This is a genomic window from Streptomyces sp. NPDC091649 (assembly GCF_044756785.1).
Taxonomy (GTDB): domain Bacteria; phylum Actinomycetota; class Actinomycetes; order Streptomycetales; family Streptomycetaceae; genus Streptomyces.
Map to the genome: position 1 here is coordinate 195275 of NZ_JBIVTR010000006.1, position 57459 is coordinate 252733.

Annotated in this window: 51 protein-coding genes and 4 pseudogenes (2 of these 55 only partly in view); 43 read left to right on the plus strand and 12 right to left on the minus strand. The window is 73.3% G+C overall.

Going from position 1 to position 57459, the window contains the following annotated elements; translation table 11 throughout:
- The 11 genes from hisD to ACIQMU_RS13985 all read left to right on the plus strand — a co-directional run.
- A protein-coding gene (gene hisD, locus ACIQMU_RS13935) for a histidinol dehydrogenase (RefSeq protein ID WP_352241092.1) crosses the window boundary here: on the plus strand, positions 1-397 show its end. 926 nt of this gene lie to the left of the window's left edge; 397 of the gene's 1323 nt are visible here — the last part of the coding sequence; its start codon lies beyond the left edge, outside the window; the stop codon is at positions 395-397.
- A complete protein-coding gene (locus ACIQMU_RS13940) occupies positions 394-1521 on the plus strand; it encodes a histidinol-phosphate transaminase (RefSeq protein ID WP_402688917.1) in 1128 nt (375 codons plus the stop codon). Before hisD ends, ACIQMU_RS13940 begins: the two co-directional genes overlap by 4 nt.
- Positions 1518-2114 carry an imidazoleglycerol-phosphate dehydratase HisB gene (hisB, locus tag ACIQMU_RS13945; RefSeq protein WP_402688918.1) on the plus strand — a complete coding sequence of 199 codons (597 nt, stop codon included), beginning with the start codon at positions 1518-1520 and terminating at the stop codon, positions 2112-2114. Before ACIQMU_RS13940 ends, hisB begins: the two co-directional genes overlap by 4 nt.
- Positions 2111-2278 (plus strand): hypothetical protein, encoded by a 168-nt coding sequence (locus tag ACIQMU_RS13950; protein ID WP_003969742.1) that lies wholly within the window; start codon positions 2111-2113, stop codon positions 2276-2278. Before hisB ends, ACIQMU_RS13950 begins: the two co-directional genes overlap by 4 nt.
- A 10-nt stretch (positions 2279-2288) precedes the next feature.
- Complete coding sequence (gene hisH, locus ACIQMU_RS13955; protein ID WP_352241095.1) at positions 2289-2930, plus strand: imidazole glycerol phosphate synthase subunit HisH; 642 nt, start codon at positions 2289-2291, stop codon at positions 2928-2930.
- Positions 2930-3655 carry a bifunctional 1-(5-phosphoribosyl)-5-((5-phosphoribosylamino)methylideneamino)imidazole-4-carboxamide isomerase/phosphoribosylanthranilate isomerase PriA gene (gene priA, locus ACIQMU_RS13960; RefSeq protein WP_352241096.1) on the plus strand — a complete coding sequence of 242 codons (726 nt, stop codon included), beginning with the start codon at positions 2930-2932 and terminating at the stop codon, positions 3653-3655. Before hisH ends, priA begins: the two co-directional genes overlap by 1 nt.
- Positions 3652-4059: a RidA family protein gene (locus tag ACIQMU_RS13965; protein ID WP_352241097.1), complete on the plus strand. Its 408-nt coding sequence runs from the start codon at positions 3652-3654 to the stop codon at positions 4057-4059. The genes priA and ACIQMU_RS13965 overlap by 4 nt, the downstream gene beginning before the upstream one ends.
- A complete protein-coding gene (hisF, locus tag ACIQMU_RS13970) occupies positions 4056-4811 on the plus strand; it encodes an imidazole glycerol phosphate synthase subunit HisF (RefSeq protein ID WP_352241098.1) in 756 nt (251 codons plus the stop codon). The genes ACIQMU_RS13965 and hisF overlap by 4 nt, the downstream gene beginning before the upstream one ends.
- 199 nt (positions 4812-5010) lie before the next feature.
- On the plus strand, positions 5011-5931 hold the full coding sequence (locus ACIQMU_RS13975) for an alpha/beta hydrolase (protein WP_352241099.1): 921 nt from the start codon (positions 5011-5013) through the stop codon (positions 5929-5931).
- Positions 5932-6076: 145 nt separating this feature from the next.
- Positions 6077-8929 carry a LuxR C-terminal-related transcriptional regulator gene (locus tag ACIQMU_RS13980; RefSeq protein ID WP_352241100.1) on the plus strand — a complete coding sequence of 951 codons (2853 nt, stop codon included), beginning with the start codon at positions 6077-6079 and terminating at the stop codon, positions 8927-8929.
- A gap of 191 nt (positions 8930-9120) precedes the next feature.
- Positions 9121-10392, plus strand: a complete 1272-nt coding sequence (locus tag ACIQMU_RS13985; protein WP_402688919.1) for a PucR family transcriptional regulator — start codon at positions 9121-9123, stop codon at positions 10390-10392.
- A gap of 197 nt (positions 10393-10589) precedes the next feature.
- On the opposite strand, the gene ACIQMU_RS13990 is transcribed toward ACIQMU_RS13985, so the two are convergent.
- The gene (locus tag ACIQMU_RS13990) at positions 10590-11222 is read right to left on the minus strand and encodes a TIGR03085 family metal-binding protein (protein ID WP_352241102.1); all 633 of its coding nucleotides are present in this window, start codon (positions 11220-11222) and stop codon (positions 10590-10592) included.
- Between the two features lie 84 nt (positions 11223-11306).
- On the opposite strand from ACIQMU_RS13990, the gene hisI reads away from it, so the two are divergent.
- The 11 genes from hisI (at position 11307) to lgt (ending at position 20379) form a co-directional block, all read left to right on the plus strand.
- Positions 11307-11687 carry a phosphoribosyl-AMP cyclohydrolase gene (gene hisI / locus ACIQMU_RS13995; RefSeq protein WP_352241103.1) on the plus strand — a complete coding sequence of 127 codons (381 nt, stop codon included), beginning with the start codon at positions 11307-11309 and terminating at the stop codon, positions 11685-11687.
- A gap of 11 nt (positions 11688-11698) precedes the next feature.
- The gene (locus tag ACIQMU_RS14000; protein WP_402688920.1) at positions 11699-13192 is read left to right on the plus strand and encodes an anthranilate synthase component I; all 1494 of its coding nucleotides are present in this window, start codon (positions 11699-11701) and stop codon (positions 13190-13192) included.
- A 14-nt stretch (positions 13193-13206) separates the two neighbouring features.
- Complete coding sequence (locus tag ACIQMU_RS14005) at positions 13207-13878, plus strand: TIGR02234 family membrane protein (RefSeq protein WP_352241105.1); 672 nt, start codon at positions 13207-13209, stop codon at positions 13876-13878.
- Positions 13879-13988: 110 nt separating this feature from the next.
- Positions 13989-14240, plus strand: coding sequence for an HGxxPAAW family protein (locus tag ACIQMU_RS14010; protein ID WP_352241106.1), 252 nt, complete (start codon positions 13989-13991; stop codon positions 14238-14240).
- A gap of 92 nt (positions 14241-14332) precedes the next feature.
- Positions 14333-14878, plus strand: coding sequence for a DUF2752 domain-containing protein (locus tag ACIQMU_RS14015; protein WP_352241107.1), 546 nt, complete (start codon positions 14333-14335; stop codon positions 14876-14878).
- Positions 14879-15014: 136 nt separating this feature from the next.
- On the plus strand, positions 15015-15824 hold the full coding sequence (trpC, locus tag ACIQMU_RS14020) for an indole-3-glycerol phosphate synthase TrpC (RefSeq protein ID WP_352241108.1): 810 nt from the start codon (positions 15015-15017) through the stop codon (positions 15822-15824).
- A gap of 19 nt (positions 15825-15843) precedes the next feature.
- Positions 15844-16101, plus strand: a complete 258-nt coding sequence (gene trpM / locus ACIQMU_RS14025) for a tryptophan biosynthesis modulator TrpM (protein ID WP_352241109.1) — start codon at positions 15844-15846, stop codon at positions 16099-16101.
- A gap of 123 nt (positions 16102-16224) precedes the next feature.
- Positions 16225-17511 (plus strand): tryptophan synthase subunit beta, encoded by a 1287-nt coding sequence (gene trpB / locus ACIQMU_RS14030; RefSeq protein WP_352241111.1) that lies wholly within the window; start codon positions 16225-16227, stop codon positions 17509-17511.
- Positions 17508-18320 (plus strand): tryptophan synthase subunit alpha, encoded by an 813-nt coding sequence (gene trpA / locus ACIQMU_RS14035; RefSeq protein WP_352241113.1) that lies wholly within the window; start codon positions 17508-17510, stop codon positions 18318-18320. Before trpB ends, trpA begins: the two co-directional genes overlap by 4 nt.
- Before the next feature lie 75 nt (positions 18321-18395).
- Positions 18396-19256 carry a thioredoxin domain-containing protein gene (locus ACIQMU_RS14040; protein WP_352241114.1) on the plus strand — a complete coding sequence of 287 codons (861 nt, stop codon included), beginning with the start codon at positions 18396-18398 and terminating at the stop codon, positions 19254-19256.
- A 136-nt stretch (positions 19257-19392) separates the two neighbouring features.
- Entirely contained in the window at positions 19393-20379 is a 987-nt protein-coding gene (lgt, locus tag ACIQMU_RS14045) for a prolipoprotein diacylglyceryl transferase (RefSeq protein ID WP_352241115.1), read from the plus strand.
- A gap of 39 nt (positions 20380-20418) precedes the next feature.
- Here lgt and ACIQMU_RS14050 read toward each other — a convergent pair.
- A pseudogene (locus ACIQMU_RS14050) lies at positions 20419-21095 on the minus strand (aldolase/citrate lyase family protein); the annotation flags it as partial.
- Complete coding sequence (gene rbsK, locus ACIQMU_RS14055) at positions 21092-21976, minus strand: ribokinase (RefSeq protein WP_402688921.1); 885 nt, start codon at positions 21974-21976, stop codon at positions 21092-21094. The gene rbsK and the pseudogene ACIQMU_RS14050, both read right to left, overlap by 4 nt.
- Before the next feature lie 58 nt (positions 21977-22034).
- Here rbsK and ACIQMU_RS14060 point away from each other — a divergent pair.
- The 4 genes and pseudogenes from ACIQMU_RS14060 to ACIQMU_RS14075 form a co-directional block, all read left to right on the plus strand.
- Positions 22035-22322 (plus strand): annotated as a pseudogene (locus ACIQMU_RS14060) (ADP-ribosylglycohydrolase family protein); the annotation flags it as partial.
- 375 nt (positions 22323-22697) lie between these two features.
- Complete coding sequence (locus tag ACIQMU_RS14065; protein ID WP_352241117.1) at positions 22698-23429, plus strand: VIT1/CCC1 transporter family protein; 732 nt, start codon at positions 22698-22700, stop codon at positions 23427-23429.
- Positions 23430-23911: 482 nt separating this feature from the next.
- Entirely contained in the window at positions 23912-28471 is a 4560-nt protein-coding gene (gene gltB, locus ACIQMU_RS14070) for a glutamate synthase large subunit (RefSeq protein WP_356732128.1), read from the plus strand.
- Entirely contained in the window at positions 28464-29924 is a 1461-nt protein-coding gene (locus tag ACIQMU_RS14075) for a glutamate synthase subunit beta (protein ID WP_352241119.1), read from the plus strand. Before gltB ends, ACIQMU_RS14075 begins: the two co-directional genes overlap by 8 nt.
- 158 nt (positions 29925-30082) lie before the next feature.
- Here ACIQMU_RS14075 and ACIQMU_RS14080 read toward each other — a convergent pair whose 3' ends face one another.
- Complete coding sequence (locus ACIQMU_RS14080; protein WP_352241120.1) at positions 30083-30994, minus strand: rhomboid family intramembrane serine protease; 912 nt, start codon at positions 30992-30994, stop codon at positions 30083-30085.
- A gap of 145 nt (positions 30995-31139) precedes the next feature.
- Between ACIQMU_RS14080 and ACIQMU_RS14085 the strand changes: the two genes are divergently transcribed.
- The 3 genes from ACIQMU_RS14085 to ACIQMU_RS14095 are packed head-to-tail and all read left to right on the plus strand — an operon-like array spanning position 31140 to position 33028.
- Positions 31140-31889, plus strand: coding sequence for a VWA domain-containing protein (locus tag ACIQMU_RS14085; protein WP_352241121.1), 750 nt, complete (start codon positions 31140-31142; stop codon positions 31887-31889).
- Entirely contained in the window at positions 31886-32449 is a 564-nt protein-coding gene (locus tag ACIQMU_RS14090; RefSeq protein ID WP_352241122.1) for a HutD family protein, read from the plus strand. The genes ACIQMU_RS14085 and ACIQMU_RS14090 overlap by 4 nt, the downstream gene beginning before the upstream one ends.
- Positions 32450-32494: 45 nt before the next feature.
- A complete protein-coding gene (locus tag ACIQMU_RS14095) occupies positions 32495-33028 on the plus strand; it encodes a pyridoxamine 5'-phosphate oxidase family protein (protein ID WP_352241123.1) in 534 nt (177 codons plus the stop codon).
- A gap of 2 nt (positions 33029-33030) precedes the next feature.
- On the opposite strand, the gene ACIQMU_RS14100 is transcribed toward ACIQMU_RS14095, so the two are convergent.
- Positions 33031-34416, minus strand: a complete 1386-nt coding sequence (locus ACIQMU_RS14100) for an acyl-CoA dehydrogenase family protein (RefSeq protein WP_402688922.1) — start codon at positions 34414-34416, stop codon at positions 33031-33033.
- On the opposite strand from ACIQMU_RS14100, the gene ACIQMU_RS14105 reads away from it, so the two are divergent.
- The 5 genes from ACIQMU_RS14105 (at position 34355) to ACIQMU_RS14125 (ending at position 39311) form a co-directional block, all read left to right on the plus strand.
- Positions 34355-35137, plus strand: coding sequence for an SDR family oxidoreductase (locus tag ACIQMU_RS14105; RefSeq protein ID WP_352241125.1), 783 nt, complete (start codon positions 34355-34357; stop codon positions 35135-35137). The two genes, ACIQMU_RS14100 and ACIQMU_RS14105, sit on opposite strands and share 62 nt — an antisense overlap.
- Before the next feature lie 36 nt (positions 35138-35173).
- Entirely contained in the window at positions 35174-35785 is a 612-nt protein-coding gene (locus ACIQMU_RS14110; protein ID WP_352241126.1) for a TetR/AcrR family transcriptional regulator, read from the plus strand.
- A gap of 41 nt (positions 35786-35826) precedes the next feature.
- The gene (locus ACIQMU_RS14115) at positions 35827-36984 is read left to right on the plus strand and encodes an acetyl-CoA C-acetyltransferase (protein ID WP_402688923.1); all 1158 of its coding nucleotides are present in this window, start codon (positions 35827-35829) and stop codon (positions 36982-36984) included.
- A gap of 277 nt (positions 36985-37261) precedes the next feature.
- Positions 37262-37465, plus strand: a complete 204-nt coding sequence (locus ACIQMU_RS14120; protein ID WP_003969786.1) for a cold-shock protein — start codon at positions 37262-37264, stop codon at positions 37463-37465.
- A gap of 184 nt (positions 37466-37649) precedes the next feature.
- Positions 37650-39311 carry a DEAD/DEAH box helicase gene (locus ACIQMU_RS14125; protein WP_402688924.1) on the plus strand — a complete coding sequence of 554 codons (1662 nt, stop codon included), beginning with the start codon at positions 37650-37652 and terminating at the stop codon, positions 39309-39311.
- A gap of 89 nt (positions 39312-39400) precedes the next feature.
- Here ACIQMU_RS14125 and ACIQMU_RS14130 read toward each other — a convergent pair.
- Positions 39401-40383: pseudogene (locus tag ACIQMU_RS14130) on the minus strand (NAD(P)H-dependent flavin oxidoreductase); the annotation flags it as partial.
- A gap of 8 nt (positions 40384-40391) precedes the next feature.
- Between ACIQMU_RS14130 and ACIQMU_RS14135 the strand changes: the two are divergent.
- A pseudogene (locus tag ACIQMU_RS14135) lies at positions 40392-40646 on the plus strand (short-chain dehydrogenase); the annotation flags it as partial.
- A 345-nt stretch (positions 40647-40991) separates the two neighbouring features.
- Entirely contained in the window at positions 40992-41552 is a 561-nt protein-coding gene (locus ACIQMU_RS14140; protein ID WP_352241129.1) for a GNAT family N-acetyltransferase, read from the plus strand.
- Here the strand turns inward: ACIQMU_RS14140 and ACIQMU_RS14145 are convergent.
- Positions 41521-42336 (minus strand): ankyrin repeat domain-containing protein, encoded by an 816-nt coding sequence (locus ACIQMU_RS14145; RefSeq protein ID WP_352241130.1) that lies wholly within the window; start codon positions 42334-42336, stop codon positions 41521-41523. The genes ACIQMU_RS14140 and ACIQMU_RS14145 overlap by 32 nt on opposite strands.
- Positions 42337-42366: 30 nt before the next feature.
- Complete coding sequence (locus ACIQMU_RS14150) at positions 42367-43269, minus strand: hypothetical protein (protein ID WP_352241131.1); 903 nt, start codon at positions 43267-43269, stop codon at positions 42367-42369.
- A 381-nt stretch (positions 43270-43650) separates the two neighbouring features.
- Between ACIQMU_RS14150 and ACIQMU_RS14155 the strand changes: the two genes are divergently transcribed.
- Entirely contained in the window at positions 43651-44418 is a 768-nt protein-coding gene (locus ACIQMU_RS14155; RefSeq protein ID WP_352241132.1) for a serine protease, read from the plus strand.
- 294 nt (positions 44419-44712) lie between these two features.
- On the opposite strand, the gene ACIQMU_RS14160 is transcribed toward ACIQMU_RS14155, so the two are convergent.
- The gene (locus ACIQMU_RS14160) at positions 44713-46533 is read right to left on the minus strand and encodes a beta-galactosidase family protein (protein ID WP_352241133.1); all 1821 of its coding nucleotides are present in this window, start codon (positions 46531-46533) and stop codon (positions 44713-44715) included.
- A gap of 149 nt (positions 46534-46682) precedes the next feature.
- Between ACIQMU_RS14160 and ACIQMU_RS14165 the strand changes: the two genes are divergently transcribed.
- From ACIQMU_RS14165 to pepN, 3 genes are all read left to right on the plus strand, one after another.
- On the plus strand, positions 46683-47561 hold the full coding sequence (locus ACIQMU_RS14165; RefSeq protein ID WP_402688925.1) for an AraC family transcriptional regulator: 879 nt from the start codon (positions 46683-46685) through the stop codon (positions 47559-47561).
- A 25-nt stretch (positions 47562-47586) separates the two neighbouring features.
- Positions 47587-47904: a chorismate mutase gene (locus tag ACIQMU_RS14170; RefSeq protein ID WP_352241135.1), complete on the plus strand. Its 318-nt coding sequence runs from the start codon at positions 47587-47589 to the stop codon at positions 47902-47904.
- Positions 47905-48070: 166 nt separating this feature from the next.
- The gene (gene pepN, locus ACIQMU_RS14175) at positions 48071-50686 is read left to right on the plus strand and encodes an aminopeptidase N (RefSeq protein WP_402688926.1); all 2616 of its coding nucleotides are present in this window, start codon (positions 48071-48073) and stop codon (positions 50684-50686) included.
- Positions 50687-50762: 76 nt separating this feature from the next.
- Here pepN and ACIQMU_RS14180 read toward each other — a convergent pair whose 3' ends face one another.
- Positions 50763-51152, minus strand: coding sequence for a metalloregulator ArsR/SmtB family transcription factor (locus ACIQMU_RS14180; protein WP_352241137.1), 390 nt, complete (start codon positions 51150-51152; stop codon positions 50763-50765).
- A 144-nt stretch (positions 51153-51296) separates the two neighbouring features.
- Positions 51297-51737, minus strand: a complete 441-nt coding sequence (locus ACIQMU_RS14185; protein WP_352241138.1) for an ATP-binding protein — start codon at positions 51735-51737, stop codon at positions 51297-51299.
- Between the two features lie 354 nt (positions 51738-52091).
- Here ACIQMU_RS14185 and ACIQMU_RS14190 point away from each other — a divergent pair, with 354 nt between their 5' ends.
- Together ACIQMU_RS14190 and ACIQMU_RS14195 are read left to right on the plus strand one after the other, a co-directional pair.
- Positions 52092-53528, plus strand: a complete 1437-nt coding sequence (locus ACIQMU_RS14190) for a pyridoxal phosphate-dependent decarboxylase family protein (protein WP_402688927.1) — start codon at positions 52092-52094, stop codon at positions 53526-53528.
- Positions 53525-54952, plus strand: a complete 1428-nt coding sequence (locus ACIQMU_RS14195; protein ID WP_402688928.1) for a lysine N(6)-hydroxylase/L-ornithine N(5)-oxygenase family protein — start codon at positions 53525-53527, stop codon at positions 54950-54952. The genes ACIQMU_RS14190 and ACIQMU_RS14195 overlap by 4 nt, the downstream gene beginning before the upstream one ends.
- Before the next feature lie 76 nt (positions 54953-55028).
- On the opposite strand, the gene ACIQMU_RS14200 is transcribed toward ACIQMU_RS14195, so the two are convergent.
- Entirely contained in the window at positions 55029-56843 is a 1815-nt protein-coding gene (locus ACIQMU_RS14200; protein WP_402688929.1) for a bifunctional metallophosphatase/5'-nucleotidase, read from the minus strand.
- 140 nt (positions 56844-56983) lie between these two features.
- On the opposite strand from ACIQMU_RS14200, the gene ACIQMU_RS14205 reads away from it, so the two are divergent.
- A protein-coding gene (locus tag ACIQMU_RS14205) for an SIMPL domain-containing protein (RefSeq protein ID WP_402688930.1) crosses the window boundary here: on the plus strand, positions 56984-57459 show its 5' portion. 250 nt of this gene lie beyond the right edge of the window; the window shows 476 of its 726 coding nt (coding positions 1-476); its start codon is at positions 56984-56986; the stop codon falls past the right edge of the window.

Consider the following 57459-nt stretch of genomic DNA (forward strand, 5'->3'; position numbering starts at 1 on the left):
CCAGTCCCGAATCGTCCTGGTCTCCTCCATCGAGGACGGCCTCAAGGTCGTCGACGCGTACGGCGCCGAGCACCTGGAGATCCAGACCGAGGACGCCGCCGCCGTCGCCGACCGGGTCCGCAACGCCGGAGCGGTCTTCGTCGGCCCCTTCTCGCCCGTCTCGCTCGGCGACTACTGCGCCGGCTCCAACCACGTCCTGCCCACCGGTGGCTGCGCCTGCCACTCCTCGGGCCTGTCCGTGCAGTCCTTCCTGCGCGGCATCCACATCGTCGAGTACAGCCGCGACGCGCTCGCCGAGGTCGCCCACCACGTCGTGACCCTCGCCGAGGCGGAGGACCTCCCCGCCCACGGCGCCGCGCTCAAGGCGAGGTTCGGCTGGAAGGTTCCGCAGCAGTGACGAACGACACCGCGCCCCGCAACCCCTGGGACGAGCTCCCCATCCGCGACGAACTCCGCGGCCAGTCCCCGTACGGGGCGCCCCAGCTCGACGTCCCCGTACGCCTCAACACCAACGAGAACCCCTACCCGCTCCCCGAGGCGCTGGTCGACCGGATCGCCGACCGGGTCCGCGAGGCCGCCCGCGGCCTCAACCGCTACCCCGACCGGGACGCCGTCGAACTGCGCACCGAACTGGCCCGCTACCTGAGCCGCACCGCCGGACACGAGGTGACGACCGCCAACGTGTGGGCCGCCAACGGCTCCAACGAGGTCCTCCAGCAGCTGCTCCAGACCTTCGGCGGCCCCGGGCGCACCGCGATCGGCTTCGAACCCTCGTACTCCATGCACGCCCTGATCTCCCGGGGCACCGGCACCGGCTGGCTCTCCGGACCGCGCAACGAGGACTTCACCATCGACGTCGACGCCGCCCGCGCCGCCATCGCCGAGCACCGCCCCGAGGTCGTCTTCATCACCTCGCCCAACAACCCCACCGGCACCGCCGTCGACGCGGAGACCGTCCTCGCCCTGTACGACGCCGCGCAGGCCGCCGGGGACTCGATGGTCGTCGTCGACGAGGCTTACGGCGAGTTCAGCCACCACCCCTCGCTGCTCCCGCTGATCGAGGGCCGACGCAACCTGGTCCTGTCCCGGACCATGTCCAAGGCGTTCGGCGCGGCCGGGCTGCGCCTGGGCTACCTCGCCGCCGACCCGGCCGTGGTCGACGCGGTCCAGCTGGTGCGGCTGCCCTACCACCTCTCCTCCGTCACCCAGGCCACCGCGCTCGCCGCCCTGGAGCACACCGATACGCTGCTGGGGTACGTCGCGCAGCTCAAGAGCGAGCGCGACCGGCTGGTGGCCGAGCTGCGCGCCACCGGCTACGAGGTCACCGACTCGGACGCCAACTTCGTCCAGTTCGGCCGCTTCGACGACAGCCACGCCGTCTGGCAGCGGATCCTCGACCGGGGCGTCCTGGTCCGGGACAACGGCGTACCGGGATGGCTGCGGGTCTCCGCGGGAACCCCGGCAGAGAACGACGCGTTCCTCGATGCGGTACGCGAACTCAAGAAGGAGCACGACGCATGAGCCCCCGCGTAGGCCGCGTGGAACGCACCACGAAGGAAACATCCGTGCTCGTCGAGATCAACCTCGACGGCACCGGAAAGGTCGATGTCGCCACCGGGGTCGGCTTCTTCGACCACATGCTCGACCAGCTCGGCCGCCACGGACTCTTCGACCTCGCGGTCAAGACCGAGGGCGACCTGCACATCGACAGCCACCACACCATCGAGGACACCGCGCTCGCGCTCGGCGCCGCCTTCAAGCAGGCCCTCGGCGACAAGGTCGGCATCTACCGCTTCGGCAACTGCACCGTCCCGCTGGACGAGTCCCTCGCCCAGGTCACCGTCGACCTCTCCGGCCGCCCCTACCTCGTGCACACCGAGCCCGAGAAGATGGCGCCGATGATCGGCGAGTACGACACGACGATGACCCGGCACATCCTGGAGTCCTTCGTCGCCCAGGCGCAGATCGCCCTGCACGTCCACGTGCCGTACGGGCGCAACGCCCACCACATCGTGGAGTGCCAGTTCAAGGCGCTCGCCCGCGCCCTGCGCTACGCCTGCGAGCACGACCCCCGCGCCGCCGGCATCCTGCCCTCCACGAAGGGCGCCCTGTGACCGGCCTCAACACCATCCTGATCGTCGTCGGCCTCTTCCTGGCCGGCGGCGTCTACTCCTTCGCCAAGCAGGGGATGCCCAAGGGCGTCATCGTGCTGCTGTCGATCGGCTCCGTGATGTGCCTGGTGGCGGGCATCCTGCGGATCCAGGGCCTGTGGGACTGAGGGGCACGCTGTGACTGACACCAAGAAGGTCGTCGTCTTCGACTACGGCTTCGGCAACGTCCGTTCCGCCGAGCGGGCCCTCGCCCGGGTCGGCGCGGACGTCGAGATCACCCGCGACTACGACCGCGCCATGAACGCCGACGGGCTGCTCGTCCCCGGCGTCGGCGCGTTCTCCGCCTGTATGGACGGGCTGAAGCGCGCCCGTGGCGACTGGATCATCGGCCGCAGACTCTCCGGCGGCCGTCCCGTCATGGGCATCTGCGTCGGCATGCAGATCCTCTTCGAGCGCGGCATCGAGCACGGCGTCGAGACCGAGGGCCTGGACGAGTGGCCCGGCACGGTCGGCCCCCTGAAGGCCGACGTCGTCCCGCACATGGGGTGGAACACCGTCGAGGCCCCCGAGGACTCCCGGCTCTTCGCCGGCCTGGACGCCGAGGCCCGCTACTACTTCGTGCACTCCTACGCGGCGCACGACTGGTCCCTCGAAGTGACCAACGCCAAGATCCGTGCCCCCAAGGTCACCTGGGCCACGCACGGCGAACGCTTCGTGGCCGCCGTGGAGAACGGCGCGCTGTGGGCCACCCAGTTCCACCCCGAGAAGTCCGGCGATGCCGGCGCCCAGCTGCTGACCAACTGGATCGAGACGCTGTAATGCCGAAGCTTGAACTGCTCCCCGCCGTCGACGTCCGCGACGGCCAGGCCGTCCGCCTCGTGCACGGCGAGTCCGGCTCCGAGACCTCCTACGGCTCCCCGCTGGACGCCGCCCTCGCCTGGCAGAGCGCCGGCGCCGAGTGGCTGCACCTCGTCGACCTGGACGCCGCCTTCGGCACCGGCGACAACCGCGCCCTGATCGCGGAGGTCGCCGGGGCCATGGACATCAAGGTCGAGCTGTCCGGCGGCATCCGCGACGACGCCTCGCTCGCCGCCGCCCTCGCCACCGGCTGCCGCCGGGTCAACCTCGGCACCGCGGCCCTGGAGTCCCCCGAGTGGGTCGCCAAGGTCATCGCCGAGCACGGCGACAAGATCGCCGTCGGCCTCGACGTCCGCGGCACCACCCTGCGCGGCCGGGGCTGGACCCGCGACGGCGGCGACCTCTACGAGACCCTCGCCCGCCTCGACGCCGAGGGCTGCGCCCGCTACGTCGTCACCGACATCGCGAAGGACGGCACCCTCCAGGGCCCCAACCTGGGCCTGCTGCGGGACGTCTGCGCGGCCACCGACCGCCCCGTCGTCGCCTCCGGCGGGGTCTCCTCCCTCGCCGACCTCCGCGCCATCTCCCTCCTCGTCCCCGAGGGCGTCGAGGGCGCGATCGTCGGCAAGGCGCTGTACGCGAAGGCGTTCACACTGGAAGAGGCCCTCAAGGCGGTCGCCGCATGACGGACGCCGCTTCCCCCGTACGCCGGATCTCCACCGGCGCGCCCTGGGAGGAGAAGTTCGGCTACTCGCGCGCGGTCGAGCTCCCCAACGGGCTCGTCCTGGTAGCGGGCTGCACCTCCGTGGTCAACGGCCAGATCTCCGCGGGCTCCCCGTACGAGCAGGCGATCACCTCCTTCGACGTCGCGTTCGCGGCGCTGGAGCAGGTCGGTCTCACCCGCGAGGACGTCGTCCGCACCCGGATGTACATCACGCACGCCCGGGACGTGGAGGACATCGGCCGCGCCCACAAGGAGCTGTTCGACGCCGTGCGCCCCGCCGCGTCCATGATCATCGTGTCCGGTTTCGTGGACCCGAGCCTGGTCGTCGAGGTCGAGGTCGAGGCGTACCGCGGAGGCGCCCGATGAGCCTCTCCGTACGGGTCATCCCCTGCCTGGACGTCGACGGCGGCCGCGTCGTCAAGGGAGTCAACTTCCAGAACCTGCGCGATGCGGGCGACCCCGTCGAAATGGCCAAGCTGTACGACGCCGAGGGCGCCGACGAGCTGACCTTCCTCGACATCACCGCCTCCAGCGGCGACCGCGAGACGACGTACGACGTGGTCCGCCGCACCGCCGAGCAGGTCTTCATCCCGCTCACCGTCGGCGGCGGCGTCCGCACCCCGGACGACGTCGACAAGCTGCTGCGCGCCGGGGCCGACAAGGTCGGCGTCAACACCGCCGCCATCGCCCGCCCCGACCTCCTCCGCGAGATCGCCGAACGTTTCGGACGCCAGGTCCTGGTGCTGTCGGTGGACGCCCGCCGGACCCCGGAGGGCACGTTCGAGGTCACCACGCACGGCGGCCGCAGGGGCACCGGCATCGACGCCGTCGAGTGGGCCCACCGGGCCGCGGAGCTGGGCGCGGGCGAGATCCTGCTCAACTCGATGGACGCCGACGGCACGAAGGACGGCTACGACACCGAGATGATCGAGGCGGTACGGCAGCACGTCACCGTCCCCGTCATCGCCTCCGGCGGCGCCGGCCGGCTCGGTGACTTCGCCCCCGCGATCGAGGCCGGCGCGGACGCGGTGCTCGCCGCGTCCGTCTTCCACTTCGGCGACCTGCGGATCTCCGAGGTCAAGGGAGCCTTGCGGGAAGCGGGGCACCCGGTCCGCTGAGCACGTACGGCCCGGAGGCGGTATCACCGGTCCGCCGAGACCGGTGATACCGCCGATGCGTATCCACGGTGCGCGGCGCGAGAGTGGCGAGCGCCGGCGAACGACGCCGGCGGCCACGCGGCGCACCCCGAAGGCCCCCGGACGGCGGGCCCGAGGTCCCCGCGTGGTGCGGTTCTCCCACCACCGAGAGGATCCCCCCGTGCAGCAGCACCTCCCCTCCGGCACCATCCCCCCGCGCCCGAGCCGCCCCCGTACGCTCGTGGGCCTGCTGACCGCCGCCGCGGCCACCGCCGGCCTCCTGATGACCGCCCTGGTCCCGGGCGCCCAGGCGGCCGACAACCCCTACGAGCGCGGTCCGGCCCCCACCAACGCCTCCATCGAGGCGAGCAGGGGCTCGTACGCCACCTCGCAGACCTCCGTCTCCTCGCTCGTCGTGAGCGGATTCGGCGGCGGCACCATCTACTACCCGACGTCCACCGCCGACGGCACCTTCGGCGCGGTCGTCATCTCGCCCGGCTTCACCGCCTACGAGTCCTCCATCGCCTGGCTCGGGCCCCGCCTGGCGTCCCAGGGCTTCGTCGTCTTCACCATCGACACCAACACCACGCTCGACCAGCCCGACAGCCGGGGCCGCCAACTCCTCGCGGCCCTCGACTACCTGACCGAGCGCAGCTCGGTGCGCAACCGCGTGGACGCCTCCCGCCTGGGAGTGATGGGCCACTCGATGGGCGGCGGCGGCAGCCTGGAGGCCGCCAAGAGCCGCACCTCGCTGAAGGCGGCGATCCCGCTGACCGGCTGGAACACCGACAAGACCTGGCCCGAACTGCGCACGCCCACCCTGGTGGTGGGTGCGGACGGCGACTCGATCGCCCCTGTCGCCTCGCACTCCGAGCCCTTCTACCGGTCGCTGCCCGCGTCCCTGGACAAGGCGTACCTGGAGCTGCGCGGCGCCTCGCACTTCACGCCGAACAGCTCGAACACGACGATCGCCAAGTACAGCATTTCCTGGCTGAAGCGATTCATCGACAACGACACCCGCTACGAGCAGTTCCTCTGCCCGATCCCGAGCCCGAGCCTGACCATCGCGGAATACCGGGGCAACTGCCCGCACACCGCCTAGCACCGGACGTTCCGCCCCTGCCGCACTGTGCTCCCGCACAGCGCGGCAGGGGCCCGGCTGGGAGCACGCACCGCACCGGGCCGCCCCCGCGCGGGACCCGGACGCGGCGCTTCCGCCCCCGCCGGCGCGCACGTACGGTGCCGGGGTGACCCTATCGACGACCGTGCGCAGTCCGCTCCGGCTGTACGGCCGGGACGATGAACTCGCCACTCTGGAAAGCCTGTCGGAGCTGACGCTGCGGGGCGGCGGAGGTGCGCTGGTGCTGGCCGCGCCGCCCGGCCTCGGCCGTACGGCGCTGCTGCGCGCGGCCGCCGGCGCGCACCGCGACCGGGGCCCCGTGCTGTACGCCCCGGCAGCCCCCGCGACGAATCCCGTGCCCTGCGGCGGGCTGCACGCCCTGCTCGGTTCGGCACCCGCCCCCACCGGTCCTCCGTCCGCCGCCCCGCCCCTCGGCGTCTCCCCCGCCGCGCTGGCCGGCCGGCTACGGGAACTCGCCTCCGGGCGCCCCCTGCTGGTCTGCGCCGACGACGCGCACACCTGGGACGCGGCCTCCCGGAGGGCCCTCGCCTCCGTGGCCCGACGGCTGGGCGCGGGCAGCCGGACCGCCGTCCTGCTCACCGCCGCCGACGGAGCGTCCTTCGCCGGACTGCCCACGCTCCACCTCGCGCCCCTCGGCCAGGACGCGGCCTCGGCGTTCCTGGACCGGCTGATCCCGGACGCGGAGGGCCCGGACCCGGTCGTGCGCGCCGAACTCCTCCGCGAGGCGGCCGGAAACCCCCGGCTGCTCGCCGGGCTCGCCGGTCGCCTCACCCCGGACCAGCTCGCCGGCCGTACCCCGCTCCCCTTCCCCCTGCCCGGCGGCGAAGCGGTGCTGGCCGCCCACGCCGAACGCCTCGACGGGCTCCCGGCCCCGACCCGCACGCTGCTCCTGCTCGCCGCCGCGGCCCAGGAACACGAACCGGAGGGCGCGGGGGCGGACGCCCTGCTCCTGCTGCGCGCGGGCACCCGCAGCGGACTGCCCCGCACCTTCCTGGACCGGGCCCTGTTCGGCGCCACCGTCACCGAAGGGCTCCTCCAACGAGCGGGCAGCCGCGTCCACTTCGCCCACCGCCTCGTCGCCCGCGCCGTGCTCCACCACGCCCCCCGGGCCCACCGCCGCGCCGCCCACGAACTGCTCGCCGCCCTGCTGACGGAGGCCGGGGACCGGCCCTCTCCGGAAGCCCGGGGTGCCGTACCGGCGGCCCGGGCCGCGCGCCCCGTCGCCCCGCCCCCGCCCGTCCCGCTCGCCGCCCTCGTCCAGCTGGCCTGTGCCACGCCCGGGCCGGACGCCCAACTGGCCGCCCGGCTCGAAACGGCCGCCGACGCCTCCTGCCCGCACGCCGAACGCTCCGCCGCCCTGGTCCGCGCCGCCCTGCTCTCCTCCGGGCCGGTACCGCGGGCGGCCCGGTTCGCCGCGGCGGCCGAGCAGGCGCGGCTGGCGGGCGACCCGTCCCTGGCCCGCGCCCTGCTGGCCAGGACCGGGCCTCTCCCGGCCGGCGCGCCGGGCCCGGAAGCCGAGCCCGCACGGGGCCTCGCCCCCTACGTCCACGGCATGCTGGCCCTGCGCTCCGGGCCAGCCGCCGACGCCCACGAGGCCCTGCTCGCCGCCGCCGCGCTGCTCGCGCCGCACGACCCCCGCCGGGCGCTCGGCGCCCTCCTCGGTGCGGCGGAGGCCGCCTGGGCGGCGGGGGACGCCTTCGGCTACCTCGACGCCATGAACCGCCTCGCCCTCCTCCCGACGGACGAGGGCCACGAGGGCCTGGAGCCCTACCGGGCCGGCATGTGCGCCGTACTGGAGGGCCGCACCGCCGAGGGCCACGCCCTGCTCCGCCGCTGCCTCGCCCCCGCACCGGACCCCGGCGCCCCGGCCGAGCTGCTCCGGGCCGGGGTCGCCGCCCTCGTCCTCGGGGACGTCGCCGCCGCCTGCCGCGTCGGAGCCCGCGCGCTCGCCGCCGTACGGACCAGGGGGCCCGACGCACTGCTGCCCCAGGCCCTCGAACACCTCGCCTACGCGGAGCTGCGGGCCGGCCGGCACGCCGGCGCGCGGGCCCACGCCCTGGAGGGGCTGCACGCCGCCCGCCGTACCGGGCAGCCCAACAGCTCCGCCCATCTGCACGCCGTCCTCGCCCTCGCCGCCTCCGTGGAGGGGCCCGCCGAGGCGTGCGCCGCGCACGGCGACGCCGCGCTGGCCGGGGCGGGGCCGCACGGGCTGGCCCAGGTCGTCACCCTCGCCACGTGGGCCCGGGCCCGCGCTGATCTGGCCTCCGGGCGGCCCGGCGAGGCGGCGGCACGGCTGGCCCCCCTCGTCGGGACCGGCCCCGGCCGGGGCCACTTCGCCGTACGGATGCTCGCCGTGCCCTGCTGGATCGAGGCCGTCGTCCTGGGCGGCCGGCCGCCGGAGGCGCCCGGCGGACTCCGCGCGGCACTCGACGAGTTCGCGGCCTGGACCACCCGGACCGGCGACCCGGGAGCACCCGCCCAACTGGCCCGCTGCCGCGCCCTGCTGGCCCCCGACGACGAGGTGGACGCCCGCTACGCCGAGGCCCTGGCCCACCACGGCCGGGCGGGCGGTGACTTCGAACGGGCCCGCACCCTCCTGCTGTACGGGCAGTGGCTGCGCCGCCGCCGGCGCACCCGGGAGGCCCGCGGCCCGCTGCGTGACGCGCTGGTCGCCTTCCAGCGCTGCTCGGCCCGTGCGTGGGCGGACCGGGCGGCGGGGGAGCTGCGGGCGGCGGGGGAGCCGGCCGGGCCCCGGCGCGACGCCGAGGGCGGCCCGCTGGCCGCGCTCACCCCCCAGCAGCAGCGCATCGCCCGCTGTGTCGCGGAAGGGGCCACCAACCGGGAAGTGGCGCTGCGGCTGTCGCTCAGCCCGCGCACGGTCGACCACCACCTGCGCAACGTCTTCGCCGCCCTGGGCATCCGCTCCCGCACCGAACTGGCCCGGCTGCTGGGCCCCTGAGCCCTCTCGGAGGCCGGGAGGTTGCGAGACCGTGATGACGAGTTCCGTGCAGACCCCTAGGTACCGACCGGGCGGTATGCCATTCTGCGGGCGTCAGGATCGTGTCGTCGCGCTCGCCGCGCTCGCCCCGCCGGGCCGGTGCGCCGGGCCCGCCGCTCGCGCGGCCGGGCCGATTCCCGGTGGAGGCCGCCATGCCACAGGTCGTACGTTCGCGGAGCGGGGCGCTGCACGGCCCGCCCCCGGCAACGCCGTTGCCGCCCCGCTTCCGGTCCCTGGCCGGCCGCGAGGCCGTCGAGGTGCTGCACCGGGCCGCCCGGGTCCTCGTCGCGTCGCTCCCGGCCCTCACCGACCGGCTCGTCGAGGCCCTGTACGCCCAGGAGCCCGGCTACCGGGCGGCCATCGACTCCGACCGGGCCGGGGTCCGGCGGGAGGTCCACCACTCGCTGCGGCACAACGTCGGCTCCCTGATCCAGCCCCGGGAGTTCCGGGAGCCCGCCCACCGCACCTCCCGCTGGATCGGTGAGGTCCGCGCCGAGCAGGGCGTGCCGCTCGACGCCGTCCTGCACGCCTTCCGGATGGGCGGCGCGATGGTCTGGCAGGACCTCGTGGACGAGACCGCCCGGCGCGACCCCGACGACGTCCGGCTGCTCGTCCATGTCGCCGCCGACGTGTGGAACTTCGTCGACGAACACTGCGGGATCGTCGCGGACGCCTACCGGCAGGCCGAGCGGCGGCTGTCCTGGCGGCGCGAGAACCGCCAGCGGCTCATGGTCGCCGCCCTGCTGGACGGCACCGCCCGGATCGCGGACCTGGCGGAGGCGGCCGCGATGCTGGGCCTGCCGGAGCAGGGCCGGTACGCCGTCCTCGCGGTGGCCGGCGGCCCGGGGCCCGCCCCGCACCCGCCGCTGGAGCTGCCCGCGACGCCGGGCGCCCCGGTGCTCTGGCACCCGGGCCAGGACGCCGCGTTCGCGATCCTGCCGCTGGCCGGCCCGCCCGGCGAGCTGAGCGCGCTGGCCGCCGCACTCGACGTGCCCGCCGGGGCCCGGGCCGGGATCGGCTCCGCCGTCGAGGGCCTGGCCGCCCTCGACGACGCCCGGCGGCTGGCGGAGACCGCGCTGCGCGCCTGCCCCGCGTCCGGGGGCACCGTCCTGCTCGACGAGCACCTCCCCGACGCCCTGGTCGTGTCCTCCCCGGCTCTCGCGGGGGCGCTCGCCGACCGGGTGCTGGGCCCGCTGGACCGCCTGGACCCCGCAGACCGCGACGTCATCGTGGAGACCCTCACCGCCTGGCTGGACGCGGACGGCTCGGCGCAGCGGGCGGGCGCGAAGCTCTACTGCCACCGCAACACCGTCCTCAACCGCCTCCGCCGCTTCGAACAGCTCACCGGCCGCTGCCTGACCCGCCCCCGGGACGCGGTGGAGGTGTCGCTCGCCCTGGCGGCGCGACGGCTCCTCGGGGGGTAGGCCCGGACGGGTTCGCGGAACGATGTCGCCGGCGCGGACTACAGGGTGCGGCAGCGGGCTTCGACGTCATCGCCGCCGGGGCCACGGGCGAAGGCCCGGCCGGACTCCTTGGTCCGTTCGCCGCCGACGGGTGCGAGAACGGCCTCGTAGGAGCGGGCCGAACTGCCCCGCTGACCCGGCCGCCCGGAGCCCTGGGCCTACATCCCCAGCTCCGCCGACTTCAGCCGCTCCACCGCCGCCTGGTCGCCCTCCACCTCGACGTCCGCCGCGTCCTGCCGGCCGAACGCGTACAGCAGCAGCTCGGCGGGCTCCCCGGTCACCGTCACCACCGGGGTCCCCTTGTGGGCCACCGCCGTCTGGCCGTCCGGGCGGCGCAGCACCAGCCCCACCGGGGACCGGCGGCCCAGCAGCCGGGCCGTCCGCTCGGTGCGCGACCACAGCACATCGGAGAAGACGGGGTCCAGCTCGCGGCGCGACCAGTCGGGCTGCGCCCGGCGCACGTCCTCCGCGTGGACGAAGAACTCGACGGTGTTCGCCGCCTCGTCGATCTGTTTGAGGGACATCGGGGAGAACCGGGGCGGGCCGGTGCGGATCAGCTGGATCAGTTCCTCGTACGGCTTCGCCGCGAACTCCGCCTGCACCCGCTCCAGCCGGGCCTTCAGCGCGTCCACCAGCAGCCCGCCCGCCGCGTCCGCGCGGCGTTCGCGGACCACCACATGGGCGGCCAGATCGCGGGTCTTCCAGCCGTCGCACAAGGTCAGGGCCTCGGGGCCGGCCGCTTCCAACAGATCGGCGAGCAGAAGACGTTCACGCTTCGCATGGGTCGACATGCCCGCCAGCGTACGACCGTCAACCGGGGTCCGCCCAGTGGACGGCCGCCCGGAGGGACCCCGCGGCCACGGCACAATGGGCCCATGACGAGCACGCCCGGCACCACGCCGCCCGCCAGCAGCCTCGACCCGGCCATCGCCGCCCGCCTCAAGCGCGGCGCCGACGGGCTGGTCCCGGCCATCGCCCAGCAGTACGACACCGGCGAGGTACTGATGCTCGGCTGGATGGACGACGAGGCGCTGCACCGCACCCTCACCACGGGCCGCTGCACCTACTGGTCGCGCAGCCGCCAGGAGTACTGGGTCAAGGGCGACACCTCCGGCCACGTCCAGCACGTGAAGTCCGTGGCCCTGGACTGCGACGCCGACACCGTCCTGGTCCGGGTCGACCAGACCGGCGCCGCCTGCCACACGGGCGACCGCACCTGCTTCGACGCCGACGTCATCCTTCCCCCCGCCCAGTAAGGTCACCGGCCATGGATCTCGACACCTTCCGCGAACTGGCCGTCGACCGGCGTGTCATCCCCGTCAGCCGCCGCCTCCTCGCGGACGGCGACACCCCGGTGGGCCTGTACCGCAAGCTCGCCGCGGAGCGCACCGGCACCTTCCTCCTGGAATCCGCCGAGAACGGCCGGACCTGGTCGCGCTACTCGTTCATCGGCGTCCGCAGCGACGCCACCCTCACCGCCCGCGACGGCGAGGCCCACTGGCTCGGCGCCCCGCCCGTGGGCGTCCCGGCGGGCGGCGACCCGCTGGACGCGCTGCGCGCCGCGGTCGAGGCCCTGCACACCCCGCGCGACCTGGTCGGCGACGCGGGTCTGCCGCCGTTCACCGGCGGCATGGTCGGCTACCTCGGCTACGACGTCGTACGCCGCCTGGAGAAGATCGGCGAGCACGGCGGCGACGACCTGAAGCTGCCCGAGCTGACCATGCTCCTCACCTCCGACCTCGCCGTGCTCGACCACCGTGACGGCACCGTCCTGCTGATCGCCAACGCGATCAACCACAACGACCTCGACACCGGCGTCGACGAGGCCCACGCGGACGCCGTCGCCCGCCTCGACGCCATGGAGCGGGACCTGCGCCGCCCGGTCGAGAGCGCCCCCGCCGTCATGCCCCCGTCCGAGCTGCCGCAGTACACCGAACTGTGGGGCGGCGAGGCGTACAGGGACGCCGTCGTGGACATCAAGGAGCGGATCCGGGCGGGCGAGGCGTTCCAGGTCGTCCCCTCCCAGCGCTTCGAGACCCCGTGCACGGCGAGCGCCCTGGACGTCTACCGGGTGCTGCGGGCCACCAACCCGTCCCCGTACATGTATCTCCTGCGGTTCGACGGATTCGACGTCGTCGGCTCCAGCCCCGAGGCCCTGGTCAAGGTGGAGGACGGCCGGGCCATGGTGCACCCGATCGCCGGGACCCGGCACCGGGGCGCCACCCCGCAGGAGGACCAGACGCTCGCCGACGAGCTGCTCGCCGACCCCAAGGAGCGCGCCGAGCACCTGATGCTCGTCGACCTGGGCCGCAACGACCTGGGGCGGGTCTGCGAACCCGGCAGCGTCGAGGTCGTCGACTTCATGTCGATCGAGCGCTACTCCCACGTGATGCACATCGTCTCCACCGTCACCGGGCGCGTCGCCGAGGACCGCACCGCGTTCGACGTGCTGACCGCCTGCTTCCCCGCGGGCACCCTCTCCGGCGCTCCCAAGCCCCGCGCCATGCAGATCATCGAAGAGCTGGAGCCGAGCCGCCGCGGACTGTACGGGGGCTGCGTCGGCTACCTCGACTTCGCCGGGGACTCCGACACCGCCATCGCCATCCGGACCGCCCTCCTCCGCGACGGCACCGCGTACGTCCAGGCCGGAGCCGGGGTCGTCGCCGACTCCGACCCGGTCGCCGAGGACACCGAGTGCCGCAACAAGGCGGCGGCCGTGCTCCGCGCCGTCCATACCGCCAACCGGCTCCACGACCGCTGAACCGGTAGGGGATAGTGGAGGGCGTGAGCGCCGCCCCCGTACCCCAGCCCCGTGCCCGAACCGCCGACTCCGCCTCCGGTGCCGCGCCCGACTCCGCGGGGAGCCGCCGCAGTCTCGCGGCCGGTCTGCTCCTCGGCGCGGCCGGCGCGACCGTCGTCCTCCTCGCCTCCGGGCAGACCTGGGCCGAGGGCGAAGCGGCCACCGGCGGCGGCGCCCTCCCGCTGGCCGTCGACGGCCGGGACGTCACCGGCGTCCCGGCCGCCCTGGCCGTCGTCTCTCTCGCCGCCCTCGTCGCCGTCTTCGCCGTACGCGGCGCCGGCCGCCGGGTCGTCGCCGCCCTCCTCGCCCTCAGCGGTCTCGGCGCCGCCGGAGCCGCCTGGGCCGGCGGCTCCGACAGCACGGCCCTCGACGAGGAGGCCGCCCGCACCACCGGCGACGCGGCGGCCACCATCCACGCGCTCAGCCACACCGCCTGGCCCTACGTCACCGCCGCCGGCGGCCTGCTCATCCTGGCCGCCGGGCTCCTCGCGCTGCGCTACGGCAGCCGCTGGCCCGCCATGTCCGGAAAGTACGAGCGCGACGGAACCCCCCGCCCCGGCAAGGCGCCCGCCGCCCCCGACCCGGACCGCCCCGAGGACCTGTGGAAGGCCCTGGACCGCGGCGAGGACCCGACGCGCGAGGTCTGACCCCAGGCTCACCCCCCGCGGCCCCGTACGGGACAATGGAACCGAGCCGTCCCCGGGCGGCGGCCACAGCTACCGCGTCACCCACAGCGCAACACCACGAGGAGCAACTCATGGCGGGCAACAGCCACGGACACACCCCGGCCGCCTGGACCGGTGTCATCATCTCTTTCATCGGCTTCTGCGTCGCAGGCGTCTTCATGGTCGCGGCCAACCCGCTCGGCTTCTGGGCCGGCATCGCCGTCATCTTCGCCGGCGGTCTCGTGGGTCTCGCCATGAAGGTGGCCGGCCTCGGCATGCCGAAGGAATCGTCCGAAATGGTCGAGGCCCGGGAGCGGGCCGGGCAGGCGCAGACCTCCCACTGACCCGGACACCGGCCCGTCCCGGCCGACACGCCGACAGGCGCAGCCCTCCACCGGGGCTGCGCCTCTTCGCGTCGGCGGGGGACAATCGGCGGGTGGACGCCTCGCCTACCCCCGCCGCAGCCCCGCCGCCGGACCCCGAAACCGCAGCGCCGCAGCGCGCTGCCGCCCCCGGACCGGCCGCGCCGCCGCACCCGCCGGCCGCCCCGGGCCCGCCCGTCTTCGCGCGCACCCCGGTGCCCGCCTCCCGGACGCGCAGGCTCGCCACACCGGTCGGCATCCTCGCCGCGGTCGCGGGCGCCTTCGCCTACGTCGGCACCGTCGACCCGAACGAGTCCGGCCACTACCCGGTCTGCCCGCTGCTCAAGCTGACCGGGCTCCTGTGCCCCGGCTGCGGCGGGCTGCGCAGCGCCCACGCCTTCATCCACGGCGATCTCGGCGCGGCGTTCGCCGCCAACGCGATCGCCACCGCCGGCTACTTCCTCTTCGCCGCCGTCTGGGTCCTCTGGCTGGTCCGGGCCTGGCGCGGCCGGCCCCTGCGGATCGGTCTGGCACCCGCCTGGTGGTGGGGTGTGGGAGCCGTCCTGCTGGTCTTCACCGTGGTCCGGAATCTGCCGTTCGGATCGGCGCTGGCCCCCTGAACGACCGGGCCGGCCCGGTCGGACGACCAGGGAGTGGGACGCCGCGTGGCCGGATGCGGTCCCCGGGGCGTCCTGCGGATACCATCGGTACGGCTGATCCTGTTCACCGTCACCCGTCCGGAAGGGGGCCGCTCGCGTGAGTGTGCTCGACGAGATCATCGACGGCGTTCGCGCCGACCTCGCGGAGCGGCAGGCGCGCGTCAGCCTCGACGAGCTGAAGGAGCGCGCGGCCCGCGCTCCCCAGGCCAAGGACGGAGTCGCCGCCCTGCGCGGCGAGGGCGTGACCGTCATCTGCGAGGTCAAGCGCTCGTCCCCCTCCAAGGGGGCCCTTGCCGCCATCGCCGACCCCGCCGCGCTCGCCGCGGACTACGAGGCCGGCGGCGCGTCCGTCATCTCGGTCCTCACCGAGGAGCGCCGCTTCGGCGGCTCGCTCGCCGATCTGGAGGCCGTCCGCGCCAAGGTCGACACCCCGATCCTGCGCAAGGACTTCATCGTCACCTCGTACCAGCTGTGGGAGGCCCGCGCCTACGGCGCCGACCTCGCCCTGCTGATCGTCGCCGCCCTCGACCAGGAAGCCCTGGTCTCCCTCATCGAGCGCGCGGAGTCCATCGGACTCACCCCGCTCGTCGAGGCGCACGACGAGGAGGAGGCGGAGCGCGCCGTGGACGCCGGAGCCAGGATCATCGGTGTCAACGCGCGTAACCTCCGGGACCTCAAGGTCGACCGCTCCACCTTCGAGCGCGTCGCCCCCGAGATCCCCGACCACATCGTCAAGGTCGCCGAGTCCGGCGTCCGGGGCCCGCACGACCTGATCGCGTACGCCAACGCCGGCGCCGACGCCGTCCTGGTCGGCGAGTCCCTGGTCACCGGCCGCGACCCGCGCGCCGCCGTCGCCGACCTGGTCGCCGCGGGCGCCCACCCGGCGCTCCGCCACGGCCGCGGCTGACCGGAGGATCCGAACGACCATGACCGACCGTCCCGCGCCCCGCACCCGGCCGGGCCTCGGCCCCGCCGGGGCTGCGGCCCGGGACCCGCACGCCCCGCTGGCGCGCGGGTGCCGGCCGCGAGGCTGCCGCGCCCCCGCCCGGCGTGTGCACGGCCGGCGCGTGCGGTATGTCATCGGGGACGAGCCCGGTCAGGTGAACGGGATGCGATGGCGCCCGGGGCCCGCGCCGCAAGCGAGCCCCGGCCGACGTACCGCACCGTCGCTGACGTGCCCCTGAGCCGCGGCGGCACCTTCTCCGTACGTACGACCGCACCGCCGTGACCGCCGACAGGCCCCGGTGGCGCTCGCTGCTCGGCGCATACGGTGAACCCACCCGTTGCCATGCCAAGGAGCACGTCGCATGTCGTCCGACTTCTTCATTCCGGACCCCGAGGGTCTGGTCCCCGGCGCCGAGGGCTATTTCGGCGCCTACGGCGGCAAATTCATCCCGGAGGCGCTCGTCGCCGCCGTGGACGAGGTCGCCGTCGAGTACGACAAGGCCAAGGCCGATCCCGCCTTCGCCGCCGAGCTCAACGAGCTCATGGTCCACTACACGGGGCGGCCCAGCGCACTGACCGAGGTCGCGCGCTTCGCCGAGCACGCGGGCGGCGCCCGGATCTTCCTCAAGCGCGAGGACCTGAACCACACCGGCTCCCACAAGATCAACAATGTGCTGGGCCAGGCGCTCCTCACCAAGCGCATGGGCAAGACCCGCGTCATCGCCGAGACCGGAGCCGGCCAGCACGGCGTCGCCACCGCGACCGCCTGCGCCCTCTTCGGCCTCGACTGCACCGTCTACATGGGCGAGATCGACACCGAGCGCCAGGCGCTGAACGTGGCCCGGATGCGGATGCTCGGCGCCGAGGTCGTCGCCGTGAAGTCGGGCTCGCGGACCCTGAAGGACGCCATCAACGAGGCGTTCCGCGACTGGGTCGCCAACGTGGACCGTACGCACTACCTCTTCGGCACGGTCGCCGGCCCGCACCCCTTCCCGGCGATGGTCCGCGACTTCCACCGCGTCATCGGCGTCGAGGCCCGCCGCCAGCTCCTGGAGCGCACGGGCCGCCTTCCGGACGCGGCGGTCGCCTGCGTCGGCGGCGGCTCCAACGCCATCGGCCTCTTCCACGCCTTCATCCCCGACGCCGGGGTCCGCCTGGTGGGCTGCGAGCCCGCCGGGCACGGGGTGGAGACCGGCGAGCACGCGGCCACCCTCACCGCGGGGGAGCCCGGCATCCTGCACGGTTCCCGCTCCTACGTCCTCCAGGACGACGAGGGCCAGATCACCGAGCCGTACTCCATCTCGGCGGGGCTGGACTACCCGGGCATCGGACCCGAGCACGCCTACCTCAAGGACATCGGCCGCGGCGAGTACCGGGCCGTCACCGACGACGCGGCCATGCGGGCCCTGCGCCTGCTGTCCCGCACGGAGGGCATCATCCCGGCCATCGAGAGCGCCCACGCGCTCGCCGGAGCCCTGGACCTCGGCAAGGAGCTGGGCGATGACGGGCTGATCCTCGTCAACCTGTCCGGCCGCGGCGACAAGGACATGGACACCGCCGCCCGCTACTTCGGGCTCTACGACACCGACGCCGCCGTCGAAGCGGACGCCGGCAGCGACCGCGCCGAGATCGAGGGGGACGCCAAGTGAGCGGCAACATCGAGCTGTTGGACGCCACCCTGGCCGCCACCCGGGCCGAGGGCCGGGCGGCGCTCATCGCCTACCTCCCGGCGGGCTTCCCGACCGTCGACGGCGGCATCGAGGCGGTCAAGGCCGTCATCGCGGGCGGCGCGGACATCGTCGAGATCGGGCTCCCGCACAGTGACCCGGTCCTCGACGGGCCGGTCATCCAGACCGCCGACGACATCGCCCTGCGCGGCGGCGTCCGGATCGCCGACGTGATGCGCACGGTCCGCGAGGCCCACGAGGCCACCGGCGTCCCGATCCTGGTCATGACGTACTGGAACCCCGTCGACCGCTACGGCGTCGAGCGGTTCACCGCCGAGCTGGCCGAGGCGGGCGGCGCCGGCTGCATCCTGCCCGACCTGCCGGTCCAGGAGTCCGCGCTGTGGCGCGAACACGCCGACAAGCACGGCCTCGCCACCGTGTTCGTCGTCGCCCCCAGCAGCCAGGACGCCCGCCTCGCCACCATCACGGCGGCCGGGAGCGGATTCGTCTACGCCGCCTCCCTGATGGGCGTCACCGGCACCCGCGCCTCCGTCGGCGCCCAGGCCCAGGACCTGGTGGGACGCACCCGCGCCACCACCGGCCTGCCGGTCTGCGTCGGCCTCGGCGTCTCCAACGCGGCACAGGCCGCCGAGGTCGCCGGGTTCGCGGACGGCGTGATCGTCGGCTCGGCCTTCGTCAAGGCCCTGCTGGACGCACCCGACGAGGCCGCGGGCCTCGCCGCCGTCCGCTCACTGGCGGGCGAACTGGCCGAAGGCGTTCGAAAGCGCTGACCCCTTGGGTCACCCGAATGGGTGGATTGTGGACCGGGGAGGCGCGGAGGTGCCTCCCCGGTTCGTTCCCCGGGTGTGAGCGACAAGATCCCTGAGGGAAACAGAAGCGCGCGAGAGCGCCTGGCCCAGCAGCGCGAGCGGGAGAAGGGGCGCGAGAAGCGCCGCCGGACGCTGATCGTCGCCTCGGCGGTGGTCGGCGTGCTGGCCCTGGCCGCCGTGATCGGCCTGATCGCGGCCAACGCGGGCAAGGGCGGCGAAGACACCGCCTCCGGCCCCGCGGTCGCGCCCTCGGGCGCGATCGGCGAGGACGCCCTGACCCTGCCGGTCGGCGCTGCCGACGCCCCGTCCACCCTCACGATCTGGGAGGACTTCCGCTGCCCCGTCTGCGCCCAGTTCGAGAACGCCTTCCGGGACACCATCGAGGAGCTGGTGGACGAGGGCCGGATCAGGGTGGAGTATCACCTGGCCACCATCATCGACGGCAACCTCGGCGGCAGCGGGTCGCTGCGGGCCGCCAACGCCGCAGCCTGCGCCCAGGACGCCGGCAAGTTCGCGCCCTACCACGACGTCCTCTTCAGCAACCAGCCTCCCGAGCCGGACGACGCCTTCGGCAAGAACAGCCGGCTGATCGAGCTGGCCGGGAAGGTGGAGGGGCTCGACACGCCGGGCTTCCGCAGCTGTGTGGAGGACGGCGAGCACGACAGCTGGGTGCAGAAGTCCGACACGGCGTTCCGCGAGGGCGGCTTCCAGGGCACGCCGACCGTGCTGCTCAACGGGGAGTCCGTCTTCCCGAGCAAGGGAGACGAGCAGATCTCCCCGGAGAATCTGAAGAAGTGGGTCGCCGCGGCCAACAAGGGCAAGAAGCCGGGCACCGCCTTCCCCTCGGCCCCGGCCGACGGGTCCACCGGCCCGGCCGCCCCGTCCTCGGCCTCCTGAGGCGGTCCCGGACGACGGGGGCGCCGGCCGGGGGACGGAGGCATGGCCGCGGGCCCGGAAGACGCGCCCTCGTTACCCAGACGTTGCCGGGTGGCTTGCCGTACCCACCGCCCGGCAGGGTAGCGTCGACCTCGCCATGAATCTTGCCTCCATTCCCAGCCCGTCGACCGGCGTGATCGAGCTCGGCCCGATCCCGCTCCGCGGCTACGCGTTCTGCATCATCATCGGTGTCTTCGTCGCCGTCTGGTTCGGCAACAAGCGCTGGATCGCCCGGGGCGGCAAAGCCGGCACCGTGGCCGACATCGCCGTCTGGGCAGTGCCCTTCGGCCTCGTCGGCGGCCGGCTCTACCACGTGATCACCGACTACCAGCTGTACTTCAGCGACGGTGAGAACTGGGTCGACGCCTTCAAGATCTGGGAGGGCGGCCTCGGCATCTGGGGCGCGGTCGCGTTCGGCGCGGTCGGGGCCTGGATCGGCTGCCGCCGCCGGGGCATCCCGCTGCCCGCCTGGGCCGACGCGATGGCCCCGAGCCTCGCCATCGCGCAGGCCATCGGCCGCTGGGGCAACTGGTTCAACCAGGAGCTGTACGGCAAGCCCACCGACCTCCCCTGGGCACTGGAGATCAGCGAGGGCCCGAACCGGGCCGCCGGGACGTACCACCCGACCTTCCTGTACGAGTCGCTGTGGTGCATCGGTGTGGCGCTGCTGGTCATCTGGGCCGACCGCCGCTTCCGGCTCGGTCACGGGCGGGCGTTCGCGCTGTACGTCGCGGCCTACTGCGCCGGGCGGGGCTGGATCGAGTACATGCGGGTCGACGAGGCCCACCACATCCTGGGCCTCCGTCTGAACGTGTGGACCGCGATCGTCGTCTTCGTCCTCGCCGTCGTCTACATCGTGGTCTCCGCGAAGGTCCGCCCGGGCCGAGAGGAGACCGTCGAGCCCGACCGGGACGCCGCCACCGAGAAGAAGGACGGCCCCGCCGACGAGAACGGCTCCGGCGAGGACGGTCCGGCCGACAGCGGCTCCGACGGCAGCGCCCCCGCGAAGAAGGACCCGCTCACCAAGGACGAGCCCGGCCGGGACGCCACCGCCGAGAGCGCCGAAGCAGCCGAGAAGAGCTGACCGGACGCGCCCCGGCGGGCGCGTCCACCCGCACACCTCCCGCTCGCACGAGGCCCACAGGCCGTCGAGGTCCCGGACGTCCGGGAAGACCGACTAGGCGGGGGGGCGGCAGCGCGGCCGCCCGGGCCGCCACCACGAGCCGGCCGCGCGACCAGTCGAGCCCACGGTCCTCCCGTACCCCCAGATCGGCCCGCAGGTCCGCCTCGCCCAGCGCGATGCCCCGGACGGCGGGGTCGGGGGGGGGGGGGGGGGGGCGGCGGGGCGGGGGGGGGGGCCCGCCCCCCCCCCCCCCCCCCGACTCCAGCAGCGGATAGAGCGGGACGCCGGGGGCCACCGCCGCCACATGGTGCACGGAGACGGCGTGGGTGATCCTCGGAAGCCGGAAGCCGGAAGCCGGAAGCCGGAAGCCGGAAGCCGGAAGCCGGAAGCCGGAAGCCGGAAGCCGGAAGCCGGAAGCCGGAAGCCGGACAGGCCCGGCAGCCCCGTCAGCGCCCGGATGTCGTCCTCCCCGTGGACCCGGACATGGACCGGTACGGCGTCGGGGGCCACGGTCACCGGGTCGGCGAGGAGTTCGGCGGTGGCGGAGCGCGCGTACTCCTTGCGGTGGGGGGGGCGACCGCGTCCTCCATGTCGACGATCACCACGTCGGCACCGCAGCCCAGTGCCTTGGCCACCACATCCGGCCGGTCCCCGGGCACGTACAGCCAGGTGTTCACGCTGCCTCGATCTCGCTGCGGTAGGGCATGGACGTGGAGGCGCCGGGCCGCTGGACGCAGAGCGCGGCGGCCGACGAGGCGAAGGCCAGCGCCTTGGCGGCCGGCCGCCCCTCACCGAGCGCCACCGCCAGGGCCCCGACGAAGGTGTCCCCGGCCCCGGTCGTGTCGACGGCGGTCACCTCGGGCGCCGCGAAGAGCACCGGCTCGCCGCCCCGTGCCGCGTACAGGGCCCCCTTCGCGCCGAGCGTGATGATCACCTCGGGAACCTGGCGCAGCAGGATCTGCGCCGCCGCGTGCGGCTCGTCCTGCCCCGAAAGCTCGGCGGCCTCGTGCTCGTTGGGCACCAGGAGGTCGATGTGGTCCAGGAGCTCCTCGGGCAACGGCTGGACGGGGGAGGGGGTGAGGACGGTCCGCACGCCCTGGGCGCGGGCCGCGCGAGCCCCCTCGACCACGGCCGGGAGCGGGAGTTCGAGCTGCATGAGCAGCAGGTCGGCGGCGGCGATCGCGGCGATCTCCCCGGGCCCGAGCGCGGTGACGACGCCGTTGGCGCCGGGGATCACCACGATCGCGTTGGAGCCGGAGTCGTCCACCACGATGTGCGCGGTCCCGCTGGGCCCCTCGGCGGTGTGCAGAAGGTCGGTGTCCACCCCCGCGTGTTCGAGGCCCTCGCGCAGCAGGGTGCCGTACGCGTCGTCGCCGACCGCGCCGATCATCGTCACCTCCCCGCCGGCGCGGGCCGCGGCGACGGCCTGGTTGGCGCCCTTGCCGCCGGGGACCGTCCGGAACTCCCGTCCGGTGACGGTCTCGCCGCGTCCGGGGGCGCGGGCCGTGTAGGCGACGAGATCCATGTTGGTGCTGCCGAGTACCGCGATGCGGGTCATGGGCGCAGAGCCTCCTGATGGGTCAGTGCGGCGAGAGTGTCGAACCCGGTCCGTCGAAGCCGGGGGCGAGATCGCCCAGGCGGTCCCGGCCGCCGCGTGCCTGTCCCGGGTCGCGGACTCGGTGCCCGCCCTGGCCGGGGCGCTGACCGGGGCGACCGGCTCGGCCTCCGCCGTGCCGGCGGGCCGGCGCGAGGCGTGCCGCACCCTGGCGGGCTGTGCGCTGCCCCGGCTCGCGGGCACGGACCTGATCGGACTCGCCGGGCTGCCGGCAGCCACGGAACCGGCAGCTCCGGGCGGACGATTCCGACATGACGCCCACGACGGCTACGGCAGCCGCACCCGTCCCCTCGACGCCGGGGGCCCTCCCGCCCGCTCCCGGTCCCAGCGGCGCGCCCCCGGCCCGTTGCCTGCCGACCGCCGTGTCCATGTGTCGCCCTTCGTCCGCGCGGCGGGTCCCTGTCCCCGGTCCGTCGCCGGGCTCTGTCCGCATCTGTGCCACGCGGAGGGCCGGGGGAGACGCGAAAGGCGGGGAAAGGGGCCAGGCGGATGACGGCCGAGATAGCTGAGGCTGGCCTTCCTTTGCAGGTCAGAGGGGGTGTAGGCGAGCCTTGCCTTGCTGGCGGCGACCGCCCGAACGGCGTAGTTTGGACTTCGTCGAAAGTTGTACTCAGCGGGGACAGGTGGGGTGACGGCCCGCCGGGGACAAGGGGAGAAGCACGCCGTGGCCATCATCGAGACCGACGCCGTCCTGCACGAGGCGCACCGGGACAACCACACCCACCGGGACGTGAACGGCGGCTGGCTGCGCCCCGCCGTCTTCGGCGCGATGGACGGCCTGGTCTCCAACCTCGCCCTGATGACCGGCGTCGCGGGCGGCGCGGTCTCCCAGCAGACGATCGTGATCACGGGGCTCGCCGGACTGGCCGCCGGCGCGTTCTCCATGGCGGCCGGCGAATACACCTCCGTCGCCTCCCAGCGCGAGCTGGTCGAGGCCGAGCTGGACGTCGAGCGCCGGGAGCTGCGCAAGCACCCCAAGGACGAGATGGCCGAGCTCGCCGCGCTCTACGAGGCCCGGGGCGTGGAGGCCCCGCTGGCCCGCGAGGTCGCCCGGCAGCTGTCGCTCGACCCGGAGCAGGCCCTGGAGATCCATGCCCGGGAGGAGCTCGGCATAGACCCGAACGACCTGCCCTCCCCGCTCGTCGCCGCGGTCTCCTCGTTCGGCGCCTTCGCGCTCGGCGCCCTGCTGCCCGTCCTGCCCTACCTCCTCGGCGCGAGCGCCCTGTGGCCCTCGGTCCTCCTCGCGCTGCTCGGCCTCTTCGGCTGCGGCGCGCTGGTGGCCCGGGTGACGGCCCGCGGCTGGTGGTTCAGCGGACTGCGCCAGCTCCTCCTCGGTGGAGCGGCGGCGGCGCTGACCTACGGACTCGGCACCTTGTTCGGCGTCGCCGTCGGATGACGCGTGATGTGCGGGGCGGGCCCGTGGCGTGCGCCCGGGGCGGGTGGACTCCGGACGGCGTAACGGGACCGGGCCGGGCGGGGCGACCGTCCGGCCACCCGTGTGATGTACGTCTTGGCGCCGCCCACTGGGCGGGACGGGCCCGACGGCCATAAAGTGAGCCCCTATGCAGGGCTGCACATAAGTAGCCGGTTACTCGGTGGTTTCGCTTCCCCGGTCACCGGGCATGAGCCGTAAGCACCGCAGGCAACGACGCCTGCTCTCTGCGGGTCCCCGGGCGCCGATCGTTCCGACAGTGACCCACCCTTTGGTCAGTCCGGTCACTTCTGGTCACCCAGTCGTCGGCCTCCATGGTGTCCGTATGCTGGAACAAGCCTTCCGCTTCTTGAGAAGCGCCTCATCATGTAACCTGCACGAAATTTCGCAGAGGGCCAACGTCGTCCCTCGGCACCGCAAATGCCACGACGACGACGGGAGAGCCGATGCGTATCGACGCCTGGTCGCCCATGGACGGTCGCCCCGCCCAGCAGGGGATGTACGACCCCCGTAACGAACACGACGCCTGTGGTGTCGGGTTCGTGGCCACTCTGACCGGTGTGGCCAGCCATGAGCTGGTCGAGCAGGCGCTGACCGTGCTGCGCAACCTCGAACACCGGGGCGCCACCGGCTCGGAGCCCGATTCCGGCGACGGCGCCGGTATCCTCTGCCAGGTCCCCGACGCCTTCCTCCGCGCCGAGACCCCTTTCGAACTTCCCGAGGCCGGCTCCTACGCCGTGGGCATCGCCTTCCTCCCCGCGGAAGACTCCGCCGGGGCCGTCCGGACGATCGAGCGGATCGCCACCCAGGAGGGGCTGAAGGTCCTCGGCTGGCGTGACGTCCCGGTCGCACCCGCCCTCCTCGGCAAGGGCGCCCGCGCCACCATGCCCGAGTTCCGCCAGGTCTTCGTCGCCGACGGCGAGAGCGCCGGCATCGCCCTGGACCGCAAGGCCTTCGTCCTGCGCAAGCGTGCCGAGCGGGAGGCCGGGGTGTACTTCCCCTCGCTCTCCGCCCGCACCATCGTCTACAAGGGCATGCTCACCACCGGGCAGCTGGAGCCGTTCTTCCCGGACCTCTCCGACCGCCGCTTCGCCTCCACGATCGCCCTGGTCCACTCGCGCTTCTCCACCAACACCTTCCCCAGCTGGCCGCTGGCCCACCCGTACCGCTTCGTCGCGCACAACGGTGAGATCAACACGGTCAAGGGCAACCGCAACTGGATGAAGGCCCGCGAGTCCCAGCTCGCCTCCGAACTCTTCGGCCAGGCGCAGCTGAGCCGGATCTTCCCCGTCTGCACCCCGGACGCCTCCGACTCGGCCTCCTTCGACGAGGTCCTGGAGCTGCTCCACCTCGGCGGGCGCTCGCTGCCGCACTCGGTGCTGATGATGGTCCCCGAGGCGTGGGAGAACCACGACTCCATGGACCCGGCCCGGCGGGCGTTCTACCAGTACCACGCCACGATGATGGAGCCCTGGGACGGCCCGGCCTGCGTCACCTTCACCGACGGCGTCCAGGTCGGCGCGGTCCTCGACCGCAACGGTCTGCGCCCCGGACGCTACTGGGTCACCGACGACGGCCTCGTCGTGCTCTCCTCCGAGGTCGGCGTCCTGGACATCGACCCGGCCAAGGTCGTCCGCAAGGGCCGCCTCCAGCCCGGCAAGATGTTCCTCGTCGACACCGCCGAGCACCGCATCATCGAGGACGACGAGATCAAGGCGTCCCTCGCCGCCGAGCAGCCCTACCAGGAGTGGCTGGAGACCGGCGAGATCGAGCTGAGCGACCTGCCCGAGCGCGAGCACATCGTGCACACGCACGCGTCGGTCACCCGCCGCCAGCAGACCTTCGGCTACACCGAGGAAGAGCTCCGCGTCATCCTCGCGCCGATGGCCCGCACCGCCGGCGAACCGCTCGGCTCCATGGGCACCGACTCGCCGATCGCCGCGCTCTCCGAGCGCCCCCGGCTGCTCTTCGACTACTTCACCCAGCTCTTCGCCCAGGTCACCAACCCGCCGCTGGACGCCATCCGCGAGGAGCTCGTCACCTCGCTGCGCTCCTCGCTGGGCCCCCAGGGCAACATCCTGGAGCCGACCGCCGCGGCCTGCCGCAGCGTCACGCTGCCCTTCCCGGTGATCGACAACGACGAGCTCGCCAAGCTGATACACATCAACGCCGACGGCGACATGCCGGGCATGAAGGCCGCCACCCTCGCCGGTCTCTACCGGGTCGGCGGCGGCGGCGACGCGCTGGCCGCGCGGATCGAGGAGATCTGCACCGAGGTCGACGCCGCCATCGAGGACGGCGCCCGCCTCGTCGTCCTCTCCGACCGGCACTCCGACGCCGAGCACGCCCCGATCCCCTCGCTGCTGCTCACCTCCGCCGTCCACCACCACCTCATCCGCACCAAGCAGCGCACCCAGGTGGGCCTGCTGGTCGAGGCCGGGGACGTCCGCGAGGTCCACCACGTCGCCCTGCTCATCGGCTACGGCGCCGCCGCGGTCAACCCGTACCTCGCCATGGAGTCCGTCGAGGACCTGGTCCGCGCCGGGACCTTCATCGAGAACGTCGAGGCCGAGCAGGCCATCCGGAACCTGATCTACGCGCTCGGCAAGGGCGTCCTGAAGGTCATGTCCAAGATGGGCATCTCCACCGTCGCCTCCTACCGCGGCGCGCAGGTCTTCGAGGCCGTCGGCCTCGACGAGGGGTTCGTCGCGACGTACTTCAACGGCACCGCCACCAAGATCGGCGGCGCCGGCCTGGACGTCATCGCCCAGGAGGTCGCCGCCCGGCACACCAAGGCGTACCCCGCCTCCGGCATCGCGGCCTCCCACCGCGCCCTGGAGATCGGCGGCGAGTACCAGTGGCGGCGCGAGGGCGAACCGCACCTGTTCGACCCGGAGACGGTCTTCCGCCTCCAGCACGCCACCCGCAACCGGCGCTACGACATCTTCAAGCAGTACACCGGCCGGGTGAACGAGCAGTCCGAGCGGCTGATGACGCTCCGCGGCCTCTTCGGCTTCGACTCCGGCCGCGAGCCGATCCCCCTCGACGAGGTCGAGCCCGCGTCCGAGATCGTCAAGCGCTTCTCCACCGGCGCGATGTCCTACGGCTCGATCTCCCGCGAGGCGCACGAGACGCTCGCCATCGCCATGAACCAGCTCGGCGGAAAGTCGAACACCGGCGAGGGCGGCGAGGACGCCGACCGCCTGTACGACCCGGCGCGCCGCTCCTCCATCAAGCAGGTCGCCTCCGGCCGCTTCGGAGTGACCAGCGAATACCTGGTCAACGCGGACGACATCCAGATCAAGATGGCCCAGGGCGCCAAGCCCGGCGAGGGCGGCCAGCTGCCCGGCCACAAGGTCTACCCGTGGGTCGCCAAGACGCGTCACTCGACGCCCGGCGTCGGCCTCATCTCGCCGCCGCCGCACCACGACATCTACTCCATCGAAGACCTCGCCCAGCTGATCCACGACCTGAAGAACGCGAACCCGCAGGCGCGGATCCACGTGAAGCTGGTCTCCGAGGTCGGCGTCGGCACGGTCGCCGCGGGTGTCTCCAAGGCCCACGCGGACGTCGTCCTCATCTCCGGCCACGACGGCGGAACGGGCGCCTCCCCGCTCACCTCGCTCAAGCACGCGGGCGGCCCCTGGGAGCTCGGTCTCGCCGAGACCCAGCAGACCCTGCTGCTCAACGGCCTGCGCGACCGCATCGTCGTACAGACCGACGGCCAGCTCAAGACCGGCCGCGACGTCGTCATCGCCGCGCTGCTGGGCGCCGAGGAGTTCGGTTTCGCGACCGCGCCGCTCGTCGTCTCCGGCTGCGTCATGATGCGCGTCTGCCACCTGGACACCTGCCCGGTCGGCATCGCCACCCAGAACCCGGTCCTGCGGGACCGCTTCTCCGGCAAGGCCGAGTACATCGTCAACTTCTTCGAGTTCATCGCCGAAGAGGTCCGCGAGATCCTCGCCGAGCTGGGCTTCCGCACCATCGAGGAGGCCGTCGGCCACGCCGAGCTCCTCGACACCGACCGGGCCATCACCCACTGGAAGGCGCAGGGCCTGGACCTGGCCCCGCTCTTCCACGTCCCCGAGCTGCCCGAGGGCGCGGTCCGCCACCGCGTCGTCGAGCAGGACCACGGGCTCACGAAGGCGCTCGACAACCAGCTGATCAAGCTGGCCGCCGACGCGCTCGGAGCGGCCGGCCCCGAGGCCGCCCAGCCGGTCCGCGCCCAGGTCGCGATCCGCAACATCAACCGCACGGTCGGCACGATGCTCGGCCACGAGGTGACCAAGAAGTTCGGCGGTGCGGGCCTGCCCGAGAACACCATCGACCTCACCTTCACCGGTTCGGCCGGACAGTCCTTCGGCGCCTTCGTGCCGCGCGGGGTGACCCTGCGCCTGGAGGGCGACGCCAACGACTACGTCGGCAAGGGCCTCTCCGGCGGCCGGATCGTCGTCCGCCCCGACCGGGGCGCCGACCACCTCGCCGAGTACTCCACCATCGCCGGCAACACCATCGGCTACGGAGCCACCGGCGGCGAGATCTTCCTCCGCGGCCGCACCGGCGAACGCTTCTGCGTCCGCAACTCCGGAGCGCTCGTCGTCTCCGAAGGCGTCGGCGACCACGGCTGCGAGTACATGACCGGCGGCCACGCCGTCGTCCTCGGCGAGACCGGCCGCAACTTCGCCGCCGGCATGTCGGGCGGCGTCGCGTACGTCATCGATCTGAACCGCGACAACGTCAACGTCGGCAACCTCGGCGCGGTCGAGGAGCTGGACGACACCGACAGGGCGTGGCTGCACGACGTCGTGCGCCGCCACCGGGAGGAGACCGCCTCCACCGTCGCCGAGAAGCTCCTCGCCGAGTGGGACACCGCGGTCACCCGCTTCAGCAAGATCATCCCGTCCACGTACAAGGCCGTGCTCGCCGCCAAGGACGCCGCTGAGCTCGCCGGTCTCTCCGAGCAGGAGACCACCGAGAAGATGATGGAGGCGGCGACCCATGGCTGACCCCAAGGGCTTCCTGACCACCGGACGCGAGGTCGCCCAGACCCGCCCCGTGGCCGAGCGCGTGAAGGACTGGAACGAGGTCTACGTTCCGGGCTCACTGCTCCCGATCATCAGCAAGCAGGCCGGCCGCTGCATGGACTGCGGCATCCCGTTCTGCCACAACGGCTGCCCGCTCGGAAACCTCATCCCCGAGTGGAACGACTACGCCTACCGCGAGGACTGGACCGCCGCCTCCGAGCGCCTGCACGCCACGAACAACTTCCCGGAGTTCACCGGGCGGCTGTGCCCGGCCCCCTGCGAGTCGGCGTGCGTGCTCGGCATCAACCAGCCGGCCGTCACCATCAAGAACGTCGAAGTCTCCATCATCGACAAGGCGTGGGACAGCGGCGACGTCACTCCGCAGCCGCCGGAGCGGCTCTCCGGCAAGACCGTCGCGGTCATCGGCTCGGGCCCGGCGGGACTCGCCGCCGCCCAGCAGCTGACCCGGGCCGGCCACACCGTCGCCGTCTACGAGCGCGCGGACCGCATCGGGGGCCTCCTCCGGTACGGCATCCCCGAGTTCAAGATGGAGAAGTCGCACATCAACCGGCGCATCGAGCAGATGCGTCTGGAAGGCACCAAGTTCCGCACCGAGGTGGAGATCGGCAAGGACATCGACGCCGCGAAGCTCCGCCGCCGCTACGACGCGGTCGTCATCGCGGCCGGCGCCACCGTCTCCCGCGACCTGCCCGTCCCCGGCCGCGAGCTGGGCGGCATCCACTTCGCGATGGAGTACCTGCCGCTCGCCAACAAGGTGCAGGAGGGCGACCTGACGGTCTCCCCGATCCACGCCGGCGGCAAGCACGTCGTCGTCATCGGCGGCGGCGACACCGGAGCCGACTGCGTCGGCACCGCCCACCGCCAGGGCGCGGCCTCGGTCACCCAGCTGGAGATCATGCCGAAGCCGGGCGAGGAGCGGAATCCGGGCCAGCCGTGGCCGACCTTCCCGATGCTCTACAAGGTCACCTCCGCGCACGAGGAGGGGGGCGAGCGGGTCTACTCCGTCTCCACCACCCACTTCGAGGGCGACCAGGACGGAAACGTCGCGGCCCTCCACCTGGTCGAGGTCGAGTTCAAGGACGGTAAGCTGGAGCAGAAGCCCGGCACGGAGCGGCGCATCCCCGCGCAGCTCGTCACCCTCGCCATGGGCTTCACCGGAACCGACCAGTCCAACGGCCTGGTCCAGCAGTTCGGCCTGGAGCTCGACCAGCGCGGCAACGTCGCCCGCGACGAGCACTACGCGACCAACGTCGACGGCGTCTTCGTCGCCGGTGACGCGGGACGCGGCCAGTCGCTGATCGTCTGGGCGATCGCCGAGGGCCGCTCCGCCGCCCGCGGAGTGGACCGGTACCTCACCGGGACCAGCGCCCTGCATGCGCCGATCCGCCCGACGGACCGGTCGCTGCTGGTCTGAGCACCACCCGGGTTCCCCCTGGGCCACGCGGCCCGGGGGAGCCCCCTTGATACGTCCCGTACAACGGCGTGCGGAACTGAACGCGGCGCCTGCCTGTCCCCGACCGGACTCAGCGGGCGCCGTGGCGCGTCCGGGGGCGCTCGCGCGCCGCCCCGGCCTCAGCCGCCCGTCAGCGCCGAGGTCCTCACCACCACCGCCACCGCGAACAGGCCCACCAGCACCAGCCCGCCCAAGAGCTGGGCCGGCCCCTCCCGCAGCCTCGCGGGCGTGTGGGCCAGCCCGTACGTCACCAGAGCTCCGGTCAGCAGCCCGCCCAGGTGTCCCTGCCACGAGGTGAACGCGGCCGAGATCAGCAGCCAGAGCAGGAATCCGGCCATGAAGCGGTTGACCGCCGCCATGTCACGGCCGAGCCGCCGGTGGATGACCCAGTACGCGGCGGCCAGCCCGAACACCGCACCGGAGGCGCCGACCGTCGAGGTGTCCGGCGCCAGCAGATACACCAGTACGGAACCGCCCACCGCCGACAGCAGATACAGCGCGGAAAAGCGGGCCCGGCCGAGCTGACCCTCCACCGCCCGGCCGATGTTCCACAGCGCGAACATGTTGAACACCAGGTGCATCACCCCGAACGAGGCGTCCGGAGGAAGGTGCAGGAAGGCCCCGGTCACCAGCCGGTACCACTCGCCGTCCGCGATGCCCGTCAGCTCGTACCCGGGATACGTGTCGCCCCGGTAGTAGTACCGCTCACCGTCCGGACCGGTGAGCGCCGCCCCGAGCACCGCGAACCGGTCCACGATCTGCGGCCTCACCACCTCGCCGATGTAGGCCAGGACGTTGAGCGCCATCAGGACGTACGTCACCACCGGCGCCGTCGCCCGGGACACCGCGCCGCCGAAGACGGTACGGGCCCGCCGCACCGAGCGCTGCCCCTCCCGCACGCACTCCACGCAGTGGTGGCCGACGGCCGCCTCCCGCATGCAGTCCGGGCAGATGTAGCGGTCGCAACGGGTGCAACGGACATACGTCTCGTAGGACGGATGGCGGTAACACGAGGTGGCGGCGGCCTCCATGGCCGGCTCCTTCACTGGGGGTGTGCAACGGCGCCGGTGGGGGCGGCGGCGATCAAGATAGCGAACCGGCGCGGTGGACCGTACGTCCGGGGCCCGGCCGTGGCCTACGCTCGAAGTCCGCAGAGCGCAGAACGGGGGGGCCGTCATGCACGGTTCGAACACGGTCGCGGGCCCGGGCCCGGCCATCAGCCTCACCACGGTGCGAGAGACGGCTCCGGCACTGGTCAACCTGTACAAGAGCGCCGGAATCTCGCTGGAGAAGCGGGGGCTGGGCGGTCACCGCGCGGCCGTCTACCTCGTCCTCGACCACTCCGGCTCGATGAAGCCCTACTACAGGGACGGCAGCGTCCAGGCGCTGGCCGACCGGGTGCTGGGCCTGTCGGCCAACCTCGACGACGACGGCACCGTCCCCGTCGTCTTCTTCTCCACCGACGTCGACGCGGTCACCGACATCGCCCTCGCACACCACCAGGGCCGGATCGACGAGATCGTGGCCGGCCTCGGACACATGGGGAAGACCAGCTACCACCTGGCGATGGACGCGGTCATCGACCACTACCTGGACAGCGGCTCCACCGCTCCCGCGCTGGTCGTCTTCCAGACGGACGGCGGCCCGATCAACAAGCTCGCCGCCGAGCGCTACCTCTGCAAGGCCGCGAAACTGCCCCTGTTCTGGCAGTTCGTCGGCTTCGGCAACACCCGCAGCAGCCAGTTCGACTTCCTGCGCAAGCTGGACGAGCTGGCCGTCCCCCAGAAGCGGGCCGTCGACAACGCCGGGTACTTCCACGCCGGACCGGACCCCCGGCAGGTCCCGGACTCCGAGCTGTACGACCGGCTCGTCGCCGAGTTCCCGCTCTGGCTGACCGCCGCCCGCGAGCAGGGGATCGTCCGGTGACGGTACGGATCCTGCGCGCCGCCGACCGCACACCGGCCCCCTGGCGCAACGGCGGCGGGCTCACCCGGGAGATCGCCACCGGCCCCGGGGGCGCGGAGCCCGACGCCTTCGACTGGCGGGCGAGCCTCGCGGACGTCACCGCCGACGGGCCGTTTTCCGCCTTCCCCGGCGTGGAGCGCGTCCTGACCGTGGTCGAGGGCGCGGGCATGGACCTCGTCGTCGGCGGCGAACACCACATCGTCGACGAGCCGCTGTGGCCGCACGGCTTCCCCGGGGACCTGCCCACCGAGGGCTTCCTGCTGGGCGGCCCCGTCGTCAACCTCAACGTCATGTACCGCAGGGACCGCACCCGGGCCGAGACCGCCGTCGTCTGCGGCACGGTCCGTCTGCTGCCGCCGCGGGGCGGCACGGTGCTCGCCGTCTCCCTGGACGACGGCGCCGGGCTGGAGGGCACGGACATCCGGCTGGACCGCTACGACGCGGTACTGGCCGACGGGGCGTCGCCCGGGGTCCTGCGGACGATGGGCCAGGCGGTGCTGATCACCTTCTCGGACGTGTGACCGCCCGGCGAATCCGGACGGAGGATGTCGGGTATCCGGTGTTCGATGGCGCACATGACATCCGCATCGCCCTCGACCGCACCGGTTTCCTGGAACGCCTTCGCCGCCGCCGAGCCCGAATTCGCCGACACCGTTCGACGCCGCTTCCGGCTCTACCAGCACCACGTCCTGGCCACCCTGCGGAAGGATGGCTCGCCCCGGGTCAGCGGCCTGGAGGCCGACTTCCGCTTCGGCGAGCTGCTGCTCGGCATGATGCCGAACTCCCGCAAGGCCCTGGACCTGCGGCGCGATCCGCGCTTCGCGCTCCAGGCCAACCCCGGGCCCGACGCCGAGATGAACGACGGGGACGTCCGCGTCAGCGGCCGGGCCGTGGAGATCACCGACCCGGAGGTGATCGCCCGCTTCATCGAGGAGGCGAACCCGCCGGAGCCCTTCCACCTCTTCCGGGCCGAGTTGACCGAGGTGGTCCGCATCGGGCTCGACGGTGACGCTCTGGTCATCCGGTCCTGGCGTCCCGGACAGCCGCCGCGCACCGTGCGCCGCACCGGCGACGACACCCCGCCGGCCGAGGTCGCCTGAACTCAGGCGGCGGGGCCGGGGCGGTCAGCCAGCACCCGGGCCCGGCAGGCGGACGGCGTCCCCCAGGCGTCCCGCAGCGGCCGGGCCCGGCGCAGCCACCACGCGAGGTCCAGCTCCTCGGTGCAGCCGAGACCGCGCCGTGCGACTGGAGGGCGGTGCGGGCCGGCGTACCCCGCCTCGCCCGCCGCCACCTTCGCCGCCGCGACCGCCGCCCCGGCGCCGGGCGATCCCGCGGCCAGCCCCACCGCCGCCCCGTACAGCAGCGGGCGCGCGAACTCCAGGCCGAGCAACGTGTCGGCCAGGCGATGCTTGACCGCCTGGAAGGACCCGACCGGCACCCCGAACTGGGTGCGCTGCCCCACGTACGCCACGGTCGCCCGCAGCAGCGCCTCACCGCAGCCCAGCGACAGGGCCGCCGTGGCGAACCCCGCCCACTCGCCCGCCGCCCGCGCCGCCCCGGACACCCCCGGCCCGGCCGCCACCGCCTCACCGCCCGCCTCCGGCCGGAACAGCCGCCGCGCCGGATCGGCGGACACCGACCGCTCCCCGGGCCCCGGCGCGAGCCGCAGTTCGTCCCCGCTCACCGTGAACACCGCGTCCGCCACCCGGTCCCGCAGCGCGGTGTCCGTCGGATCGCCCGCCTCCCGCCACAGGTCCGTCAGCCGGGCGGCGGCTGCCAGGAAGCGGCCGGGGGAGCGGAGGGTGAGGCCGCGCTCGTCGCCGGTGGCCGCCATGGCGACGCGCCACCCCCGGCCCGGCCCCCCGATGACGTCCTCGTCCGGTACGAAGACCTCGTCGAGGAAGATCTCGGCGAACGCGGGCTTCCCGTCCAGCCGCCCGATGGGACGCACGGTGACGCCGGGAGCCCGCAGGCCGAACATCAGGCAGGTGAGCCCCTGGTGGGGTCTCGCCGCCCCGGGGTCCGTCCGGAAGATCCCGAACGCCCGGTCCGCGAACGCCGCCCGCGAGGACCAGGTCTTCTGCCCCGACAACAGCCAGCCGCCGTCCGTGCGCACCGCGCGCGAGCGCAGCGCCGCCAGGTCGGAGCCGGCCTCCGGCTCCGACCACGCCTGCGCCCAGATCACCTCGCCGCTCGCCATCGGCGGCAGCACCCGGGCCCGCTGCTCCGCCGTGCCGTGGGCGAGGAGGGTCGGGGCGAGGAGGCTGATCCCGTTCTGCGAGACCCGGCCCGGAGCGCCCGCGGCCCAGTACTCCTCCTCGAACGCCAGCCAGCCGAACAGGTCCGCGCCCCGGCCCCCGTACTCTTCCGGCCAGGCGGGAGCCGACCACCGGCCCGTGTGCGTCGAGAAGCCGGGGGAACGGGCCATGGACGCACCGCCGTACCTGCCGGGACACGGACTGCTGGCCGGCCGCACCGCCGTCGTCACCGCCGCCGCCGGAGCCGGGATCGGCGGCGCGACCGCCCGCCGCTTCCTGGAGGAGGGCGCCCGCGTCGTGCTCGGCGACGCCCACGCCCGCCGGCTGGAGGAGAGCGCGCACGCCCTCGCCGACGCGTTCGGACCCGACCGCGTCACCCACCTGGCCTGCGACGTCACCGACGAGAAGCAGGTGGCCGCCCTCTTCGCGCACGCCGAACAGACCCACGGCGGCCTCGATGTCGTCGTCAACAACGCGGGTCTCGGCGGCACCGCCGAACTCACCGAGATGACCGACGGCCAGTGGACGAAGATCCTCGACGTCACCCTGAACGGCACCTTCCGCTGCACCCGCGCCGCCCTGCGCTCCCTCAGGGCCGCCGGAACCTGCGGAGTCGTCGTCAACAACGCCTCCGTCGTCGGCCGGCGCGCCCAGCGCGGCCAGGCCCACTACGCCGCCGCCAAGGCCGGCGTCATGGCCCTGACCCGCTGCGCCGCGCTCGAAGCCGCCGACTACGGGGTGCGGGTCAACGCCGTCGCCCCCAGCCTCGCCATGCACCCGCACCTGGCCAAGGTCACCTCCGCCGGACTTCTCGCCGAACTCACCGCGAAGGAAGCCTTCGGCCGGTACGCCGAACCCTGGGAGGTCGCCAACGTGATCGTCTTCCTCGCGAGCGGCTACTCCTCGTACATGACCGGCGAGGTCGTCGCCGTCAGCAGCCGGCGTGCGTGAGCCCGGGGCGAGCGGCGGCGGGCGGACAATGGGCGGGTGCCTACCAAGAAGAAGCCCCAGGTGACCCCCACCCCCGAACGGCGGAGCGAACTCCTCGCCACCGCGGCCGAGGTCTTCGCCGCCCAGGGATACAACGCCACCACCGTCCGCCGGATCGCGGACGAGGCGGGCATGCTCGCGGGCAGCCTCTACTACCACTTCGATTCCAAGGAATCGATGATCGACGAGATCCTCTCCACCTTCCTCGACGAGCTATGGCGGGGTTACGACGCGGTCCTGCGGGCCGGCCTCGGCCCCCGCGAGAGCATCGAGGCCCTGGTCACCGAGTCCTTCCGGGAGATCGACCGGCACCGCCCCGCCGTCGCGATCTACCAGAAGGAGTCCCAGCACCTCGCCACCCAGCCGCGCTTCGCCTACCTCCTCGACTCGCAGACCAGGTTCGAGAGGGCATGGCTCGGCACTCTGGAACGCGGCGTCGCCGAAGGCGTCTTCCGCGCCGACCTCGACATCCGCCTCACCTACCGCTTCGTCCGCGACACCGTCTGGGTCGCGGCCTCCTGGTACCGGCCCGGCGGACACCACAGCCCCGAAGAGATCGCCCGTCAGTACCTCTCGATGGTGCTCGACGGAATCGCCCCGCGTACGTAACCGCCAGCCGGTCCACCCGAGCGCGCCGAGGAGCAGCAGCCATGGCCGAGGCATACATCGTCGAAGCGGTCCGTACCCCCGTCGGGCGGCGCGGGGGCGGCCTCGGGGGCGTCCACCCCGCCGACCTCGGCGCGCATGTGCTCAAGGAGCTGATCGCCCGCTCCGGTGTGGACGCGGCCGCCGTCGACGACGTCGTCCTCGGCTGCCTGGACACCGTCGGACCGCAGGCGGGCGACATCGCCCGTACGGCCTGGCTGGCCGCCGGACTGCCCGAGGAGGTCCCCGGGGTCACCGTCGACCGGCAGTGCGGCTCCTCCCAGCAAGCCGTCCACTTCGCGGCCCAGGGCATCCTCTCGGGCACCCAGGACCTCGTCGTCGCGGGCGGCACCCAGAACATGACCCAGGTCCCCATCGCCTTCGCCTCCCGCCGGGCCGCCGAATTCCTCGGCCTCACCCAGGGGCCGTACGCGGGCAGCGAGGGCTGGCGCGCCCGCTACGGCGACGCCCCCGTCAACCAGTTCCACGGCGCGCAGCTGATCGCCGACACGTGGGACATCAGCCGCCGGGACATGGAGGAGTTCGCCCTCACCTCCCACCGGCGGGCGCTCCGCGCCGTCGACGAGGGCCGCTTCGCCCGCGAGACCGTCGCCTACGGGGACGTCACCGCGGACGAGGGGCCGCGCCGCGACACCACCCTGGAGAAAATGGCCGGTCTTCCCCCCGTCATGGAGGGCGGCGCCATCACCGCCGCCTGCTCCTCGCAGGTCTCCGACGGGGCCGCCGCCCTGCTCATCGCCTCGGAACGGGCCGTCGCCGACCACGGCCTGACCCCGCGGGCCCGCATCCACCACCTCTCCGCACGGGGCGAGGACCCGATCCGGATGCTCTCGGCCCCGATCCCGGCCACCGCGTACGCCCTGAGGAAGACCGGCCTCACCCTCGACGCCGTCGACCTGGTCGAGATCAACGAGGCGTTCGCGCCGGTCGTCCTCGCCTGGCTGAAAGAGACCGGTGCGGACCCCGAGCGGGTCAACGTCAACGGCGGGGCCATCGCGCTCGGCCACCCGCTCGGCGCGACCGGCGCCCGGCTGATGACGACCCTGCTGCACGAACTGGAGCGCACCGGCGGCCGGTACGGGCTCCAGACCATGTGCGAGGGTGGCGGGCAGGCCGACGTCACCATCGTCGAGCGGCTCTGAGGAGGCCGTCCGTATACCGGCCCGGCGCTGCCCGTACACCCTCTGGTCAGCCATGTTTTCCCTCCGGCGGGGTGGCGCGATCCGCCGCCGGAGGAGAGGACGTGCTAGGGTGTTTCCCGTTGCAGTTTTGGTACCCATGAACTTTATGTGCGCCTGACGGGAATGCTTCCTCAGGCGCATTATTGTTTTCCGGCTTTCTCCGGGTGGGGCTCAATGCGGCGACTTGGAATCCGTAAAGTGCGGATTTCCGGCACTGCACCTCTTTTAGGAGAATGACATGGCTACTGGAACCGTGAAGTGGTTCAACTCGGAAAAGGGCTTCGGCTTCATCGAGCAGGACGGCGGCGGCGCCGACGTCTTCGCCCACTACTCCAACATCGCCACCTCGGGCTTCCGTGAGCTCCAGGAGGGCCAGAAGGTCTCCTTCGACGTCACGCAGGGCCAGAAGGGCCCGCAGGCGGAGAACATCGTCCCGGCCTAATTGCCGGACGCGTACCTCGCTGACCGGGGCCCGCACCGTGACGGTGCGGGCCCCGGTTTGTGCTGTCCGAGCAACAACCCGTTTCGTGCGCACATCCTGGGGGCGCATCACAGACGGCCGGCCGGCACATCGCAGTAATCCCACTCGGCAGTTGCCCAGGAATCCCCCAGGAGGGCAATTCCGTATGACCAGCTCCGAACGCCAGGACCGCACCCCCCGCTCCCGCCCGGGCCGTGGCCGAGGCCGCGGCCAGGGCGCCGGCACCCAGGCGCCGTCGAACGGCCGCGGCGCCGCTCCCCGCTCCAAGGCCCCGGTCTCCAAGGCCCCGGCCCGCCGCCGCGCCGCCGCACCCCAGGGCGAGTTCGCCCTGCCGGAGACGATGACGCCCGCACTGCCGTCCGTCGACGCCTTCGCCGACCTGGACATGCCCGCCGCGCTGCTGAAGACCCTCGCCGCGCAGGGCGTCACCGAGCCGTTCCCGATCCAGGGCGCGACCCTGCCGAACTCGCTGGCCGGCCGGGACATCCTCGGCCGCGGGCGCACCGGCTCCGGCAAGACGCTCGCCTTCGGCCTCGCGCTGCTGGCCCGCACCGCCGGCCGCCGCGGCGAGCCGCGCGCCCCGCTCGCCATGGTCCTCGTCCCCACCCGCGAGCTGGCCCAGCAGGTCACCGACGCGCTGACCCCGTACGCGACCGCCGTGAACCTGCGGATGGCCACCGTCGTCGGCGGCATGTCGATCACCAAGCAGTCGGCCACCCTGCGGCGCGGCGCCGAAGTGCTCGTCGCCACCCCGGGCCGGCTCAAGGACCTCATCGAGCGCGGCGACTGCCGCCTGGACGAGGTCGCCATCACCGTCCTCGACGAGGCCGACCAGATGGCCGACATGGGCTTCATGCCGCAGGTCGTCGCCCTGCTCAAGCAGGTCGAGGCGGGCGGGCAGCGGATGCTGTTCTCCGCGACCCTCGACAAGAACATCGACCGGCTCGTGAAGATGTTCCTCACGGACCCGGTCGTGCACTCCGTCGACCCGTCCGCCGGCGCGGTCACCACGATGGAGCACCACGTGCTCCACGTCCTGGACGAGACGGACAAGAAGGCCGTCGCCACGAAGATCGCCGCCCGCGAGGGCCGCGTGATCATGTTCGTCGACACCAAGCGCGCCGCCGACCGCTTCGCCAAGCGGCTGCTCGCCAGCGGTGTACGGGCGGCCGCCCTGCACGGCGGGCGCTCGCAGCCGCAGCGCAACCGGACGCTGGACCAGTTCAAGAACGGGCAGGTCACCGCGCTCGTCGCGACGAACGTCGCGGCCCGCGGCATCCACGTCGACGACCTCGACCTCGTCGTCAACGTGGACCCGCCGACCGACCACAAGGACTACCTCCACCGCGGCGGGCGCACCGCGCGCGCCGGGGAGTCCGGCAGCGTCGTCACGCTGGTGCTGCCCGAGGAGAAGCGCGAGATGACCCGGCTGATGCAGGACGCGGGCATCGCGCCGCGCACCACACGGGTCACCTCCAGCGACGCGGAGCTGAGCCGGATCACCGGAGCCCGTGAGCCGTCGGGCATCGCGATCGTGATCGAGGTGCCCCAGCCGACCCCGCCGAAGCAGCGGACCCGCTCCGGCGGCGGTGCGGGCGGCTCCGGCAACGGCGGCGCGGTGCGCTCCGGCAGCCGGGGACGCGGGCGACGCGGCACCGGCGCGGGCGCGGGTGCCGGCGGCACCGGCGGCGGCGCCCAGGGCGGCGGCGCGGGGCGTTCCGGCGGGGGCGCGCGCTCCGGCGGTGCGGCGCGCTCCGGCGGCGCGGGACGCTCCGGCGCGCCCGCACGCGGGCGCCGGGCCGCCTGAACGCTGTCCCCTTTCCAGCCCGTCCGGCGATCGAGGGCCGAGGCCCGCTGAGGCGAGGTCCTCAGTCGCCGGACGGGCTGGATACGGCGTCCAGGGCCGCGAGGGGCCGTCTCCGCCTCCGCCATGATCCGGCCCACCAGCTCCGCCACGCTCGGCACGTCCTCGATCAGGGCCGCCACCTGGCCCGACGCCATGATGCCGAGGTCCGTACGGCCCTCGACCATGGACGCCCTCAGCAGCATCGGGGCGTTCGCCGCCAGCAGCACCTGGCTCCAGCCCAGACCCTTGCCGTGCCGCATCGCCAGGCCGTCGCGGACCACCTCCGCCCGGCTCAGGCCGGACATCCGGCGGAACGCGGACGCCCGCCGCAGCGCCCGGTACAGGGAGCGCAGCCGGCCCGCGCCCTCCGCTTCCGCCACCATCTCCGTACGGAGCATCCCCGGTGCGGCAGCCCGTCCACCGCCCGGGTCAGCGTGATGTCCCCGACGGCCGCCGCCAGATAGCACGCCTTCACCGCGTCCGGGACCGTCGAGTCCGAGGTCAGCAGGAACCGGGTGCCCATCGCGACCCCCGCCGCCCCGTACGCCAGCGCCGCCACCAGGCCCCGGCCGTCGTGGAAGCCGCCCGCCGCGACCACCGGAATGTCCACCGCGTCCACGACCTGGGGCAGCAGCACCGTGGTGGCGACCGCGCCGGTGTGGCCGCCGCCCTCGCCGCCCTGCACGATCACCGCGTCCGCGCCCCAGGCCGCGACCTTCTCCGCGTGCCGCCGCGCCCCCACCGACGGGACCACGACCACGCCCGCGTCCTTCAGCTCCGCGATGAGTTCCTTCGACGGGGCGAGCGCGAACGACGCCACCCGCACACCCTCCTCGACGATGATCCGCACCCTCTCCCGGGCGTCACCCGCGTCCGCCCGCAGATTCACCCCGAACGGCGCGTCCGTCCGGGACCGCACCTCCCGTACGGCGGCACGCAGCCGCTCCGGCGGCATGGTGGCGGAGGCCAGGATGCCGAGCGCCCCGGCCCGTGCGGTCGCGGTGACCAGGCGGGGGCCCGCGACCCAGCCCATCCCGGTCTGCACGACCGGGGTTCGACGCCATGGACCCCGCGAACGTCTCGCCCCTCGTCGTCTGGCTCGGCTCCGCCGCGAGCGACGGGGTGACGGGCCGCGTCTTCGAGGCCGAGGCGGGCCGCATCACCGTCATGGAGGGCTGGCGCCCCGGACCCACCGACGACCGGGGCGCGCGCCGGTCCCCGGCCGACGCGGGCGCCACGGTGCGCCGGCTGCTGGCGGACGCGCAGGAGCCGGGGGCGGTGTACGGGGCGGCCTGAGGGGAGTGCGGAGGGCCCCGTGCGCCCCGGCGCGCTTACGGTGGCGGCCCCGGCATCTCACGGCGGTGCCGGAACGCCGGAGCGCTGGAGTGCCGGAACGCCGGAGCGCCCAGGGCGTCCCGTGCGCGGCCGGCCCCGCCGCCGCGCGGCGCACCGCGTCGGACGCCGTGCGCCGATCCGCCACGGGACTGCGGAACGACGGGCCCACGGGACACAGCCCGGAGGATGTGCGGGGGCGTCCCGGCGGGCGTGCGGTGTTCCCCGCCCGCGGCCACGACCGGGCCCCCGCCCGCCCTCGCGTATATCCGGTGGCGCGCACCGGCCGCCGGCGGTGAGGATCGCCGTATGCACATCTTCCTGGAGACCGACCGGCTCGTCCTGGGCCCGGTCACGGAGGCCGACGCCCCCGGCCTGCTCGCCCTCGACAGCGACCCCGCCGTCATGCGCTACATCAACGGCGGCCGGCCGACGAGCCCCGAGGACATCCGGGACCGGACCCTGCCAAGGCTCCTCCACGACCACCCGTGCACCGGAACCCGCGGCTTCTGGGCCGCGCGGGAGAAGGGAACGGGAGACTTCCTGGGCTGGTTCGAACTGCGGCCGCTGGACGATCACGACCCCGCGGTGGTCGAGCTCGGCTACCGGCTGAACCGCGCGGCCTGGGGGCGCGGCTACGCGACCGAGGGCGCACGGGCCCTGGTCGACAAGGGGTTCACCGACCTCGGGGCCCGTCGGGTCACCGCGAACACCATGGCGGTCAACACGGGTTCCCGGCGAGTCATGGAGAAGACGGGGCTGACCTTCCTGCGGGCCTACACCGATGACTGGCCGGAGGTCATCGAGGGCTCCGAGCACGGCGAGGTCGAGTACGTCCTCACCCGTGAGGCGTGGGCGCGCGGCCGGTAACGGGCCGGCCGGCTGGGGCCCGCCCCCCGAGCCCGTCCAGCAGGACCGCGATCTCCCCGTGCCCCGTGTGCTGGTCCGCGCCCGCCGACGGCACCCCGTCCCGGAGCAGTTCCACGGCGACCGTCTCCTCGCCGTCCCTCCGCTCGCGCCGTACCACCGCGTCGGAACCCGGCCCGTACGCCTCCTCCAGGCCGCGCAGCAACTCCCGTTCCGGGTCGAGCGCGGCGACGCGCCGCGCCTCGGCCAGCGCGAGGGCGACCACGGACTCCTGCCCCTGTCCTCCCGCGCCGTGCGCCAGCAGCGCCCGTACCGTCCTCAGGGACCCGCGGCGGGCCGCCAGCACCAGCATGGCCTCGCCCTGAGGGCCCGGCAGCAGCGGGTCCGCGCCGTGGGCGAGGAGCACCTCAACCGTCGGGGCGTGCCCCAGGCCGACCGCCCACCGCAGCGCGGTGAAGCCGAACTCCTCGCGCAGGTCCGGCCGGGCGCCGGCGGACAGCAGTGCCTCCACGACCCCGGTGTGCCCGCCGCACGCCGCCCCGCACAGCGGCAGGTCGCTCCCCCCGGGGCCACTCGCCCGGTCGGGGTCGGCCCCGGCGGCGAGCAGCAGGCGCACCGCGCCCAGACGGTCCTGCACCGACGCCACATAGAGCGCGGTCGTGCCTTCCTCGTCGCTCGACTCGGCCCGCGCGCCCGCACGCAGGGCCCGGACGACCGCGTTCTCGTTCTCGTCCTCGTACAGCGCGTCGAACAGGCGTGGTTCGTCCCTGATCGGCTCGTTCGTCATGCTTCGATCCTACGGTGGCCGGAACCACGCTCAGGTGTCGCACTCCAGGGCGGTCCGGCACAGGCCGCAGCGTGCGGTGAACCGGCCCCGGACGGGGACCCGGACGCGCTGGTGGCAGGCGGGGCAGGCGAAGGAGACGCGCAGCCCCTGGTCACCGGCCTCGAAGGCGTACGGAAGGTTCGGGTCGGGGCTGGTTCCGGGGTGGTCCCGGGCGTGCCGGCGGTCCTTGGCGTAGCGGCGACGGCCCGCCCAGCCCGCGGCGGTCAGCGGAGGTCTGCGCAGATCGTGCAGTGCTCTCTCCCGCCCCTTGGCGTACGCGGTGTACGCCTGCGGGCTGGTGAACCACGGTGAGGGGTCCTCATCGAAGGCGAACGCCCGCTTGGCCAGGACGTAGCCGAATTCCTCCGGGGTGAGGTAACCGAGCTTCTGACGGGACGTGGCGTCCTCGCGGAACGCGTCCAGCAGCAGCCAGCCCGCGCCGAGGTAGGCCGTCGTCGTGTCCGTCAGGATCTCGTTGGCGCGGGTGCCGGGGAACTCCAGGCCGAGCCGGTGCAGCAGCACATGGGTGACTTCGTGCGCGAGCGCCGCTCCGATGTCCCGGCGGTGGGTGCGGAAACGGTCGTTGAGTTCGATGAAGTACTCGGGGCCCGCCGTGAGTTCGACGCTCGCCGCGTGCTCCATCGCCCGGAAGCCGACGATCATGCGGGCCTCGGGGAGGTGGAGGTGCTGGACCAGGGACCGGGCCACCCGCTGCGCGCCCAGGTGCAGATCGTCCTGGTCCGCGAACGCGGCGTCGGCGGGCGCGAGGCTGGTGGCATAGGCGTGGACGCCGTCCGCGGACAGCCGTCGGTAGAGCGCGGTGATGGCGGAGCGGACGGTGTCCAGATGCGGAAAGCCATGGACGACGGGTGCGCCCGGAGGGCCGTTCGCCACGTCGGAACCCCCATCCCTGACGGTCGACGGACCTCCACTGTATGCCGGGCCGGGGAAGAGGTCCGGAAAGCGGCTCATTGATCTTGGCCGAAACGTGCGCCTTGTGGCAGCGGTCACCCGGCACCGATAATCGGTTCGTTCTTGTCGAGTGCATGACCAGAGACTCCGGTGCCGGCGCCGGAATCCGTCGCACGACCGGGACGTGCGGGCCGGACCGCACGTCCCGCACGGCACCTCCGTACGGCACTCCGGGACTCCCGCACGGCACCAGCGGTACGGCAGCCTCCCACGGCGATTCCGCACGCTTCCCCACCCGCACGGCGATCCCTCCACGCGAGCAATCCCACCCACGCGACCCCCCCCCACGAAAGAAGGCTCTCCGTGAAGCTCCTCAGCGCGCTGAAAAGGTGTTCCGTCGCCCTGGCGGCCGTCGCCCTCGCGACCGTCAGTCTCCAGCCCGCCTCCGCGGCCCCCCAGCCGATCGTCGGCGGCGAACGCGCCGCCCAGGGCGAGTTCCCCTTCATGGTCCGGCTCTCCATGGGCTGCGGCGGTGCGCTCTACGCCCAGGACATCGTCCTCACCGCCGCCCACTGCGTGGACGGTTCGGGCAACGACACCTCCATCACCGTCACCGGCGGCGTCGCCGACCTCCGGTCGCCCGACGCCGTCAAGGTCCGGTCCACCAAGGTCCTCCAAGCCCCCGGCTACAACGGCACCGGCAAGGACTGGGCCTTGATCAAGCTCGCCCGGCCGATCGACCAGCCCACCCTGAAGATCGCCACCGACAGCACCTACGACCGGGGCACGTTCACCGTCGCGGGCTGGGGCGCCGACCGCGAGGGCGGCAGGCAGCAGCGCCACCTGCTCAAGGCGGAGGTGCCGTTCGTCTCCGACGCCGACTGCCAGAGCGCCTACAGCGACCTCGTCCCCGGTGAGGAGCTGTGCGCCGGCCTCCTCGACACCGGCGGCGTCGACAGCTGCCAGGGCGACTCCGGCGGACCGATGTTCCGCAAGGACGACGCCGATGAGTGGATCCAGGTCGGCATCGTCAGCTGGGGCCGGGGCTGCGCCCGTCCCGACTACCCGGGCGTCTACACCGAGGTCTCGCACTTCGCGAGCGGCATCGCCTCCGCCGCCGCCTCGCTCTGACCGCGGCGGCCCGAACCCGCCCCGCCCCCACCCGGGCCGGACCGGTCCGCCCCGACAGCGGTGGACCGACCCGGCCCGGGCCCTGATCGGCCCGCCGTGCCCTGGGAGCCCGCTCGCCCAAGCTCGGCGGACCCGCTCGCCCCGGCCGGATCGGTCGGATCGGCCGGCCCCGGCCCCGGGCCGACCGGCAGCCGGCCGACCGGCTGCCGGGCCCGGCGGATCAGTCGGCCTCGGCGCCGGGCCGGCCGCAGGCTCCCGGCCGACCGGCCGATCCGCCCCGCTGCCGGCCGGTGATCACCGCCGCGCCACTCCGGGGGCGCCCGCCCTCGCGGGCGCCCCCGGACCCAGCTCCACCCGCGGCTCACCCGCGTCCTCCAGCTCCAGCACCCACACCGCGTTGGCGCCCTCGCGGAGCACCGGACCCGGCACGTACAGCGTCCGCTGCGGGCCCGCCGACCAGTACCGGCCCAGGCAGAAGCCGTTGACCCAGACGAACCCGCGCGTCCAGCCCGGCAGTTCGAACCCCGCGTGATCGACGCCCGCCGCCCCCTCCAGGGTGAACGTCCCCCGGAACAAGCCCGTCCGCCCCGCCTCGCCCGCCCCCGCGGCAGCCTCCACCGGGCCGAACGGGACCGCCTCCACCGCGCCCGCCCCCTCGAAGGCGTCCAGCCGCAGCCCCCGGGCCCGTACCCCGTGCAGATACTGCCGCTCGTGCAGCACCCCGCCCGTGACACCCTTCGGCTCGCCCAGGCGCGGCCCGTAGTTGACCCGGCCCAGCGACTCCGCCCACAGTTCGACCTCCGCCGGACCCGCCACCGGCTCCGGCAGCGTCCCGGACTCCTCGGTCAGCACCCCGGCCCGCGCCCCGTCCACGTACACCACGGCCCGGTCCCGCAGCCCCGGGACCCTCAGCGGATACGGCTCGCGCGGCCCCGGCACCGCCACCCGGTAGCGCACCAGCCCCCGGTCCACGCCCAGCTCCTCGAACGTCGGCGGCACCCCCGCCTCCGTCTCCGGACCGCCCAGCGCCTCCAGCACGTCCCCGAGCCCGGCCCACTCCGCCAGCTCCACCCGCACCGTCGCCGCCAGCCCCGCCGGCTCCGGCGGCACCGCGGGCAACGGCCCCTCGGCGTAACCCTCCAGGACCTTCCGGAACAGCCGGAACTTCTCCGTGGCCCGCCCGTACTCATCCACCGGCGCGTCGTAGTCGTAACTCGTCACCGTCGGCAGGAACGTCTCGTCCTGCAACGCACCGGACCGGTTCGCCCCCGCCCAGCCACCGAAGTTCGTCCCGCCGTGCGCCATGTAGATGTTCACCGACGCCCCGCACTCCAGGATCTCCCGCAGTGCCTCGGCCGCCCGCTCCGGTTCCCGGCGCACCGGCTCGGCGCCCCAGTGGTCGAACCAGCCGCACCAGAACTCCATGCACATCAGCGGACCCCTCGGCCGGTGCCGGCGCAGCACCTCGAAGCCCTCCCGCGCCCCCGAACCGAAATTCGCCGTCGCGAGGAGCCCCGGCACCGAACCGCCGGTCAGCATGTGATCCTCCGGGCCGTCCGACGTGAACAGCGGGACCGTCACCCCGTACTGCCGCAACAGCCCCGCCAGCCACTCCAGATACACCGCGTCGCTGCCGTAACTCCCGTACTCGTTCTCCGCCTGGACGAGGACCACCGGGCCGCCCCGGGTGACCTGCCGCCGCACCACCTGCGGCAGCAGCTCCCCGAACCACCGCTCCACCACCGCCCGGTACTCCGCGTCCCGGGTGCGCACCCGCCGCCCGAACCGGCCCGTCACCCACACCGGGAGACCGCCGTTCTCCCACTCGGCGCAGATGTACGGGCCCGGCCGCACGATCGCCCACAACCCCGCCCGCCCCGCCGCGTCCAGGAACCGGCCCAGCGCCCCCACGTCCCGGCGGTCGCCCTCCCTCGGCTCGTGCAGATTCCACGGCACGTACGTCTCGACGCAGTTCAGCCCCATCGCCGCGAGCATCGCGAGCCGGTGCTCCCACTGCTCCTCGTGCACCCGGAAATAGTGCAGGGCGCCCGACAACAGCCGCACGGGCCTCCCGTCGAGCCGGAAGCAGTCGTCCCCCACGGTGAAGTCGGTCATGGTGCTCGTACGCTCCTGTGCCCGGCCGCACCCGGCGGCCCTCGGATCAAACGGGTCCGACCACCCTCACCTCTGGCGCGCACCGGGTCCATGGACAAAGATCGCTGCTGATTGGACACAACGGACCAGCCGGGAGAGGAAGGACCGCGATGTACCACACCTGGATGCGCTTCTTCACCCCGAGCCCGCTCCACCACCGCCTGGGCCTCGTCTGCCTCGGCGTCGGCCTCCAGCACGGCGCCCTGCCCACCGTCGGACCCCGCACCCTCGACCACCACGTCGCCGTGATCGTCAACTCCGGCACCGGCTGGTTCAAGGGCCCCGACGGGCGCCGCACCCCGGTCACCGGTCCCAGCCTCATCTGGCTGACCCCCGGCACCCCGCACCACTACGGCGCCGACCCCGGCACCGGCTGGGACGAGAGCTTCGTCGACTTCACCGGCCCCGCCACCACCACCTACACGGAACTCGGCTACATCGCGCCCGACCGCCCCCTCGTCCCGCTCTCCGACACCGCCGCACCCCGCTCCGCCGTCGGACGCATCGTGCGCGCCGCCCGGCGCGGCAACCCCCTCCTGGAGGTCGAGACCGGGGCCGCCGTCCACGAACTCCTCGTCTCCCTGCGCCGTGCCCGCGCCGGGACCGGCCCCGACGGCGACCCCGTCCTCCAGGCACTGGCCCGCGACGCGTACCAGCCGCTCACCGTCGCCGAACACGCCGCCCGGCACGGCATGACCCCGGCCGAACTGCGCACCGCCGTACGGCGCGGCGCCGGATGCAGCCCCAAGGACTACCTGCTGGGCATCCGCCTGGGCCGGGCCAAGGAACTCCTCGCCGCCACCGACCTCCCCGTCGCCGCCGTGGCCCGCCGCGTCGGCTACGACGACCCCGCCTACTTCTCCCGCCTCTTCGCCCGCCGCGTCGGCACCGCACCCGTCCGCTTCCGGGAACAGCAGGGCCGCAGCGTGCCCGGCGGCTGGAGCGACCGGGTCCCCGACCCCGACGACCCGCCGACGATCACCGCATGACCGGGGCGGTCTAAGCTCGCTGACCATGAGTACGAGCGAAATCGACGCATCCGTCCAGGCCGAGCTGAACCGGCTGCGCGAGAGCATCGACAACATCGACGCCGCCGTCGTCCACATGCTGGCCGAGCGCTTCAAGGCCACCCAACAGGTCGGCCGGCTCAAGGCGGACCACAAGCTGCCGCCCGCCGATCCCGCCCGCGAGACCCGGCAGATCGCCCGGCTCCGGCAACTGGCGCAGAGCGCGAACCTGGACCCGGCCTTCGCCGAGAAGCTGCTGAACTTCATCATCGCCGAGGTCATCCGCCACCACGAGCGCATCGCCGACGAAGCGGAGCACGGCTAGAAGGCCCGGACCGCGGGGACCGGGCCACGGGCACCCCCTCGGGACCGCCGACGGCTCCCCCGACCGGGCCCGGCCGGCGTCCGGCGTCCGGCGGCCCCTCCAGAGGCCCGTCCGCCCAGGGAGAACCCCCCTGCGCCCGCCGTCCCCCGTACGGCAGCATGGGGCCATGTCCGTACTGACGCGCGACGAAGCGCAGACCCGAGCCCAGATCCTCGACGTGGAGCGGTACACGATCGCCCTCGACCTCACCACCGGCGAGGAGACCTTCGACTCCCGCACCGCCATCCGGTTCACCAACCGCGCGGCCGGGGACACCTTCGTCGAGGTCAGGCCCGCCACCCTGCGCTCGATCAGCCTCGACGGACGACCCCTGGACCCCGCCCTCCTCGACGGCAACCGCTACCCCCTCACCGGACTCGGCGAGGGCCCCCACGAACTGCACATCGACGCCGCGATGCACTACTCCCGCACCGGCGAGGGCATGCACCGCTTCACCGACCCCACCGACGGCGAGACCTACGTCTACACCCAGCTGTTCCTGGACGACGTCCAACGCGTCTTCGCCGCCTTCGACCAGCCCGACCTCAAGTCCGTCTTCGCCATCGACGTCACCGCTCCCGAAGGCTGGACCGTCCTCGGCAACGGCGTCGCCGAACACACCGGCCGGGGACGCTGGACCATCGCCCCCACGCCCCTCATCTCCACCTACCTCGTCGCGGTCGCCGCAGGCCCCTGGCACTCGGTCACCACCGAGCACGCCGGACTGCCCTTCGGCATCCACTGCCGCCGCTCCCTCGCGCCCTACCTCGACGCCGACGCCGACGAGATCCTCGACATCACCCGCGCCTGCTACGACCGCTACCACGAGAAGTTCGACGAGCCCTACCCGTTCGACTCCTACGACCAGGCGTTCGTCCCCGAGTTCAACGCCGGTGCCATGGAGAACCCCGGACTCGTCACCTTCCGCGACGAGTTCGTCTACCGCTCCGCCGTCACCGACACCGAGCGCCAGACCCGCGCCATGGTCATCGCCCACGAGATGGCCCACATGTGGTTCGGCGACCTCACCACCCTGACCTGGTGGGACGACATCTGGCTGAACGAGTCCTTCGCCGAGTACATGGGCTACCAGACCCTCACCGAAGCGACCCTTCCCCGAGCCCTCGGCTCCGTCTCCGCGGGGAAGGCCCCCTTCCCCGACACCTGGGTCGACTTCGGAGTCGCCCGCAAGGGGTGGGGGTACGACGCCGACCAGCGCCCCTCCACCCACCCCGTCGCCCCCGACCCCGACGCCGTCCCCGACACCGCCTCCGCCCTCCTCAACTTCGACGGCATCAGCTACGCCAAGGGCGCCTCCGCACTGCGCCAACTCGTCGCCTGGCTCGGCGAGAAGGACTTCCTGGCCGGCATCAACACCCACTTCGCCCGCCACAAGTTCGCCAACGCCACCCTCGCCGACTTCATCGACAACCTCGCCTCCGCGACCGACCGTGACGTCCACGCCTGGGCCGAGCAGTGGCTGCGCACCACCGGCATCGACACCCTCACCGCCGAGATCGAAACCCCCCGGCAGACCGAGCCCGCCGGGACGCCCGAACCCGCCCGGGGCGCCGGACCCGTCAGGAACGGCCAGTCCTGGGCCCTCGCCGTCACCCGCGACGGCTCCCGCCCCCACCGCATCACCGTCGGCGCCTACGACCACGCCCTCAACACCCAGGCCGGCCCCGGCCACCTCGCCCTGCGCGACCGCTTCGAGATCGACGTACCCGGCGACGGGACGCCCACGATCCGCCCCGGCCACCGGCCCGCCCTCGTCGTCCTCAACGACGGCGACCTCACCTACGCCAAGGTCCGCCTCGACGCCACCTCCTGGGACACCGTCCTCACCAGCCTCTCCGGCATCCCCGACGCACTCACCCGGGCCGTCGTCTGGAACACCGCGCGCGACATGGTCCGCGACGGCGACCTGAACCCCGCCACCTACCTCGCGACCGCCCGTACCCACCTCCCCCACGAGAGCGACCTCGCCCTCGTCCAGGGCGTCCTCACCTTCGCCGCCGGGCAGATCGCCGCTCGCTACGTCGCCCCCGAGGACCGCCCCGCCGCCCTCGCCACCCTCGCCGACCTCTGCCGCGACCTCATCCGCCGCACCGAGGACGGCTCCCACCCCGGCCTGCGCCTCACCGCCGTACGCCACTTCATCGACGCCGCCACCCAGCCCGACACCCTGCGCAGCTGGCTCGACGAAGGCACCGTCCACGGCGGCCCCGAACTCGACCCCGAGCTGCGCTGGCGCATCCTCACCCGGCTCGCCGTCCTCGGCGCCACCGACGAGACCGCCATCGCCGGCGCGCTCGAAGCCGACCCCAGCGCCACCGGCCGCGAAGGCGCCGCCCGCTGCCGCGCCGCCCTGCCCACCCCCGAGGCCAAGGCCGCCGCCTGGGACGCCCTCTTCACCGACGACACCCTGTCCAACTACCTCTTCACCGCCACCGCCCAGGGCTTCTGGCAGCCCGGCCAGGAAGAACTCCTCGCCCCGTACGTGCCCCGCTTCTACCCGGAAGCCACCGCACTCGCCGCCCGCCGCGGCCCCGCCATCGCCGAGGCCGCCGGACGCCACGCCTTCCCCGCCTACGCCATCGACCCCGAGAGCCTCACCACCGGCACCCGCGCCCTGGAGGACCCCGACCTCGTCCCCGCCCTCCGCCGCAAGCTCGTCGACCAGCTCGACGACCTCCGCCGCGCCCTCGCCGTACGGACGGCCGCCGCCACGGCCGGCTGATCCCGCACGGCCGCGGGGCGGACACCAGGCCCCCGCCCCGCGGCCGAGGAGGAACGCGGCCCGCGACCGAGAAGGATCAGCCGCCGACGAGGCCGTCGTCCCCGTCCGGAGCACCCTCCGCACCGCCGTCGGCGGAGCCGCCCGCCGCCCGCAGATCGGCGAGCAGCTCCGCCTGGCCCGCCAGCACCCCGGTCAGGATCGTCCGCGCCACCCGCAGCAGCTCCGCCACGCCCGGATCGGCCAGCGTGTAGCGGACGGCCGAACCCTCCCGCCGGGCCGTCACCAGACCGGCGCGGCGCAGCACGGCCAGCTGTTGCGAGAGATGGGCGGCCTCGACCCCCACCTCGTTCAGCATCTCCGAGACCGCGTGCTCGCGTTCACTGAGCAGTTCCAGCACCCTGATCCGGACCGGGTGCCCCAGCGTCTTGAAGAACTCCGCCTTCAACCGGTACAGCGGCGTACTCACCTGCGGGGCCCCGTTCCGTACGGCGGGAACCCGCCGCACCACAGTCGACCTGAACTCTTCTCCATGAGGCCATCCTCGCGCCTTCGCACCCCGGAGATGAACCGGGGCGGACGGCAACCGCCCCCCAAACACCCGGCCCACCGCTCAGCGGCCGCCGAGCCGCATCGGAAGGGTGATCCAGACGCTCTTGCCGCCCTCGTCGACGTCGCCCCGCACCACCGCGCTGCCTCCCAGACCGTGAGTCAGCTCCATCACGGTGGCCAGGCCCCGCCCGGGAGCCGTCCCGGCGGACGCGAACAGAGCCGGCCGGTACGGGTGACGGTCGTGCACACCGAACGCGAACGTGCCCGGCCCGCCCGCGAACACCACCGTCACGTTCGGCGAGAGCACCGCCGCATGACGCACACTGTTGGCCACCAGCTCGCTGAGGATCAGCAACGCCGCGTCCCGGCCCGTCTCCCGCGCCCCCGCCCCCCACTCCGCCAGCACCTGCTCGGCGGTCTCCCGGGCCACGCGCACCGCCGAACCCACCGCGGGCAGCGTCAGCGCATGCCGGTACGGCAACGTGTCGGGCGGCGTGATCATCGGACAGGCTCCCCGGCCGGGAAAACCACCGCCACGGGCCGGAGAGCCAGGCGGGGGCCGCGCGCACAGCGACGGAACGGCCCGTACAGCATGTAGTGAATTGCCGAAAACTGCAATTCACTCAGTGCGTAAAGAAACAGAAGCCGGCCCCCGCCACACACCCGACCCACCCCCACAGGCGTGCACACCAGTACGACCCCCGCACACCTCTAAGAACCCACCGCCCCCCAAACCCGGCCACACCGACCGCCAGTACCCCTTTCGAGCCCGAATCGTTGGGCCCTTCGGCCGCGCCACCCCAAACCCGGGACCAGCCGGCACACCCACCCCGCACACCCGAAGGACCCCCCACCCATGCCCACCCCACCCCTCGCCGGAGGCACCGCAGGCCCCGCAGCACTGCGCCCCCTCATCGACACCGTCCTCACCGCACTCCACAACGGCGCCACCCTCCGCGACGGCCCCCTCCCCACCGGCGGACCCGCCACCGTCACCTCCCGCACCCGCACCGCCACCCACCCCCTCATCCCCGACCACGGCACCGGCCCCCACCACGCCCTCCGCAACCTCGTCACCACCCTCGCCGCCGGCGCCGCCGACCCCGCCCACCCCCACTGCGCCGCCCACCTCCACACCCCACCCCTCGCCCTCGCAGCCGCCGCCGACCTCGCCGCCAGCGCCCTCAACCCCTCCATGGACTCCTGGGACCAGGCCCCGGCCGCCTCCACCCTCGAAGCCGACCTCACCCACGCACTCGCCACCGAGATCTACCCGAACACCCCCTCACCCGACGCCGTCATCACCACCGGCGGCACCGAAGCCAACCAACTCGCCCTCCTCCTCGCCCGCGAACGCCACGGCCCCGTACAGACCATCTGCGGAGCCAACGCCCACCACAGCATCGCCCGCGCCGCCTGGCTCCTCGGCCTCCCCGAACCCGTCGTCGTACCCGCCCCCACCGGCACCCTCGACCCCGCCGCCCTCGACCAAGCCCTCACCGAACTCCACCGACCCCTCCTCGTCGTCGCCACCGCCGGAACCACCGACACCGGCGACATCGACCCCCTCGACACCATCGCCGACCTCTGCACCACCCACGGCGCCGAACTCCACATCGACGCCGCCTACGGCGGACCCCTCCTCTTCAGCCCCACCCACCGCACCCTCCTCCACGGCCTCCACCGCGCCCACAGCGTCACCCTCGACCTGCACAAACTCGGCTGGCAACCCGCCTCCGCCGGCCTCCTCGCCGTACCTGAACGCCACCACCTCACCCCCCTCCACCACCACGCCCCCTACCTCAACGCCGACGACGACACCGAAGCCGGCCTCCCCGACCTCCTCGGCCGCTCCCTGCGCACCACCCGCCGCCCCGACGCCCTCAAGATCGCCGTCACCCTCCAGGCCCTCGGCCGCACCGGACTCGCCGACCTCCTCGACCGCACCCTCGCCACCGCCCACCACCTCGCCGACCTCATCACCAAGACCCCCACCCTCGACCTCTACGACCGCCCCACCATCAGCACCGTCCTCTTCCGCCCCACCGCAACCGACGACCACACCGTCGCCACCGTCCGCCGCACCCTCCTCCAACGCGGCCATGCCGTCCTCGGCCGCGCCCACGCCGAAGGCCGACTCTGGCTCAAGGCAACCCTCCTCAACCCCCACACCACCCCCGAGGACCTCCAAGCACTCCTGGACCTCGTCACCGGCACCACCGCCGACCTCCTCACCCACCCACCCACCACCCCCTCGACCACCCACCCCACGGAAGGCGCCACCCCGCGATGACCGACCGGCCCGCCCCCGCCCCCGACCAGCCACACGACCTCGTCGGCATCGGCATCGGACCCTTCAACCTCTCCCTCGCCGCACTCGCCCACAGCATCCCCGCCACCCCCCACGACCCCCGCCCCCTCGCCGCGACCTTCTACGAACAACGCCCCGCCTTCCACTGGCACCCCGGCCTCCTCCTCGACGGCGCCAGCCTCCAAGTCCCCTTCCTCGCCGACCTCGTCACCCTCGCCGACCCCACCAGCCCCTGGAGCTTCCTCAACTACCTCCGCACCCGCGACCGCCTCTTCCCCTTCTACTTCGCCGAGCGCTTCCACATCCAACGAGCCGAATACGACGCCTACTGCCGCTGGGTCAGCGAGCAACTCCCCGGCCTCCACTTCGGCCACCAGGTCGACGCCGTCCGCTGGAACACCGACCGCGCCCTCTTCGAAGTCGACTTCACCCAACTCGACCACGACGGCGAAGCCGAAGCCCTCGGCCGCACCTACACCCGCCACATCGCCCTCGGCATCGGCACCGAACCCTTCGTCCCCGAACCCCTCAAACCCCTCGCCGAAGCCGAAGCCGTCCCCGTACTCCACTCCGCCGACTACCTCCGCCACCGCGAACGGCTCCTCGCCGCCGAACACATCACCGTCATCGGATCCGGCCAGTCCGGAGCCGAGATCTTCCTCGACCTCCTGCGCGCCCGCCCCGAAGGCGCCGAAAAGATCCACTGGCTCGCCCGCACCCAGGCATTCGCCCCCATGGAGTACTCCAAACTCGGCCTCGAACACTTCACCCCCGACTACAGCCGCTACTTCCACGCCCTCCCCGAAACCGCCCGCGACGAACTCGTCCCCCGCCAATGGCAACTCCACAAAGGCATCGACGCCGACACCATCGCCGCCATCCACGACGAGCTCTACCGCCGCACCCTCCACGGCGGCTGGCCCGACGCCACCCTCACCCCCGGCGTCCACGTCCGCACCGCAGGACGCGTCGCCAACACCCGCGTCGAACTCCACCTCGAACACACCCAGCAAGGCACCCGCACCCGCCTCACCACCGACGCCGTCATCCTCGCCACCGGCTACCGCGAACGCCCCCTCGACGCCGTCCTCGGCGGCCTCGGCCCCTACCTCAGCCGCGACGCCTCCCACCGCCCCCGCATCGACGACCAGTACCGCCTCGTCCTCGACCGCGCCGTCACCGGACACGTCTACGTGCAGAACGCCGAACGCCACACCCACGGAGTCGGCGCCCCCGACCTCGGACTCGCCGCCTGGCGCAGCGCCACCATCCTCAACAACCTCACCGGCGCCACCCCCTACCCCCTCCCCGAACGCACCGCCTTCACCACCTTCGGCCTCGCCCCCCAACCCCCCACGATCCCCGCCCAGACCCCCGCCCTCATCCCCCTGAGCCAAACCTGCTGAGCCCCCGCACAACGAACGGCCCGGGCCCCCCACCGAAGGAGACCCGGGCCGAACGACCAGCACACCGCACACAGCGCTACGGGAAAACCGGCACCCCATCACGCGTCAACCGCCACCCCGCCGAAGCGAACTCCGCCGGATCCACCGACCCCTTCACCCGCACCCACCCGATGATCGTGTTCCGGATCTCGTCCGAATCCGCCCACACCTGCCGCGCACCCGGCACATGCGGAAAGTTCCCCCCACCGCTCGCCCGGTAGTTGTTCACCGCGAACACGAACCGCGCCGCCGGACCGATCGCCCTCCCCCCGAAGGACAACCCGACGATCCGCGAACCCACCGGCCGCGCGATGTCGATGTCGTAACTCACCCCCGACACCGCGTCATAGTTGTAATCCGGAATCCCGTCCGCATTCGTCAACTTCGCCGTGTCCACCGGACCACCCGCAGGCGTCCGCACGAAATACCGCGCCGAATACTCCAGATACTCCTTCAACTGCGCACCCGTGAGCAGCCGCGCCTCCAGCGTGTTCTCGAACGGATACAACCCCGCCGCATCCTTGATCGTCACCTCACCGGCCGGAATCCCCGCCGTGCGCGAGAAACACGACGCCTGCGACAACACCGGCAACCCCGCGTACTCCCCACCCGCCAGGGCCGCCTTCACCGTCTCCGCCTGCACCTGGTTGATCAGATCGATGATCGGCTCGTCCTTCCACGGCGCCGCCGCCGTCGACATCGCCACCACCGACGTACCGATCACCTGATTGACGTACTCCACCACCTTGCGGTGCTCCGACCGCAACAACGACGTCACCTTCCGGTCCTCCGCCACGGTGTTGGAGTTCAACACCCGAGAACCGGCCCTCTCCACCGTCCAGCGACCCTTCTCCCACACCAGATCAAAATCGAACAGCGTCAGCCGCTGCCCCCACTTCGCCGGCTCCGAGAGCACGACCCGCTTCCCCGTCTCCTCGTTCGTCACGAAACGCTCGGCGATCTCCACATGCGCGTGCCCCACCAGAATCGCGTCGATCCCCGGCACCCGCTCCGCCACCAGCGCCGCCGCGTTCTCCACATACGGCAACTGATCCCCCCACGACGACGTCCCCGACGAACCCGAATGCGCCGACACCAGCACCACGTCCGCACCCATCGACCGCAGCTTCGGCACCCACTTCGCCGCCTGCTCCTCCAGACCCGGGAACACCATCCTCCCGCCCACATGCGCCTTGTCCCAGATCGCGACACCAGGATTCGTCAACCCCAGCACCGCCACCCGCACATCACGCCCGTACGGCGTGCGCATCCGCTTGATGACATACGGGGCGAACGCCGGCCGCAACGTCTTCGCATCCAGCGCATTCGCCCCGAGCAACGGAAAGTCGCACTGCTCCTCGAATTTCCGCAGCACCGGAATGCCGTAATTGAACTCGTGATTCCCGAGCGCAGCCGCGTCGTAACCGATCGCGTTCATCGCCCGCGCCATCGGATGCACCGGACCACGACGGGCCGTGATCGGATCGACCTTCGCGTAGTAGTACGACAACTGTGTGCCCTGGATCGTGTCACCCGCGTCGATCAGCAGCGTGTTCCGGCGGCCCTTCTCCCGGCGCACCCGGTCCACCAACGTCGAGATCTTCGCCAGACCGACGTCATTGTGCGCGGAGTCGTCGTACTCCCTGTCCGTGAAGTAGTCCCAGTTGAAGACGTTCCCGTGCAGATCGGTCGTCCCCATCACCGTGAACGAGTACCGCTTCGCCGGACGCCCGTGACCGTGCCCCTTCGCCACCGCGGCACCGGCCGAACCCACCACCGCACCGCCCGCCATCGCCACACCCGCACCGGCAGCGGCCGAACCACCCAGAAACGTCCTACGGTCCAACGGCATCTCTTCACTCCTCGTTCAGTAGGGCAACGCGCGTAGATTCTGGCCCGGCCCCCACCCCCCACAACACCCCCCACAGGTTTCGATCCGATGACCGCACGACACACACCACGAGCCGCCACCCCCCGTGCCACAGTGAACACATGACCGAAACCCCCACACCCGCCCCCGCGAACCACCACCCCTACGGCACCCCCACCACCCCCCACCTCACTGTCCGAGGCGAAGCCCACCTCGAAGCCGACCCTGAAATCGCCCACATCACCATCACCCTCACCGCCCGCGGCACCGACCGACGCACCACCCTCGACGGCCTCACCCACCGCAACACCACCACCCTCGACCTCATCAAGACCTACGGCGACGCCATCGAAAAACTGGAAACCGGCACCCTCGCCATCCGACCCGAACTCACCCGCCACGGCCGCGCCGAACGCATCCGCGCCTACCACGCCAGCATCCAACTCACCGCAACCCTCAACGACTTCACCGCACTCGGCGAACTCGTCGCCCGCCTCGCCGACCACGACCTCACCCGCATCGACGGCCCCTGGTGGGCACTACGCCCCACCTCCCCCCACCACGCCGCCGCCCGCCGCGGAGCCGTCCAAGCAGCACT

Coding starts and splice junctions, on each gene's coding strand:
- ACIQMU_RS14145 (WP_352241130.1), bottom strand. CDS start 42,336: ATGACGAACGAGCCGATCAGGGACGAACCACGCCTGTTCGACGCGCTG.
- hisF (WP_352241098.1), top strand. CDS start 4,056: ATGAGCCTCTCCGTACGGGTCATCCCCTGCCTGGACGTCGACGGCGGC.
- ACIQMU_RS14010 (WP_352241106.1), top strand. CDS start 13,989: ATGGCGGGCAACAGCCACGGACACACCCCGGCCGCCTGGACCGGTGTC.
- ACIQMU_RS14105 (WP_352241125.1), top strand. CDS start 34,355: ATGGACGCACCGCCGTACCTGCCGGGACACGGACTGCTGGCCGGCCGC.
- trpB (WP_352241111.1), top strand. CDS start 16,225: ATGTCGTCCGACTTCTTCATTCCGGACCCCGAGGGTCTGGTCCCCGGC.
- ACIQMU_RS14140 (WP_352241129.1), top strand. CDS start 40,992: ATGCACATCTTCCTGGAGACCGACCGGCTCGTCCTGGGCCCGGTCACG.
- hisB (WP_402688918.1), top strand. CDS start 1,518: ATGAGCCCCCGCGTAGGCCGCGTGGAACGCACCACGAAGGAAACATCC.
- ACIQMU_RS14115 (WP_402688923.1), top strand. CDS start 35,827: ATGGCCGAGGCATACATCGTCGAAGCGGTCCGTACCCCCGTCGGGCGG.
- priA (WP_352241096.1), top strand. CDS start 2,930: ATGCCGAAGCTTGAACTGCTCCCCGCCGTCGACGTCCGCGACGGCCAG.
- ACIQMU_RS13990 (WP_352241102.1), bottom strand. CDS start 11,222: ATGTCGACCCATGCGAAGCGTGAACGTCTTCTGCTCGCCGATCTGTTG.
- ACIQMU_RS14185 (WP_352241138.1), bottom strand. CDS start 51,737: ATGATCACGCCGCCCGACACGTTGCCGTACCGGCATGCGCTGACGCTG.
- trpM (WP_352241109.1), top strand. CDS start 15,844: ATGACCGACCGTCCCGCGCCCCGCACCCGGCCGGGCCTCGGCCCCGCC.
- ACIQMU_RS14075 (WP_352241119.1), top strand. CDS start 28,464: ATGGCTGACCCCAAGGGCTTCCTGACCACCGGACGCGAGGTCGCCCAG.
- ACIQMU_RS14120 (WP_003969786.1), top strand. CDS start 37,262: ATGGCTACTGGAACCGTGAAGTGGTTCAACTCGGAAAAGGGCTTCGGC.
- ACIQMU_RS14195 (WP_402688928.1), top strand. CDS start 53,525: ATGACCGACCGGCCCGCCCCCGCCCCCGACCAGCCACACGACCTCGTC.
- ACIQMU_RS13965 (WP_352241097.1), top strand. CDS start 3,652: ATGACGGACGCCGCTTCCCCCGTACGCCGGATCTCCACCGGCGCGCCC.
- ACIQMU_RS14080 (WP_352241120.1), bottom strand. CDS start 30,994: ATGGAGGCCGCCGCCACCTCGTGTTACCGCCATCCGTCCTACGAGACG.
- gltB (WP_356732128.1), top strand. CDS start 23,912: ATGCGTATCGACGCCTGGTCGCCCATGGACGGTCGCCCCGCCCAGCAG.
- ACIQMU_RS14190 (WP_402688927.1), top strand. CDS start 52,092: ATGCCCACCCCACCCCTCGCCGGAGGCACCGCAGGCCCCGCAGCACTG.
- ACIQMU_RS14125 (WP_402688924.1), top strand. CDS start 37,650: ATGACCAGCTCCGAACGCCAGGACCGCACCCCCCGCTCCCGCCCGGGC.
- ACIQMU_RS14160 (WP_352241133.1), bottom strand. CDS start 46,533: ATGACCGACTTCACCGTGGGGGACGACTGCTTCCGGCTCGACGGGAGG.
- ACIQMU_RS14165 (WP_402688925.1), top strand. CDS start 46,683: ATGTACCACACCTGGATGCGCTTCTTCACCCCGAGCCCGCTCCACCAC.
- pepN (WP_402688926.1), top strand. CDS start 48,071: ATGTCCGTACTGACGCGCGACGAAGCGCAGACCCGAGCCCAGATCCTC.
- ACIQMU_RS14000 (WP_402688920.1), top strand. CDS start 11,699: ATGGATCTCGACACCTTCCGCGAACTGGCCGTCGACCGGCGTGTCATC.
- ACIQMU_RS14095 (WP_352241123.1), top strand. CDS start 32,495: ATGGCGCACATGACATCCGCATCGCCCTCGACCGCACCGGTTTCCTGG.
- ACIQMU_RS14085 (WP_352241121.1), top strand. CDS start 31,140: ATGCACGGTTCGAACACGGTCGCGGGCCCGGGCCCGGCCATCAGCCTC.
- rbsK (WP_402688921.1), bottom strand. CDS start 21,976: ATGACCCGCATCGCGGTACTCGGCAGCACCAACATGGATCTCGTCGCC.
- lgt (WP_352241115.1), top strand. CDS start 19,393: ATGAATCTTGCCTCCATTCCCAGCCCGTCGACCGGCGTGATCGAGCTC.
- ACIQMU_RS13985 (WP_402688919.1), top strand. CDS start 9,121: ATGCCACAGGTCGTACGTTCGCGGAGCGGGGCGCTGCACGGCCCGCCC.
- ACIQMU_RS14200 (WP_402688929.1), bottom strand. CDS start 56,843: ATGCCGTTGGACCGTAGGACGTTTCTGGGTGGTTCGGCCGCTGCCGGT.
- hisI (WP_352241103.1), top strand. CDS start 11,307: ATGACGAGCACGCCCGGCACCACGCCGCCCGCCAGCAGCCTCGACCCG.
- ACIQMU_RS14170 (WP_352241135.1), top strand. CDS start 47,587: ATGAGTACGAGCGAAATCGACGCATCCGTCCAGGCCGAGCTGAACCGG.